Source organism: Corynebacterium sp. 045007 (assembly GCF_040743205.1).
Taxonomy (GTDB): Bacteria; Actinomycetota; Actinomycetes; order Mycobacteriales; family Mycobacteriaceae; genus Corynebacterium; species Corynebacterium jeikeium_D.
The window spans coordinates 57,672-113,126 of record NZ_JBFLKW010000004.1 but is presented as its reverse complement, the minus strand read 5'-3'; the positions used below and the strand labels follow the sequence as shown (position 1 = coordinate 113,126).

At 58.0% G+C, this 55,455-nt stretch carries 63 protein-coding genes and 1 tRNA gene (2 of these 64 running past the window's edge); 16 read left to right on the top strand and 48 right to left on the bottom strand.

What is annotated here, in order from left to right:
- Positions 1–463, bottom strand: partial view of a DNA polymerase I gene (gene polA, locus AB1Z34_RS03740; RefSeq protein WP_367157935.1) — the start only. It extends 2,168 nt beyond the left edge of the window; the window shows 463 of its 2,631 coding nt (coding positions 1–463); it begins with the start codon at positions 461–463; its stop codon lies off the left edge, out of view.
- Positions 464–922: 459 nt separating this feature from the next.
- Between polA and AB1Z34_RS03735 the strand changes: the two genes are divergently transcribed.
- The 3 genes from AB1Z34_RS03735 (at position 923) to AB1Z34_RS03725 (ending at position 2,823) form a co-directional block, all read left to right on the top strand.
- Positions 923–1,513 carry a TetR/AcrR family transcriptional regulator gene (locus tag AB1Z34_RS03735; RefSeq protein ID WP_367157920.1) on the top strand — a complete coding sequence of 197 codons (591 nt, stop codon included), beginning with the start codon at positions 923–925 and terminating at the stop codon, positions 1,511–1,513.
- 208 nt (positions 1,514–1,721) lie between these two features.
- Complete coding sequence (locus AB1Z34_RS03730; protein WP_049170338.1) at positions 1,722–2,699, top strand: DUF368 domain-containing protein; 978 nt, start codon at positions 1,722–1,724, stop codon at positions 2,697–2,699.
- Between the two features lie 50 nt (positions 2,700–2,749).
- Positions 2,750–2,823, top strand: a tRNA-Leu gene (locus AB1Z34_RS03725).
- Between the two features lie 314 nt (positions 2,824–3,137).
- Here the strand turns inward: AB1Z34_RS03725 and AB1Z34_RS03720 are convergent.
- From AB1Z34_RS03720 to AB1Z34_RS03515, 42 genes are all read right to left on the bottom strand, one after another.
- Entirely contained in the window at positions 3,138–3,542 is a 405-nt protein-coding gene (locus AB1Z34_RS03720; RefSeq protein WP_070852161.1) for a hypothetical protein, read from the bottom strand.
- Positions 3,514–3,954 (bottom strand): hypothetical protein, encoded by a 441-nt coding sequence (locus AB1Z34_RS03715; protein ID WP_070437659.1) that lies wholly within the window; start codon positions 3,952–3,954, stop codon positions 3,514–3,516. Before AB1Z34_RS03715 ends, AB1Z34_RS03720 begins: the two co-directional genes overlap by 29 nt.
- Before the next feature lie 11 nt (positions 3,955–3,965).
- A complete protein-coding gene (locus AB1Z34_RS03710; RefSeq protein ID WP_070437662.1) occupies positions 3,966–4,331 on the bottom strand; it encodes a hypothetical protein in 366 nt (121 codons plus the stop codon).
- 82 nt (positions 4,332–4,413) lie between these two features.
- Complete coding sequence (locus AB1Z34_RS03705) at positions 4,414–5,880, bottom strand: GH25 family lysozyme (protein ID WP_367157919.1); 1,467 nt, start codon at positions 5,878–5,880, stop codon at positions 4,414–4,416.
- Between the two features lie 47 nt (positions 5,881–5,927).
- Positions 5,928–6,245 carry a hypothetical protein gene (locus AB1Z34_RS03700; RefSeq protein ID WP_367157918.1) on the bottom strand — a complete coding sequence of 106 codons (318 nt, stop codon included), beginning with the start codon at positions 6,243–6,245 and terminating at the stop codon, positions 5,928–5,930.
- Positions 6,246–6,297: 52 nt separating this feature from the next.
- A complete protein-coding gene (locus AB1Z34_RS03695; RefSeq protein ID WP_070437668.1) occupies positions 6,298–6,669 on the bottom strand; it encodes a hypothetical protein in 372 nt (123 codons plus the stop codon).
- 3 nt (positions 6,670–6,672) lie between these two features.
- Positions 6,673–8,181 (bottom strand): hypothetical protein, encoded by a 1,509-nt coding sequence (locus AB1Z34_RS03690; protein WP_367157917.1) that lies wholly within the window; start codon positions 8,179–8,181, stop codon positions 6,673–6,675.
- Entirely contained in the window at positions 8,178–9,017 is an 840-nt protein-coding gene (locus AB1Z34_RS03685; protein ID WP_070437674.1) for a hypothetical protein, read from the bottom strand. The genes AB1Z34_RS03690 and AB1Z34_RS03685 overlap by 4 nt, the downstream gene beginning before the upstream one ends.
- Positions 9,014–9,391 (bottom strand): DUF2744 domain-containing protein, encoded by a 378-nt coding sequence (locus AB1Z34_RS03680; RefSeq protein ID WP_070437677.1) that lies wholly within the window; start codon positions 9,389–9,391, stop codon positions 9,014–9,016. Before AB1Z34_RS03680 ends, AB1Z34_RS03685 begins: the two co-directional genes overlap by 4 nt.
- Positions 9,392–11,065, bottom strand: coding sequence for a phage tail protein (locus AB1Z34_RS03675; RefSeq protein WP_367157916.1), 1,674 nt, complete (start codon positions 11,063–11,065; stop codon positions 9,392–9,394).
- Complete coding sequence (locus tag AB1Z34_RS03670) at positions 11,056–12,171, bottom strand: hypothetical protein (RefSeq protein WP_367157915.1); 1,116 nt, start codon at positions 12,169–12,171, stop codon at positions 11,056–11,058. The genes AB1Z34_RS03675 and AB1Z34_RS03670 overlap by 10 nt, the downstream gene beginning before the upstream one ends.
- Positions 12,171–12,971 (bottom strand): hypothetical protein, encoded by an 801-nt coding sequence (locus AB1Z34_RS03665; RefSeq protein ID WP_367157914.1) that lies wholly within the window; start codon positions 12,969–12,971, stop codon positions 12,171–12,173. Before AB1Z34_RS03665 ends, AB1Z34_RS03670 begins: the two co-directional genes overlap by 1 nt.
- Positions 12,902–18,397, bottom strand: coding sequence for a tape measure protein (locus AB1Z34_RS03660; RefSeq protein ID WP_367157913.1), 5,496 nt, complete (start codon positions 18,395–18,397; stop codon positions 12,902–12,904). Before AB1Z34_RS03660 ends, AB1Z34_RS03665 begins: the two co-directional genes overlap by 70 nt.
- Positions 18,398–18,406: 9 nt before the next feature.
- Complete coding sequence (locus AB1Z34_RS03655; protein ID WP_053412710.1) at positions 18,407–18,727, bottom strand: hypothetical protein; 321 nt, start codon at positions 18,725–18,727, stop codon at positions 18,407–18,409.
- Between the two features lie 98 nt (positions 18,728–18,825).
- Entirely contained in the window at positions 18,826–19,161 is a 336-nt protein-coding gene (locus AB1Z34_RS03650; protein WP_070437689.1) for a hypothetical protein, read from the bottom strand.
- 137 nt (positions 19,162–19,298) lie between these two features.
- Complete coding sequence (locus tag AB1Z34_RS03645; RefSeq protein ID WP_070852168.1) at positions 19,299–20,129, bottom strand: Ig domain-containing protein; 831 nt, start codon at positions 20,127–20,129, stop codon at positions 19,299–19,301.
- A gap of 67 nt (positions 20,130–20,196) precedes the next feature.
- Positions 20,197–20,595, bottom strand: a complete 399-nt coding sequence (locus AB1Z34_RS03640; RefSeq protein WP_070834188.1) for a DUF3168 domain-containing protein — start codon at positions 20,593–20,595, stop codon at positions 20,197–20,199.
- Positions 20,582–20,818: a hypothetical protein gene (locus tag AB1Z34_RS03635; RefSeq protein ID WP_053412714.1), complete on the bottom strand. Its 237-nt coding sequence runs from the start codon at positions 20,816–20,818 to the stop codon at positions 20,582–20,584. Before AB1Z34_RS03635 ends, AB1Z34_RS03640 begins: the two co-directional genes overlap by 14 nt.
- Positions 20,819–21,163 (bottom strand): hypothetical protein, encoded by a 345-nt coding sequence (locus tag AB1Z34_RS03630; protein WP_070834189.1) that lies wholly within the window; start codon positions 21,161–21,163, stop codon positions 20,819–20,821.
- Positions 21,157–21,540, bottom strand: a complete 384-nt coding sequence (locus tag AB1Z34_RS03625; RefSeq protein WP_070834190.1) for a Gp19/Gp15/Gp42 family protein — start codon at positions 21,538–21,540, stop codon at positions 21,157–21,159. Before AB1Z34_RS03625 ends, AB1Z34_RS03630 begins: the two co-directional genes overlap by 7 nt.
- 3 nt (positions 21,541–21,543) lie before the next feature.
- Entirely contained in the window at positions 21,544–22,455 is a 912-nt protein-coding gene (locus tag AB1Z34_RS03620) for a major capsid protein (protein WP_070834191.1), read from the bottom strand.
- A 12-nt stretch (positions 22,456–22,467) separates the two neighbouring features.
- Positions 22,468–22,830: a DUF2190 family protein gene (locus tag AB1Z34_RS03615; protein ID WP_308608632.1), complete on the bottom strand. Its 363-nt coding sequence runs from the start codon at positions 22,828–22,830 to the stop codon at positions 22,468–22,470.
- A 43-nt stretch (positions 22,831–22,873) separates the two neighbouring features.
- Positions 22,874–23,386: a hypothetical protein gene (locus AB1Z34_RS03610; RefSeq protein ID WP_316145414.1), complete on the bottom strand. Its 513-nt coding sequence runs from the start codon at positions 23,384–23,386 to the stop codon at positions 22,874–22,876.
- A gap of 175 nt (positions 23,387–23,561) precedes the next feature.
- Positions 23,562–23,930: a hypothetical protein gene (locus AB1Z34_RS03605; RefSeq protein ID WP_141739559.1), complete on the bottom strand. Its 369-nt coding sequence runs from the start codon at positions 23,928–23,930 to the stop codon at positions 23,562–23,564.
- Positions 23,923–25,140 (bottom strand): hypothetical protein, encoded by a 1,218-nt coding sequence (locus AB1Z34_RS03600; protein WP_367157912.1) that lies wholly within the window; start codon positions 25,138–25,140, stop codon positions 23,923–23,925. Before AB1Z34_RS03600 ends, AB1Z34_RS03605 begins: the two co-directional genes overlap by 8 nt.
- 38 nt (positions 25,141–25,178) lie before the next feature.
- Positions 25,179–26,576 (bottom strand): phage portal protein, encoded by a 1,398-nt coding sequence (locus tag AB1Z34_RS03595; protein ID WP_069359752.1) that lies wholly within the window; start codon positions 26,574–26,576, stop codon positions 25,179–25,181.
- Between the two features lie 11 nt (positions 26,577–26,587).
- The gene (locus AB1Z34_RS03590; protein ID WP_367157911.1) at positions 26,588–28,210 is read right to left on the bottom strand and encodes a terminase; all 1,623 of its coding nucleotides are present in this window, start codon (positions 28,208–28,210) and stop codon (positions 26,588–26,590) included.
- A gap of 21 nt (positions 28,211–28,231) precedes the next feature.
- Entirely contained in the window at positions 28,232–28,666 is a 435-nt protein-coding gene (locus tag AB1Z34_RS03585; RefSeq protein ID WP_069359750.1) for a hypothetical protein, read from the bottom strand.
- 3 nt (positions 28,667–28,669) lie between these two features.
- Positions 28,670–29,266, bottom strand: coding sequence for a hypothetical protein (locus tag AB1Z34_RS03580; protein WP_176719136.1), 597 nt, complete (start codon positions 29,264–29,266; stop codon positions 28,670–28,672).
- A gap of 267 nt (positions 29,267–29,533) precedes the next feature.
- Complete coding sequence (locus AB1Z34_RS03575; protein ID WP_176719135.1) at positions 29,534–29,761, bottom strand: HNH endonuclease signature motif containing protein; 228 nt, start codon at positions 29,759–29,761, stop codon at positions 29,534–29,536.
- A gap of 343 nt (positions 29,762–30,104) precedes the next feature.
- On the bottom strand, positions 30,105–30,728 hold the full coding sequence (locus tag AB1Z34_RS03570; protein ID WP_367157910.1) for a hypothetical protein: 624 nt from the start codon (positions 30,726–30,728) through the stop codon (positions 30,105–30,107).
- Positions 30,729–31,029: 301 nt separating this feature from the next.
- Positions 31,030–32,091 carry an HNH endonuclease signature motif containing protein gene (locus AB1Z34_RS03565; protein ID WP_366965970.1) on the bottom strand — a complete coding sequence of 354 codons (1,062 nt, stop codon included), beginning with the start codon at positions 32,089–32,091 and terminating at the stop codon, positions 31,030–31,032.
- 153 nt (positions 32,092–32,244) lie between these two features.
- Positions 32,245–32,535: a hypothetical protein gene (locus AB1Z34_RS03560; RefSeq protein ID WP_367157909.1), complete on the bottom strand. Its 291-nt coding sequence runs from the start codon at positions 32,533–32,535 to the stop codon at positions 32,245–32,247.
- Positions 32,532–32,918: a hypothetical protein gene (locus AB1Z34_RS03555; protein ID WP_367157908.1), complete on the bottom strand. Its 387-nt coding sequence runs from the start codon at positions 32,916–32,918 to the stop codon at positions 32,532–32,534. Before AB1Z34_RS03555 ends, AB1Z34_RS03560 begins: the two co-directional genes overlap by 4 nt.
- A gap of 2 nt (positions 32,919–32,920) precedes the next feature.
- Entirely contained in the window at positions 32,921–33,733 is an 813-nt protein-coding gene (locus AB1Z34_RS03550) for a hypothetical protein (RefSeq protein WP_048731124.1), read from the bottom strand.
- A 599-nt stretch (positions 33,734–34,332) separates the two neighbouring features.
- Positions 34,333–34,836: a hypothetical protein gene (locus AB1Z34_RS03545; protein ID WP_141698015.1), complete on the bottom strand. Its 504-nt coding sequence runs from the start codon at positions 34,834–34,836 to the stop codon at positions 34,333–34,335.
- Between the two features lie 308 nt (positions 34,837–35,144).
- On the bottom strand, positions 35,145–35,456 hold the full coding sequence (locus AB1Z34_RS03540) for a hypothetical protein (RefSeq protein ID WP_141698016.1): 312 nt from the start codon (positions 35,454–35,456) through the stop codon (positions 35,145–35,147).
- Positions 35,457–35,705, bottom strand: coding sequence for a helix-turn-helix domain-containing protein (locus tag AB1Z34_RS03535; protein WP_141698017.1), 249 nt, complete (start codon positions 35,703–35,705; stop codon positions 35,457–35,459).
- 438 nt (positions 35,706–36,143) lie between these two features.
- Entirely contained in the window at positions 36,144–37,049 is a 906-nt protein-coding gene (locus tag AB1Z34_RS03530) for a hypothetical protein (protein WP_367157907.1), read from the bottom strand.
- A gap of 137 nt (positions 37,050–37,186) precedes the next feature.
- A complete protein-coding gene (locus AB1Z34_RS03525) occupies positions 37,187–37,366 on the bottom strand; it encodes a hypothetical protein (RefSeq protein WP_367157906.1) in 180 nt (59 codons plus the stop codon).
- A 335-nt stretch (positions 37,367–37,701) separates the two neighbouring features.
- Positions 37,702–37,896, bottom strand: coding sequence for a hypothetical protein (locus tag AB1Z34_RS03520; RefSeq protein WP_152681225.1), 195 nt, complete (start codon positions 37,894–37,896; stop codon positions 37,702–37,704).
- 70 nt (positions 37,897–37,966) lie between these two features.
- Positions 37,967–38,212, bottom strand: a complete 246-nt coding sequence (locus tag AB1Z34_RS03515; protein WP_141737786.1) for a helix-turn-helix transcriptional regulator — start codon at positions 38,210–38,212, stop codon at positions 37,967–37,969.
- A 142-nt stretch (positions 38,213–38,354) separates the two neighbouring features.
- Between AB1Z34_RS03515 and AB1Z34_RS03510 the strand changes: the two genes are divergently transcribed.
- The 7 genes from AB1Z34_RS03510 to AB1Z34_RS03480 all read left to right on the top strand — a co-directional run bounded on the left by AB1Z34_RS03510 (position 38,355) and on the right by AB1Z34_RS03480 (position 43,384).
- A complete protein-coding gene (locus tag AB1Z34_RS03510) occupies positions 38,355–39,152 on the top strand; it encodes a helix-turn-helix domain-containing protein (protein WP_367157905.1) in 798 nt (265 codons plus the stop codon).
- A 6-nt stretch (positions 39,153–39,158) separates the two neighbouring features.
- Positions 39,159–39,752 (top strand): hypothetical protein, encoded by a 594-nt coding sequence (locus AB1Z34_RS03505; protein ID WP_141698019.1) that lies wholly within the window; start codon positions 39,159–39,161, stop codon positions 39,750–39,752.
- A 110-nt stretch (positions 39,753–39,862) separates the two neighbouring features.
- Positions 39,863–40,426: a helix-turn-helix transcriptional regulator gene (locus AB1Z34_RS03500; RefSeq protein WP_069359151.1), complete on the top strand. Its 564-nt coding sequence runs from the start codon at positions 39,863–39,865 to the stop codon at positions 40,424–40,426.
- A gap of 18 nt (positions 40,427–40,444) precedes the next feature.
- Positions 40,445–40,891, top strand: coding sequence for a hypothetical protein (locus AB1Z34_RS03495; protein WP_069359152.1), 447 nt, complete (start codon positions 40,445–40,447; stop codon positions 40,889–40,891).
- Between the two features lie 106 nt (positions 40,892–40,997).
- On the top strand, positions 40,998–41,411 hold the full coding sequence (locus AB1Z34_RS03490; RefSeq protein ID WP_069359153.1) for an ImmA/IrrE family metallo-endopeptidase: 414 nt from the start codon (positions 40,998–41,000) through the stop codon (positions 41,409–41,411).
- A gap of 24 nt (positions 41,412–41,435) precedes the next feature.
- Positions 41,436–41,825 carry a hypothetical protein gene (locus AB1Z34_RS03485; protein WP_069359154.1) on the top strand — a complete coding sequence of 130 codons (390 nt, stop codon included), beginning with the start codon at positions 41,436–41,438 and terminating at the stop codon, positions 41,823–41,825.
- Between the two features lie 404 nt (positions 41,826–42,229).
- Positions 42,230–43,384, top strand: coding sequence for a tyrosine-type recombinase/integrase (locus tag AB1Z34_RS03480; protein ID WP_367157904.1), 1,155 nt, complete (start codon positions 42,230–42,232; stop codon positions 43,382–43,384).
- A 415-nt stretch (positions 43,385–43,799) separates the two neighbouring features.
- Here AB1Z34_RS03480 and AB1Z34_RS03475 read toward each other — a convergent pair whose 3' ends face one another.
- Complete coding sequence (locus AB1Z34_RS03475; RefSeq protein WP_049190013.1) at positions 43,800–44,009, bottom strand: hypothetical protein; 210 nt, start codon at positions 44,007–44,009, stop codon at positions 43,800–43,802.
- Between the two features lie 148 nt (positions 44,010–44,157).
- Complete coding sequence (locus AB1Z34_RS03470; protein ID WP_367157902.1) at positions 44,158–44,916, bottom strand: Ltp family lipoprotein; 759 nt, start codon at positions 44,914–44,916, stop codon at positions 44,158–44,160.
- 758 nt (positions 44,917–45,674) lie between these two features.
- Here AB1Z34_RS03470 and AB1Z34_RS03465 point away from each other — a divergent pair.
- The 4 genes from AB1Z34_RS03465 to ehuA all read left to right on the top strand — a co-directional run bounded on the left by AB1Z34_RS03465 (position 45,675) and on the right by ehuA (position 49,805).
- On the top strand, positions 45,675–47,030 hold the full coding sequence (locus AB1Z34_RS03465) for an NADP-dependent malic enzyme (protein ID WP_367157901.1): 1,356 nt from the start codon (positions 45,675–45,677) through the stop codon (positions 47,028–47,030).
- A 126-nt stretch (positions 47,031–47,156) separates the two neighbouring features.
- Positions 47,157–48,050: an ABC transporter substrate-binding protein gene (locus AB1Z34_RS03460; RefSeq protein WP_016422930.1), complete on the top strand. Its 894-nt coding sequence runs from the start codon at positions 47,157–47,159 to the stop codon at positions 48,048–48,050.
- Complete coding sequence (locus tag AB1Z34_RS03455) at positions 48,051–49,031, top strand: amino acid ABC transporter permease (RefSeq protein WP_070652783.1); 981 nt, start codon at positions 48,051–48,053, stop codon at positions 49,029–49,031.
- The gene (gene ehuA, locus AB1Z34_RS03450) at positions 49,032–49,805 is read left to right on the top strand and encodes an ectoine/hydroxyectoine ABC transporter ATP-binding protein EhuA (RefSeq protein ID WP_016422932.1); all 774 of its coding nucleotides are present in this window, start codon (positions 49,032–49,034) and stop codon (positions 49,803–49,805) included. It abuts the gene before it with no gap.
- A 49-nt stretch (positions 49,806–49,854) separates the two neighbouring features.
- On the opposite strand, the gene AB1Z34_RS03445 is transcribed toward ehuA, so the two are convergent.
- The 3 genes from AB1Z34_RS03445 to AB1Z34_RS03435 form a co-directional block, all read right to left on the bottom strand.
- Entirely contained in the window at positions 49,855–50,616 is a 762-nt protein-coding gene (locus AB1Z34_RS03445; RefSeq protein ID WP_367157900.1) for a TSUP family transporter, read from the bottom strand.
- 85 nt (positions 50,617–50,701) lie between these two features.
- On the bottom strand, positions 50,702–52,045 hold the full coding sequence (gdhA, locus tag AB1Z34_RS03440) for an NADP-specific glutamate dehydrogenase (protein ID WP_151011010.1): 1,344 nt from the start codon (positions 52,043–52,045) through the stop codon (positions 50,702–50,704).
- Positions 52,046–52,300: 255 nt separating this feature from the next.
- Positions 52,301–52,684, bottom strand: coding sequence for a hypothetical protein (locus AB1Z34_RS03435; protein WP_049193965.1), 384 nt, complete (start codon positions 52,682–52,684; stop codon positions 52,301–52,303).
- 111 nt (positions 52,685–52,795) lie between these two features.
- Here AB1Z34_RS03435 and AB1Z34_RS03430 point away from each other — a divergent pair, with 111 nt between their 5' ends.
- Both AB1Z34_RS03430 and AB1Z34_RS03425 read left to right on the top strand, forming a co-directional pair.
- Complete coding sequence (locus AB1Z34_RS03430) at positions 52,796–54,145, top strand: DUF4921 family protein (protein WP_016422936.1); 1,350 nt, start codon at positions 52,796–52,798, stop codon at positions 54,143–54,145.
- Between the two features lie 43 nt (positions 54,146–54,188).
- On the top strand, positions 54,189–55,455 hold the 5' portion of the coding sequence (locus AB1Z34_RS03425) for an amidohydrolase (protein ID WP_367157899.1). Its footprint extends 11 nt past the window's final position; the window shows 1,267 of its 1,278 coding nt (coding positions 1–1,267); the start codon lies at positions 54,189–54,191; its stop codon lies off the right edge, out of view.

Below are 55,455 nucleotides of genomic sequence, written 5' to 3'. Positions count from 1 at the left end.
GCAGCGTGGTGACGCCGCGCATTGGATAAAGCACCGTCGTGGTGTCGTTGACCAACTGGAACGAGTCACGGTCACCAGTGACGATGAGCGTTTCGAAGCCCTCAGGCTTGGCTTGGGTAGCCAACGTCGCGATAATGTCGTCGGCCTCGTAGTTGTCCTTTTCCAGCGTGACGATGCCCATCTCTTTCAGCACCTGCTGAATAAGCGGCACCTGACCACGGAATTCCTCAGGAGTCTTCTCACGCTGGGCCTTATACTCCGGGAAAATCTCGTTGCGGAACGTCTCGCGGGCGACGTCGAAGGCGACCGCCACGTGCGTGGGCTTTTCCTCGCTGAGGATATTGGACAGCATAGAAAGGAAGCCGTACACCGCGTTCGTTGTCTGACCACCGGTGGTTGAGAAATTATCCACCGGAAGGGCAAAGAACGCGCGGAAGGCCATGGAATGACCGTCGATAAGCATGAGGGTCTTCTTCATGACATCCCAGTGTAGGAAAATATTGAACAGCGTAGGAAAACCGAGATACGCGCTGAGGAATCGCGAGCTGCGGAGGATGAGCTGTTGGCCGGTCAGCTTCAGTGAACAATAATTACGGTAATCAGGCTGCATTTTGAAACGGATTCAGCAGCCCCTTAGTCCACCTGAACAGTGATTCGCAAGAGTGAGCCTCTCGAGCGTCGCTTGGCACCTGGTTTCAGTTTCCGAAATGCTGTAATCCAACTTTAATATTCGCCTTATTTTCCTGGAGTTTTTCCATATTTTCCAGCGATTGTTCAACAGCATGCACGGAACCTGCCCCAAATGAGGCACCTAGAAATTACCCCCTCTTTGAGGTGGCCGCGAAAACATATCACCACGTCCTGCGCATGCCTCTGAAATCAATTGGCGTAGTTACGCTTTCATGGCTTTAGACTCTTCAGCATGAGTGAGTTCGATTCGACCGATTTCCAACGGAGCGCCCAGTCCACCCGCGAGCGCATCATCGCGGCTGCAGCTCGGCACTTCGCGCGCAAGCCTTTGCGAAGCGTGCCGCTGAAGGAAATTGCCAGCGATGCGGGCGTTAGCGCGCCGCTCATCATCAAGTACTTCGGCTCCAAAGAAGGTCTCATGGCCGAACTGATTGACTTCAGCCAGTTCAAAGGCACACTCAGCCGAGCTCCCTTCAATGAACTTGGCCAGCGGATGGCCAGCGCTATTTTGACTGGTCAAGGAATGGCCGGACAGTCCATGATTCCACTGATTGTCGGATCCCTCGACTCCGAGGAAACCGCAAAAGTCATTTCCGAGCGGTTCAATGAAGCTGTTGCAGATGACCTAATTCGCCGCGTCGAAGCGGACGGACCGGAAGACGTTAGCCACGACACTGCTGTGCACCGCAGCCAGATGGCTATTTCCCTCTGCGTCGGATACCTAGTTCTTTCCGACACCGGCCTAATCGATGAGGCCAACGCGCCGAGGATTTCGGTTGAGGCCCTGGGCAGCTGCCTGCAGCAAATCATCGAACACGGCTAAGAACCGAGCACGGCTAAGAAAGCAGCTCCACTGCCCACCGCCTACTGCCCCCCCCACTGCCACCGACTACTCCTGCGTAACTCACTGAATCAGCAGCGCCACCCCAGGCGCTGCTTTTTTGTTTTGTGTCTTTAATCGCACCCCGAAGCTACTAATACACACACGGAAATACGCTTCTTCTCAGGTGGAAGACATACAATGGCCTGCGATGTCTACTGAAAATACGAGCGCTCCTGGCGCAGAGTCGACCACGCTGCCGACCACGAGCCCCTACTCTGAAATCCCGAAGCCGACCCCGCTGGGTGTCATCGCCAACGCAGTTCGCGGTGGCCTCATTGGTCTCGCCGAGACGATTCCGGGGGTCTCCGGCGGAACCCTTGCGCTGATCACGGGCATCTACGGACGCCTGATTGAATCGGCCAAGCGCATCACCGACCTGCCGCGGGCAATGTCGAAGGGCACCTTCAAGGAGGACCTTCGCAGAATCGACTGGTGGCTGCTCATCCCGGTGGCTATCGGCATGGTTGCCGTGGTCTTCTCCATGGCAGGCGTCATGGAGAACTTCGTCACCAACCAACCAGTCGCTTCTCGAGCACTGTTCATGGGCATGATCGCCGCCTCGATCACCATGCCGCTGAACGAGCTACAGCCGGGTGCTCTGCGTCAGCCGGGCATGCGCGGCAAGGCCATCGCTGTCTTCCTGTTCTTCAGCATCGCCCTGTTCGCGCTGACCTCCCTCCCCCAGGCCGCACCGACGCAGCCGCCTCTCTGGCTCGTACTCATCGCCGCCTCGATTGCCGTGTGCGCGCTGGTTCTGCCGGGTGTTTCGGGCTCTTTCTTCCTGCTGGTCATCGGACTCTACGCACCGACCATGGGCGCAATTCACGACCGCGACTTCGCCTACATCGGCACTTTCTTCGTCGGCGCGCTGATTGGCATCGTCCTGTTCATCCGCTTCCTCGAATGGCTGCTGAGTACGCACCAGGCGCTCACGTTGGTCGCCATGTCCGGCCTCATGCTCGGTTCGCTGCGCGCTCTCTGGCCGTGGCAGACCGAAAACAACGAGCTCCAGGGCATCGGCTCCGACTGGGGACTCGCCCTCGGACTGTTCATTCTCGGCGCCGCAATCGTCAGCGTCGTCGCTTATGCGCAGCGCCGTTTTTCTAATTCGGGGTCGATGGACTAAACTAGTCAAAGTCGCTTCGATAGAGCATTTTCGCTTATCGACGGCTTTGCGCCCCTGTAGCCCAATTGGCAGAGGCAACGGATTCAAAACCCGTCCAGTGTGAGTTCGAGTCTCACCGGGGGCACGATTTGAAAACCCGCTTTCACCTGGCTTTTAGCCTGGTGGGGGCGGGTTTTTGCTTGTCTGCGTATTCACTATCTTTCACTCTTTTTCACGCACTTTCACGGGTATTTTGCACCAAAAATGCACCACGAACGCACCACACAATTGCGCCGTAAAGCAGCAGGATTCACAATCCCAAGAGTTCGGCTGTGAAATCGCACTTTTCGAAAACAGTATCGTTGCCCCAACCCGCCCTGTAGGCATGAAAAAACGCCCCGCTGGCGAACCGTTCGGAAATCCCGAACAACTCAAACCAGCGGGGCAAAGATTCTTGAGTTATGTCTCGGTCGGTGGATTCCTGGCTGTCGGTAGCGCCTGCGAATCCCCAACAATCCCAGTCAGTCTCGCCAAATCCGGCTGCGGTGCGGCACCCTCCGCACCACAACGCGCCCAATCAATAAACTCGCGCAGCCAACCAATCGCATCCGTGAGACCACGGCGAAGCAAATGCGTCCGGTCCTCCTCCACACGAAGCATCGCCTCCGTGTCCCGCAGGCGACTCTCGACGCTATCGAGCCGGTCCTCAAGCTTCTTAATCCGATTGTCCTGGCTCTGCAGCAGCGTCCCATTGAAAGCCACCGACGACTCTTCTTTACGGCCCTTCCAACCAATCCACGCCACGATAATGCCGACTATGGCTCCCGGAATGGAGTTAATTAAGTTTCCCCAGTTGATCTCCATGCGCAACCTCCCCACGGGAGCGGTTTCGTCCCATCACTGTGGCAGACGCAGCCGCAGTAATAGCCAACAGCAGATAATTCTTCGCGCTCACCCACATTCGTGACCCATCGTGAATCGCGTCAATCGCATACGAGCTCGCCCACATTGTCAGCAACGCCCCGCAGATTGCAATGCCCGCGGTTCGGCTGGCCCTTCCGAGTGCCGCCCACTTCCCTTTCGGCGGAGTGGCCGCACCAATAGCCAGAAGCAGCGATGCGGCCGCCCATGCCAACGCCGGGCTACCGGCGGGCAGCGCTGCCTCGACTGGTGTGAGTGCGGTCACCGAATGCCCGTAGTATCCGGCGCTGGTGGCTGCAGCATAGATTGCCCAGACCGTAGCGATGAGGCGCGGGTTGAACAGTTTTTCCGTCACCGCGCCAACCCCTACTCGCCCAACCGGTGCTCACCGACATACTCGCCGGCATTGGTGGTCGCAGCGGCGGTTCCCAGGCCGAGAACCGGGGCAATAACCGCCAGCAGCGCATCCATCTGCACTTCGCTGCCCCAGCCGAGGTAGACGCCGAGGACACCGAGCGCTGCGGCGAGACCGTAGACGGCCTGACGCCATGGTGTGTCAGAGTGCAGCAGAGCGAAGATGAGGGTGACGGTTGCGATGATGACACCGGTGATGGCTGGTGCTGCGGTGTCGTCCAGGACGCCCCAGGATACGAGCGCTGCGACGAGCGCTGACGCTACCGCGTACCAGCTGGCACGAGCAGACGCTGGAATGAAATTACGAATGGTTTCCATGATTGTTTCTCCTTCTTTGAGGTATGAAAAATGCCCGCGCCGGTATTGACGCAGGCATGAAAAAAGCACCCCGGCGGGGTGCTTACTTATTGTTAGCGACAAGCTGCCTGAGCTCATCGAGTTGCTTCTGTAGCTCTCCTACCTGCTGCCGCAGTGCGAACACTCCCGCGTCCGCATACATGATGTAGTCAGCAAGTGGTGCGATGTGCTTCGAGCCAGGAACATGGCTCTTGCACGGAGTGTTGAGCGTAAGCGGTGCGGTCATAGGTGCCTCCTTTTTCTTCACCGCAGTGGAATACAGATAGCCCTTGGGTGGGATCATTGTTGCGAGCTGCTCGAACGTGACCCACGACCCGTAGGGCTGAAAGCCGCTATCGGCGAGCCATACATGCCGCTGCCCCGCGTCATCGACGGCATAGCCCATCACGCACAGGTAGTGGTAGACCGTGCCTCCGGAGTACGCGAGGTTCTGACGGCTCTTGTAGCTGGCGCGCGGGTAGTTCGACGGTGGGGCCACAATGTTGGCCAGCACGCCGAACCCTGCGTCAATGCTGGCGGTGACTCGCTGCCACAGCTGGTCTCGCTGCGCCCCGGTTGGCGGGTCATTCGGCATTTCCGCCAAAGCCCACTTTCCCGCAGGCGCGTGCCTGTCGAGCACAGGCTTAATCTGGCCAATCCAGTCGGTGCCCCGCGTCGTTGTGCCCATCTCACGTGCCAGGGTCGCCTCCGGCAGAAGAACACCGGTGGCGGCTCTGATGATGGTTTGAGCCGACGCAGGGCCACAGTTGTAGCCGGTGTCTTGCCAGATCTGGTCACGCCGGTAGTCGAGCATCTTTTCCATGGGTTTCCTTTCTCGTCCCGGCTGAGGCGCAGGCTGTGTCGCACGTGCGCCTGTGAAAACGAGTTTGAGTTGGTCGATGGTTCCCCTATACGCATTGACATCAACCTTGAAGCCAGCGACAAGACCGTTTGAGCCGTACTGCAGAATGTCTGGCTTCTTGTTGCCGAGTGGGTAGTCCCACCCTCTGTGGTTGTCGCCGCCATCACTGTCGTATGCGGCGCGGTATGGCAGTGTTCGGTTGCGGCCGTAGTTGGATACCCACAGAGCTCCGAGTCCGGACATTGACGGTTCGCCACCGGGCATGTTCTCCCAGTACCACGCGCCGCTGTAAATGCCGGCGACAATGTATCCGCGTTTTTCTAGCTCGCGTTTGGCTGCCCACACATCATTTTTTGTGAGCAGCTTCCGATTTCCTGCGACGCTCTCTACGTCAATCCACACCGGCAGGTCACGGCGCCCACCCATCTGCTGATCGATGACATCAACCTGCTGGGCAATTGTCGTTCCCTCGGACGGTGCGCGCAGGTACCAGTAGGTCGCAATCAGAAGCCCGGCGCGTTCTGCGTCTTTGAGGTGCGAGTGGAAAACTTTGTCGCGGTAGGTGCCGTCGCACAGTCGTAGGATTGCGAAGCTGATGCCTTCACTCTTGGCCTGTGTGAGGCTCATGCCGTTTTGGTGTTCTGAGACATCAACGCCGAATATTGTCATCTCTTTGTCCTCCCTTGTTTGGGTATGAAAAAAGCCCCCTGTGGGGGCTAGGTGGAGTAGATAGGGGCTAGAAGCTCACACACCGTTTTGTATGAAATGCCGATGTTAATCGGATTGCCGTCCGTATAAATCGTCCCGTAAACACCGGTTTTGATTTCCGTCACGGGAAGCATTTGTGAGCCACCCTTAGCGCGAATCATCAAGTCCTCTACTCCGATGTATGGCTTGAGTCGCGTTTGTTCGCCGTTTTGCGTGGCGACTTGGTTGGTGTAGCGGGCTCGTGACGTGAATTCGGCTACGACTCTGTATCCGGTGATGGTTCTGCTTGGCCATATTTTTTTGGTGCCGACGGTCACCGTTTTCACTAGCCCCCCCCGACACGGATACCCTTGGCTTTGTTGAGTACAACCATTCTTTTTACCCCCACACCGGCTGGTAGAAACTCAACTGGTCGCCTTTTTTGGCTATATCGCTAGTCAGTCTTGAAGATATGATGATTTGAGATCCTGCAGTGCTATACCGAACGTATGTCACCAAATAGTGCCTTCCGTTAGCCCCTCTTAGATATAAGTCTTTAATATCTTTTAGGGCATTGAATTCATCTTTTTCCGTCTTATAAAAGACAATCTTGTTTGTGTCAGAGTAAATAACTGAGGCCTCGTATGGCCCGGCGATTTTGTTCCAGCCCACGATCTTTTTGGCTTGCCAGATGACTCGGCCAGCGACACGCACGAACTGCACTAGCGCCCGGCCACGGTACACGCCCTTCACACGGTTTAGAACAGGCATGGGCTACTCCTGGATGTAGATAGTGTCCGAACGCGAACCAGTACCACGGGCGATAGTGCGGTAGGTAGTGGATGTGACCGCTGTGGACTCCAACGCCGCCACACGCGCCGCAAGCGCATCCAACTGCGCCTTCGTCACCGCGTCCTTCGGCCCCACCGCATCACCAACACGCATCGTGCCCGTTCCAGTACGCAACGCCACCGTCAACGGAGTCGGATTGTAGTCAAACTCATATTTCGGGAGAATCCCGTCCACATACGCCTTCGTGGTCGCGTCATCGTCAGCCTGTGGAGTCGCCGTCTTCACCTGCCCGCCCTCCGTGCGCTGCACCAGAGAACCAGCGGTCACAGACTCCGATACCGGCTGTTTGTCCAGCTTGTCAGCCAACCCCGGCACCGTCGGTGCGTCCCACGTACCCGACAGGTCACCGGCAAGCTGCACGCCACCCGCAACCTGCGAAGTAGCGCGCGGAACCGTCGTGAGCGCGTTATCAGCCCGCGTCAACGACTCCCGCACCGGCTGCGACAGTGCTTCACGCGGCCAGCCGTCCTCCGGCGCGCCGACCTGCGCCGACTCCGCAGCCTGCAACGCCGCGTCCCTAGCTTCCTCAGCCCCAAGACGCGCACCACCAGCAGCGTCCGCCGCATTCCGCGCCGACTCCGCCGAACCAGCAGCAGCATCACGAGCCGACCCCGCCGCCTGCGCCGCCGACTCCGCACGCACACGATCAGCCTCAACACGGCCAGCAACCGTAGCCACCGCAGACTGAGACACACCAGCACGCTCCGCGAACCCCTGCGCAGCAGACGCCGACCCCGCAGCATTCTGCTCCGACAGGGCCGCAGCCTGAGCAAACCCCGCAAGCTCCGCGCGAGCCTGGTCAGCAGCGGTAGTCGCGGCCTTACCCGCTGCCGCTTCCGCCCGGTCAGCGTCCTCCTTCGCGGAGGTGGCAGAACCAGCAGCACCCTCAGCCGAAGATGCAGCAGTGTCACGCGCCTGCTCGGCACGCACAGCCGCCGACTCCGCCCGCTCCGTCAAGTCCGTGAACTCGCCGCGCACCAGCGCCAGAGAACCATCCACAACGCGCTGCACCGACGCTTGCGCCTGCACAGCCTCATCCCTAGCGCGCTCAGCACCAGACTCAAACCCCGACGCACGCTGAGCAGACAACTCCGCCTGAGCAGCCGCAGCCTTCGCAGCATTCACCACCGCATTCGACGGCTGATACTCCTCCGAGTTCTCAATCATGTCCGCCAGCGACACAGTGCCCGACTCCGGCAGGTCAAACGTCCACGGCTCAAAAACACCCGGCGCCACAAGCTCAACAGTTGTCCTGCCCGGGTCAAGCTCACCCGTCCTAAACCGGCCAGCCACCAGCGGGTAATCCCGCCGCTCCCTGGTCACAATCCCCGACGTGCCAGTCGCACGCCGCGTCACGGTCGAGAAAACCGTGATAGTGCCATCCGTCGGCTTCAAACCAACATCCTTAATGTCTCCGATCAAGATCGTCATGGGGATACCTCCATATCCGGATTAGTAGGTTCAGGAATCACCGCATCCTCATTCGGAACAGTCACTTCACCAGAGTTATCCAGACGCGAATCCTGCTTTACAACCGTCAACGCCGAAAACTCCGTACCACCGAGCCACCAACGCCAACGAGAAGACCAACACCTCACATCAATCCAATAACCCGGCTCAGGAACCACAACCGTCCGAATAATGACCAGCGAGTCTTCAAACTTTCCTGAAACAGAAGCAGTGGTGTGCTTCGAAAACTCCCGCCCATCCGGCGCGTAAACACGCAGCGTGACAGAAGAACCGTCCGTTTCACCAGGACCCGGAAGCCAACCAGTCTGGTCACACTTAGCCTGAACAAACACCAGCCATGCACCTGGCTCATCCAACACAATTCCCTGCCGAACGCGGTCAATATGAGCCCCCTTATGCGGACCAATCTGCTTATCAAACGGCAGGCGCCGCACTCGCTCACTACCACTCGACCCCCGAGACGTAATATTGAGCGACTGATACGCAGAGCAATATCCACGCAATCCATCGAGCAGGTCTACCCGACTTGTCAGCTTCAACTGCCCATCCTGGAAAGCAGCCGAGACATCCTCCCACCCTTGTGGCTTCTTACCGCTGAAAATATCAAGCAAAGGTTTCATCACCATAGATCGCAACCCCTGCAGAAACCCATTGCGGGCTTCCTCTGCCGCTGCAGTGATACCAGTCAGCTGCCCCCAATTGATGGAGTCGCCATTGATGTTCTGCAGCTTCCCCAGGTCACCGGGGCGCATAGCACCGGCTGGGACTCCATAGTCTTTCGGTTCTGGCGTCGTCATTGTCCCTCCTCATGCAGTTTCTTGCGGAGCGCTGTTTTCTGCTCGGGTGTCAACGCCGCCATAATCACGTCGATGTCACCCGCCGACTTCGACACCACGTCCTCCGGTGGCACGCCAGGCTCATCGGCCGGCAACCACAAACCGGCCTGGCCCTGCCACCAACCAGCCCCATCAAACGGAGGCTTATAAAACTCCATCTGCAGCTCCGGATGATGGCGAAACCCGCGGCGCCAAAAAATCTGCGACAGCTCAGCGGCCGTTTCCTCCGGAACCCCGAAATCTCCCTTACCAGTAGTGAGCTTCACCCACGCCCACAGCATGAACTGTGTCGGGTCATCCTTGTCATAGGTTGTTTCCAGTGTTGGCAAACTCATTTACAGCCACCCATGTTTCTTAAAACTCGACGTCACAGTATTAATTTGGTCAACCGCCCACTCGACCGGGTCACGCAACGGTGGAACACCCAACGTTGCCGTCCACTCCTTCGGAGTATCCGCATCCCACTCAAGACGAAGCTTGCGGCACTGCAGTACCTGCACGTACCCGTCATCTGCTCCCGGCTCCTCACAGCCAATACGGTCACCAATCGTCCAATGACCAAAGCCCGGCGCGCCGATGAGATATGGTGCGCCGTCGCCGATGTTGACTTCGAATGCCCACTGTTCGTTGGTGTCGCGGAACTCGTTCCTCATCGCCAACAGCGCCGAGAGCGTGTAGGCCTGCCCGGAGTGGTGGATGACGTTTTCTGGAAAGTGCGCCCAACCGAGCTTCTTCGAGCGGAGCGGAGATTTGATACTCATCCACGCCAAGAGCCGGTCTTCGAACCAGGGGCGGATGATTGATTCGACAACGGAACCAAGCGCTGGCTGGAGGATGAATGAGCCCATGATGTTGAAGATCAGTTTGATGTTCGCGCTAATGAGCTCATTGACACCTGGGGCGGATTTACCGCCGACCGTGACCTGCGCGACCGAGGCGGGTTTGTAGCTTGCTGACACGCTGTTGACGGTGCTGGTCTTGCCGTTAGTGCGGTAGACGACCCAGGGTTGTTCTGGGGCGACGCCCAGGAACCCGGAGACGCTGTACTGCGGGGCTCGGCGTGGTTTATCCAGGATGATGCGGGTTTCATCGACGAGGTTATCGGCGATTTCCAGGCCAGTGCGGACGAGACCGGAACCAATTTTGCCGAAAGTGGAGGTTTGCCCGTACCAGCCGGACTTGTCAACGATGTCGACGACGATTTGGCCGTTGCGTTTCAACCCAGCGCCCGGCCACGGCTGCGGGTCACCTATCAGCCACCGGCGGCACGTTACCATCAGCCCGCAGTCTTCCAAGATTGGTTTAGCCACGTCGTGGAAGTTTTCGAACTCAGAGTGGATGTACCGCAGCGGGCTAGTGTCCGTGGTGAGCAGTGAGGGCTTAACCACCATCTGCCAGCGTTTATAGTCCAATGTCGCCAACCAGGACTCCGGGTCGAGAGGGTCATCCGGGAGCTGCCAGAGCGACCCGTTGAGCCGAAGAAGATTGGCGAAAAGCGTGACCTTTAGCCCCCAGATTGCGTTTGCAAAAAGCGACCACGCATTAGGAATCTGCAGCGCTGGTGGGGAAAGCGGATTCGCCCAGCACGGAAGGTGCTTAAACATCTCATAATCGTGGACAAAGTCGACGGTGACGGTTCGGGCGAGGTCTTCGTCTTGCGTGAGGGTGCAGTTGCTCATTAGCCCGCCCCATCGCTCCCCCGCGGCGTCGATGGTTAGCACCACGTTTTGTTTTTCACGTTTGCGGCGCTCCCAGCAGAACTTCGCCAGATGATGGTCAAACGGGAGAACGAGCTGCGCCGGGGCTGTCTCATTGACCTCGATCTCGAAAAAGCCCGCGTACTCGGCGGCCACCACACCGCGAAGCACCATGCCGACCGTTTTGTTTTCCCAAATCCGGATAAGCGGCGGCTCGTCACGGCGACGACGCCGTTCTTCCCGCGCGGCGATAGCCTGCTCGTAAATATCGTCGAGTTGCTCATCCGATGCGCCTTGTACGGTCACAGCCATGGTGATTGCCACCTCCTTGGGATTCTGATTTCCGCAGTCGCACCGGCGATGTTGGCGAAGGAACCGTACGTCTGGCGGATTCCGTAGGCAATCATGTCGCCGGTGAAATCTGCAATGAGATCGTCAGAAAGAATCGGCACCCAGTCAGGGACGTTTCCCTTCATCCATTCGGAAATCTTCTTCCCGATTTCCTCCGGCGTGATTGCCAAGAATTTATCCAGGCCGATTGCCTTCACTAGCTCGCGGAGCTTTTGGGCAATCCACATGCGCCACTGGTACGGCAGCGGAATATCGAGCAGCGGGAACGGGTCAACATAGACCGGCAGTCTGGTATCCGGGGTTCCTGGCGGGATTGGGTGCTTGAAAAACTGGCCATTCAAATCAGCCCACGCCTGGGTGTTGTCGTTGGCCACGACCATCTCCGCACCTGGGTTAGTGTCGACCAGCATGGTGCGGCCGACGGGTTGCCAGGGCATGAAAATCATGCGGTCAGTGTCAAAAGCCTCACCGATAGGCTGGTCTGGAAGACCAAACTTCGCCGGCGATGTCAGCACCCACTGCGGCCACGACTCAACATCGCCATGATTGTTGACGGTGATGCCGTCGCCCGCCCAGTTCGAGCCGTTGAATACGAACTTGTGCCGAAATGGCACCGGCTCGTAATAAAACGGGTCGTGGGCGATAACGACCAGTTGGTACGACGCAGCCGCCAGCGAAAAAGGGTCACGATTATCCAAATACTTCGGGCCCTCTTCCAGGCGGACTGTCAGGAGCCGCTTGCCGGACATGGGGGTTGTGACAGCCAGCTTCGTGTCCTTATCCGGGGCGAAAGCGCGCATGAACCGTGACTTGTCATGCGCCCAATCCTCGCCGAAAAAGTCCACATTCAACACAACATGGCGCTCCATGGTTTTCGAACCCACATAGCTGCTGCCTGGCTGGCCAACCCTGGCTTTATGCACCGTCTTAATCGGCGGCTCATAAAACTCACCCATGTCGCCCTCCATCAGGCGAACACTCCGACCCCATGACTCCGGGCCATGGATAGGCCACATACTGCCGTCACAGCCCATCACAGTCAGGCCGAACTCCCGAATGTCATCCATTAATGCACTCCAATCTTTCCGGCCGATGCCTTGGCCTGCTCCACGCGGTACTTCGCGAAAATGCCGTCGGTGTCATTGGCAATGAAGTTGTTGACCACGGCGGCACCATCAGGGCTAACTGCAGACATCGCTGGCCCCAGATGCTCTTGGGCGATAGCTAGTGGCGCATCCAGGCCGGTTTGCTGCGCCATGTATCCGACCGGGTTTTCCACGATCTGCTTCATGTCCTGGAACGGCAGAAGCACGCTTCCGAAAATGTCCTTCGAGTACTCTTCGAACGCGTTCGTCACGCCCCATGCGACTTCGCCGGAGTACCACGCGGCCAGGTCGGTCATTGCCCCGCCAGCTGCTCCGACAACGTCACCGGGGGTCATAGGCATGACTTGCCCCAGCATGGCTCCCAGCGGTGCTGCGGCCATACCGGCTGCCGCGCCACCTGCTGGGCCAAGCGCCCCGGTTACTGGTGCGGTGGCAGAACCCACCAGCGCGCCGATGGTCGGCGTGCCCGCCATGCCGAGCGCTGACATGCCTGCGGAGAACGCGGAGTCTGTCAGCCCTGAGGCCGCAGACGTCGCCAGGTTTCCGGCGAAACTGACCGCCGAGGATGTAACGAGCTTCGCCGCGTCCGCCCAACTGTTTTGAGCCATGACCATCGGCAGCGCCTCGTTGACCATGTTCTCTAACGAGCCAGTCGCCTTCTCTGGTTGTGTCTTCTCCGGCTCCTGGCCTGTTACCGTCGCCGCGTCCTGTGGCTGCTCCGCTGGCTGCGGTGGCTGGCCCTGCGGCTGGGTATCTTGCATCGCAGGAATCTGGTTGTACACCGGTCCTCAAACGCCTTCGTCTGCTCCGGCGAAAGCACACGCTCCGGCTTGATGGTGTTCTTCAACATATGACCAACACCGGTGGCGCGACCACCAGAGTCATACCAATTGTTGGCACGCCAAAACTCGGCAGCAGCAACAGGTGTGCCGTACCGGTCCTGGATATACCGGGCACCCGCTTCACCCTGCTTTTCCGGGTCAGGTGACCTATCCGGCAGGTACTGCTGCAGTGTGCCCGACGCCGGGTTCAGCTGGAAAAGACCAAACGCACCCGATGACGGGTTCACCGCATTCGGGTCCCAATTCGACTCATGCTCGACAATGAAATCAATCGAGTCGAACTGCTCACCGGTATCCCAACCAAACGCCTTCAGGGACTTCTTGACTGCGGCCTTAACCGCATCCACACCCGAAAGTTTCTCTTCCGGCTGTTCTGCCTCCTCCCCTTGCACATCCGGAGATTCGACCGCAGAATCGACTGCTTCCTCGAGGCTGCCCTCATCGATTACCGAACCGTCAGCGCCCGGCGCGGCCTGCTGGCCCTCCGGCACTGCTTCGGTTGTTTTCCCGGCTTCGACAATGGCGTCGTCGTTTTTGCGGTAGTTGAGGAGCTTTTCAGCTCCACCGTTGACTGCCTGGAACCAGACACTGCCGAGTTTGAAAATCGGCGGTATCTGGTCAGGGAACCCAGTGATCTGCAGAGCGTCACCGATATGGCCGGAGACGAAAGCCGCCACGACGCTGCCGGCGTAGCCGGACAGTGAGTCGCCACTAGGTGGGGTGGCCTGCAGCGAGTCTGCGGACGCAGATGCAGCCGGAGACAGTGGTGCGACGTCAGGGTCGGACTCAAACGATGACGCTGTTGCTGATGGCGTCGGCTCATCGTCTGTGTGCGTTTCGCCTGTGTGCGTTTCGTCCAGCGCTTCCGCTGCGCTAGATGCGGCTGGTGCGCCGCTTCCAGCTGGAATCCACGCATGGTGCGTGTACTGCGGATGATTGAACCCTGCTGCTGCGGGGCCAACCTTGCCGCCACCCGGCCCACCGCCCATCTCCACGTTGGTGCCGTCCGGCAACGTGCCACTCGTATGGCCAAACTGGCCGCCACCGTTGTCGTACCAGCCCATACGGAAACTACCTGCAGGACCAATACCGATGTTCGCGCCGTGCTGCTGCAACCACGCGAGCTGCGTGCTGGTGGAGAACTTGCGCGGCCACGGGTCCATGCCAAGACCGAACGCTGCCAGAATTCCCTGCGTGTAGGAGCAGTCACCCCACGCGCCACGACGATTCGGGAAGTTCTCATACGGCGCGCCGTCGAGTGGCCGCTCGGCCTGCACTCCACGAACCATCTTGCCGTCGACCAACGCGCGGTATTCCTGCGCGGTTGGTGGGGTTTCGGCGTGAATGATGTCGTCGAAAACTCCACCGTCGGCGTAGCCCGGCAACTTCGGGAAAGTCCCGTTGTTGATCTGCTGCAGTTCCTTGTCGTATTTCGCGGAACTGCGTCGGTTAATGATCCACTCGCCAGCGTCAAGACGAGCCGCGGGCATGCCATACGAGTCGTAGGCCAGGAACCCATCGACTTCGTTGGTGCCTGGCCCTGCAGTGGGAAGTCGGTACCCGTCATGCGGCCGGTCCTTGGTGGACAGTGCATCGCGGTATGTGCCGCCGTGCGCGAACCGTGGATAGCGCCCACCTCGAGCGAAGCGACCACCATGACGATTGCCGGACTTGTGGTCGCGGCGAAACACGTCAATGAAGATGGTCTTGCTGACCAGCTTTCCTAAGAGGTCCTTGACGCCACCGAGCTTTGTCATTGCGTCACTGGTCTTAGCGGTGACCTTCGGCTCGGTCTTCTTGTCATTGAGCTCCTGCAGCCTGCGCTTCGCGTCCGCAGCCTTGGTATCCAGCTGGTCCTTAGTCAGGTCAGCCAGCGGCGTTGGACGCTTCGAGTCCAGGTCGAAAATCTGGGCAAGCGCAATCTGCTGCTCCGCACTCAAATCCTCGATGTTAAGGTTTGCGGCCGGAGTCGGACGCTGACCATCGAGCAGACCAACCTTATTCAACGCATCAATATGTTGAGCGTTCAGGCCGTCGATGTTCATGCTGGCCCACGGCATCGGACGCTTCAAATCCAGCGTAGCCAGCTGCGCGATTGCAAACTCATTCGTTGCAAACAGCGGCATGGCGTCGAGGTCCGCCTTCGGGCGAGCAGTCTTACCATTCAGATTTTCAATAGTTGTATTAACCGTGCCGGTCTTGGTGTCCAGCAGAATCGTGTCGAGGTCAACCTTGGGGTTAGCCGACATGGTCGACAGCCACTCCAAGTCACCACGGGCGATTTCACCGTCGCGACGGAACTCATCCATAATGAGGTGCGCCGTCGGATTCGTGGTCGACACGTCCAGCTGGTCGAGAATCGACCGAGCCTCAGCCGAGGACACCTTCACCTGGTCGGTGTTGAGGAACGCGTCCATCTGGGCGGTTTTACCGTCCATGTCCGGCATTCCGTGGTTGACCCACCAGTCGTAGCGGGCAACTGCCTGCTCGTCCTTGGCGGTGATGGTGACCTCGCCGGTCTGCTCGTTGATGCCAGAGACTTTCAAGCCAAATGAGTCAAGCTTTTTGCGGGCGCCCTCGTCCTTGACGATCATCTTTGTCTCGAGAGACTTGCCGTCCAGCTCCTGGAACTTCGCAGCTACCGACGCGAGCTCCATCTTCGCCCCGTCGGCCTTGAGATCCACAATCGTTTGAATCTGCTCCGGCGTCATCCCGTAGGCCTTGAGGAGTTTCTGGAACTCGTCTTTAGTCAACCCCAGTGATTCCTGCAGGGTCGACAATGCACCGGAGGACTGCGCCCACACATCCTTGATGTCATTGCCAGCAGCAACGCTATCTCGCATGGTGTTACCAAGGGTTTCCAGCTCATTGTGAGCCGCAGCGCCCGCTGTTGTCGTCGTATCCAGAAGACCGTTTGCCTTCATGGTGGCACCAGCAAACGTTTCCATCTTGCCGGAGACCTGGTCCACAACCTTCGTCAGTTCCGCCGACGCGTCAGCGGCCGACAGTTCCACGCCAGCAAGCTCCATGAACGCACGATTCAGCTTGTTAGCGCGGTCGCCTGCGTCACCCGTCTTGCCAGCAAGTTCCTCAATCGTCGCGGCAGCATTCGCAGCAGCCGGCCCCACACGATCGAGTGAACCCTGCGCGCGGTTGTACTCATCACGCAGTTTCTGCATCTGTGCGGCAGCGTCAGCGCCACCCTCACCAGACTCAATCAGCTTCCGTTTGAAGGCCTCAAACTGGGCAGACGAACCCGTCAACTGCTGGGCAAGCTCCTCATTAGACAGGCCAAGCCGCTTAATAGCCTCCGCTGCGCGGCCAGCCGAATCCGAAGAATCGCGCCACTGTTCATCAGCGAACTTTGTCTCCTGGGAAATCGTTCCCATGGCCTTACCGATGTTGTGCCCCGCCTCGTTCACGGCGATGCCGACGCGGGACATCCAGCCCGGGCCGTTGCTGGCCAGCTGCTCCAGATGCGACTGCACATCCTGAACACTGCTGCCCATTGCAGCGACAACGTCACCGCCAGAAGCCATGGCGCTGAACATGTCACGGAACGCACTGGACGCAAGCGTGGCGGAGCGGGCAGACTCATCTTGGAAACGGTTGTACTTCTGGGTCTCCGCGATAAGCGTCGTCACGACTGCAGTGCCGGCGGCCAACGCGGCACCCCACGGGCCACCAAACAGGTTGATGATGCCCTTGGCTCCGGCCTTCATGGTCTGCAGACCGGCGCCAGCGATACCACCGGCTACAGAGCCGAACCGCTGCAGGCTAGCCGCGGCCGTGTGGCCTACAGACTGCGCCATGTAGTCGATAGTGGTGAAAGCGTCCTTAGACCACATGGCGTTAATACGCGCCTCAACAGCGGCGGTCTTATGCGCCTTAGCCATCTTCAGCAGCGACACCGAGCCACGCTCATAGCCGCGCGCCATGTTCTGAATCGCTACATTCGAGGATGTGCCGAGATACTGCAGCTGCGCCTCAAACTTGGTGATTTCCTGCCCACTAGCACGGTAGTAGGCCTGGATATCCTTAACGCCCTGCTGCATCGACGAGCGGGACTCAGACATAGCGGTCTTCTGCTTCGTCACCGCGTCAGTGACCTTGCCGACCACACCCGGTAGCGTCTTAAAGCCCGCCCAGGCTGCCACAGCTGCAGTCACGGCTGCTGGGTGCGACTCCATGAACGACGAAATCGCCTCTAGCGGCGGGGTCAACGTCTTAGCCGCGACAGCAGTAGTCTGCAGCGCAGTCAAGAACAGGTTCCAGGTACCAACGCCGAGCGCGCCGGCAGCCTGCGCGGCAGACGTACCAATGCTCACCAGCGACGGCGCAAGGCCCTTGCCTGCCTCCCACAGCTGACGGAACACCTCAGTCGTGCGGGCAACAGTCGCAGTATGCATGAATGCTTGAAACGTATCCACCGCCGAACTGGCGAGATTCTGCAGCCCGGTCACCACAGTCGACGTCAGATAGTTATCGAACGTTTCCATGACCGGCTTAGCGCGCGCGTTCATCGCATCAAGAGCGTCTGTGACGCCCTTGAAACCGCCGGCGGCCTGGTTGAAAAATGGTCCTGCGATAGTGGCGCCGAGCCTGCCGGCCGCAGCGCCCATGTTGCGGAACGCGCCCTCGACGGTATTACCCGCTTCAAGTGCCGCGCCGCCCATGCCACGCTCCATAGCGTTCTGGAACGTCGCGAAATCAATCTGCCCCTTTGAGACCATGTCGCTGATCTCTGCAGAGGTCTTACCAAGTTCTTCCCCGAGGAGTTGCAGGACAGGAACGCCGCGGGAAAGCAACTGCATCATGTCATCGCCCTGCAGTTTGCCGCGGGCTGCGACGGAGTTGAAAATCTGGCCCATCTCACCCATCGACGCACCGGCGATGGTGGCGGTGTCGCCAACGATCTTCAGGGTGCGCTCGAGTTCCTGGCCAGGTTTAATACCGGCTGCGACAGCGCCTGCGGCAGCGGTGGCGGCTTCTTCAAGCCCAAAGCTGGTGCCCTTCACCGACGCCAGCGCGTTGTCCATGATGGACCCCACAGACGACGCAGAATGGCCGAGGCCGCGGAGCTTGGCTTCCGCCTGCTCGATACCGTTCAACCGGCCAACGCCCTTGGTAAGCCCGGCGCCAAGCGCCGCACCGGCTGCCACACCGACACCGACAGCGGATTTCTTCAGGGCACTGCCCATGCCGGAGGACAGCTTCTGGCCCATCGATTCGCCCGACTTCGACGCGGACTTTTCTGCCCCACCCATCGCCTTGTTGATACCCGGGGCGATTTTGCTGGTCTCCGGGATGATGGAGATATAGGCAGCTGCGATTTCGACGGCCATGGCGTCCTCCTAGGGCTTGTTTTGCCGCTGGAGTTTCCTCCGGCGTGCGAGTTCGGCGCGGGTATTTTGCAGTTCGGCAGCATTCTTCGGGCCATTCCTGGCGCGTCGTTGCCGCTCGACAGCTTCTTTCAGCTGGTCGATAACTGGGCGTGGCTTCGGCGCGGTCTTCCTACGCGCTCGTTGCCAGTTCGCCCATGCCAGCGTGTCGATGGTGTTCATCAACAGCTGGTTTTTCGGCGCCTTGTACTCCGCTAGCGGGTCATCAAGACGCCTTACCGCGCTGCCTTCCGGCGCCCATGCGAGAAACGCTTTCAGCTCAGCCCACGACAATGCTGGGCTTCCGAGCTGGTGAATAGAGCGCCCTTTCTCAATGAGGTCGTACGTCAGCGCGGTTTTAAACCCTGGTCGGTGTAGAAGCCCGGCCAGGACTAGGATTCCCCCAGCGGGACATCAGTGAGTCGATTCCACTCATTCCACAGCTGGACCTTTTCACCGAAAACTAGGTTGTCAACGAACCACTTGGCGTCGTCGATACCCAGCTCGGTGATGAAGAAGTCGAACGCTTCGCTGACTGGTCGGCGGCCGTCTTCCAGGAGCTTGTCGTCCGGGTTGTCCTTAAACCACTTAGCGAACGTCGCGTAGGTCTCATCGTCGATGAACTCCATGCGCGGCACAGAGAACGTCTTCGACTTGCCGTCCTTGGTCGGGATTTCACACGTGAACTGAGTACGGGCGTCCCATGCTGGTACGAATTCGAAAGCCATGAGGGGTCTCCTTAATAAGAGTTAGGAAAAATTTGGAGGGGTTACATGAGGGGTTGGTGGGGTCACCCCAGGCCGTCGTCAGCTGAACCCCTCATGAAAAGCTGACGACACACAGTGGCCTGGGGTGAGAGCGACGGTTAGGACTCCGTCGGGTTGATCTTGAGGGTGAGGGTGCGCTGCGCGGTGGCGCCAGCACCGTCGGAGACACGGACGGTGAAGGACTCCTCACCGGAGCCGGTCGGGGTTCCCGAGAGCTTGCCGTTCTCAGCGAGAGTCAGGCCTGCCGGCAGGGAGCCGACTGCGGTGAACTTGTAGTTACCGTCACCGCCGGATGCCTGCAGGGTGGCGGTGTACGACTTGCCCTGGGTTGCCGGGGAAATCACAGCGGTGGTGATACCGAACTGTGCTACCTCACCGTCGGCGGTGCTGATCGAGTAGTACTCGTACATCACGTTGCCGGCGGCATCTGGGAAGCACTTGGTGGTGACCTCGTACATCACGATGTCCTGGTGAGTGTTCTGAATATCGCCTAGGTTGACGACCTGGCCAATCGGGATGACCTGGCGCTTGGTGCCCTGGTCGGTCAGGTGCTCAGCAACAAAGACGGAGCGCGGCAGCTTCTTCTTGTTGTGCAGAACCTTGAAGCCCTCGCTCGTCTCCTGGACGTTGTCATCGCCGAAGACGGTCTTGAGTACGTCGATGTTGGCGGACTCGTAGAGCGTGGCGGTGAGCTCCTGGCCGTAGTCGGTCTGCAGGGTGTAGGCGATGTCGCCGCCGTAGGACTTCTTGTCCTCGGTATCACGGGTGATGGCCTGGGTCAGGCCGTCCTCGCCGACGATGCCGAGATCAGCGAATGCCGGGTCAAGCTCGGACATGGTGTCTTCCGGCAGGGCGGTGTTCAGCGGTGCGCGGAACAGCACACCGTTCTTGCCGGGGTTGGTTGACGTGATGTTGTTGACGTTTGCCATTTTTGCCTCCTTGGGGCATGAGAAAAGCCCCACGCGACGCGCAGGGCTTAAGTAAACGAATCGTTGGTTACTGGTTAGTCAGCAGCGATATGAGGAGCTGGCCGGAATACTGAAACCGCACCAGGTTTTCCCGATCAGGGTCGAGGAACCGCTGTGGCGCAGCGTATTCCCGCCACCCGCGCAACCTGTGGCCGGAAAGGCGCATGCCCTTCCATGACTCATCGCGGAGCGCCTGGCGAATCAGCCCGGCGACCTGCTCGGCTTCGTATTCCGTTTCTGCATAGACCTGGACCGACATCGTTGCCGCATCGGTGATACGGTTCGGCGTCGCCCCTCCAACCCGCGTGACCACGACATGCGGGAACTTCGGCTGCCGCGGGTACCGAGTGCTCACTCGAATACCGCCGCAGATTCGGTGCAGCAGGTCGATAAACGCTTTTTGGGCTTGTGGGTCAGCTTCCCGCATTGATGTTCCTCAATAACGTGTTGTTCTTCGCGTTATCGCGAGCAGCCTTGTAGTTAGTCGTGATGACCGATGCGCGGTGACGAGACTTGCCCTCATAGGGGCTGGATTCGTACCCGTCGCCGCAGGCGTCAGCGATACGCGCGGCACGTGAGTCAACCTCTGCCGCCACTGCGGGCAGGCGACGAATCTCCTCAAATGCCTTGATGTTGTACTTGATTTTCATCTAGCCCTCCATTCGCTTACAGCGGCACTCGACCAGCCCCGGCGAAAACCACGGGTTGGATTCCCAGTTCCCCGGAGGGGCGGTCAACTCGTAGACCATTCCATCGACCTCGATACGGTCACGGTCAGTAATGCCAGCTTCCACAGGGGCGTAGACCACCGCATCAAACTCCGCGGCCTCAGGGTGCGACGCGGTGACTGCCGGTGTGCCGCCTTTTTGCACCGCAAACACCATGACCTTGTCCTTGGTGTAGCGATGAAGAGGGTTGCCATACGGGTCTTCTGCCCCGTCTTCGTGGCGGTGCACCGTCACAGGAATCGTGCAGGGAAATACGTCAGCTACCATCCGGTTGCCTCCATACTCACTGCCCTGTCAGCGCTGAAATCCTGCAACGCGGATTCCAGCATCTGCCGTTCCTGGCCGGAAAGGAACAAGTCTCCGTCCGGATTCCGCCACGAGGTGGACTGCGAGAACGACCCCGCAGTGGCTTGCTGCTGTGTGATACCGCCCCGGTCAGTGGCGGCCAAAGCTCGCTTCGCCATAGACACCGACACCAGCGCGAGAACCTTACGCAGATTCTCATCCGGGGTAGCCGGGATTTGCGGGTAGCTTGCCCGCAGCCATGCTTCCGCGTCTTCTAGGACAGCCTCGATGGCCTCATCTGTAACCGAAGCGGGGGCAGTCTGCCACCGCAGGCGAACATCCCTATAGGTGGCAAACATACGCTACCCCGCAGACAGGCCGTTGAGCTTCACCATGGCCAGCGGATCGGTGACACCGAACGCGACGGTCGCCCAGGTCTGAGACCAGGTCGTCTGAGTCGAGGCGTCACGCCACGTCTCAGTCGAGATTGGGGACTCGACACCCATGACGCCGACCATGCCAGCCTGCAGCACCAGACCCTCGCCCTTCTTCATGGCGTTGGTGGAGTGCAGAGTCAGGCCGAAGGTGCCCAGCATCTCCTGGTAGTTGGCGACACCAAGCAGCAGCTTCAGGTTCTTAGCGTCAACCGGGTTGAGCACCAGAGTGTCAGCACTGTAGCCAAGGTCAGTCTGCTCGATAGCAAGCTGAGCGTCCAGCAGGTTACTGATGACTTCGCCCTCGCCAGTCTTCGCGGTCTTCGCGGTTGCGGCGACCTCGGCGGCCTTATCCCAACCACCAGATGCGACGCTCAAGGTGCCGTCAATCTTGTCGATTGCCTCTGTCAGCGCCGAAATGCCGCGCTCGTCCAGATCCTTCACCATGGTGTTGGAGACCTGGGAAATCTTGCGCTGCAGCAGCATCGCATCATTGCGGATACGTGCCTCATCGGTGACACCGAACTTGCCACCGGTCTTCTGGACACGCGCGACAACCGGCTCACCATCAGGGGTGTGCAGCACCGGGAACTCAGAGCCCGGCGCGACAATGCCTGGCTTGTCGGTTGCGGTCGGTGTGTTCTTGACCAGCTGGTCGAACAGCAGCGCGCCGCCGGTGGTGGTGACGTTGCCGAAGATGACCTTCGACAGGAGGTCTCGCTCAACCAGCTGTGCCGCATAGTTGTCGATGCGGGTTGGTTCGTTGAGCATCATGTCGATGGTGATAGCCCCGTTTTCAACGTTGGGGCCGGAAAGCGGGAACATTGGGTCACGTGCCATTGTGTTTCCTCCTTAGTTCAGGGCGACCGTTACGGTGCCGTTAGCGGCCTTGGTGACAGCGATGCCGGCGACGGGGCCGTCGGTTGCCTTCTTCGCCTTGCCGCCAGCGGCTGTGGAGATCTTGTCTCCTGCGGCGATAGCGCCGGAGGCGACCAGCTCGTAAATACCGAGGCGGTAGATGGTGAAGTGTTCGCCGTTCTTGGCGTCGTGGGCTGCGACACCGAACGCATCTGCGTCGGCGGTAGCTGCCTTGACGACGGGGTTACGCCCTTCCATGTCGGCGGCGATGATGACGAAGGTGCCCTGGGCGATGTCGCCCTGGGCCTTGCCGGTGATGTTGGTTGCTGGGGTGAAATGCATCGGCGTGGAAGCCATTGCGTCCTCCAATCAGGTTGAAATGGAAAATGGCCAGCCGGGTTTAGACTGGCCATCCTGCAGGGAATGCGTTTGGTGGAGTTTCCGGCTCCGAGCGGACTGCGGCACCGAGCTGCTCCACCGGGGTGTTTGACGGTGGTCGGGTCTGTTCCTTCTGCATCGCTGCGAGCCGCTTGGCGCGGTCTTCGATTTCTTCTGGGCTGCCTGAGCCTAGAAGGTCGTGGTTTTCCTCGGCGATGCCGTAGCGGGCTGCCAGCCGAAGGCGGGTGTTTTCGGCCTCCAGGGCCTTGAATGCGTCTTCTTGGCTGGCTAGGCGCTCGGTGGCCTTTTGCAGTTCCGTCTTTTCCGCTTCCTGCTGGGTGCGCCAGCTCTCCGCGTCTGCTCGCAGTTCGTTGCGTTCGGTGCGGTAGCGTGCTGCTTCGCGTCGTGCTTCCTCGAGTTCCTTTCGGAAGTGCTCGGGCACGGGCTGCGCATCAGTATTGGCCGGTTCCTCCTGGGCTCCGGTGTGCGCCACCTGCTCGGCGCTGGCTTCGGTGGCGGTGTTTTCCTCCGACATGAGTTACCTCCTGGGTAAATCTGTTTTCGGGCATAAGAAAACCCCGCCACCACTTCTTGTGGTGCGGGGTAGTGCCATGGCGGGGACTCGCACTCCCGCAAATGTGGCTACTCCATGGCTATTTAGCAGTACTTAAAGTTCACCGTATTAGCGGTATTTTCAAATACATAAGTGTTTAATTCAGACCATTACTTGTATTGTTTTCCCATACGATATGGCCGCCACTGGCTCTCGCAATAACTTCTGCCGAATCAGGTGCTCGTAATACGGCTTTATCATCAAAAGCTGTAGCCACATATTTAAAAAGTCGTGAAGCTGCCCCTTTGTCTGACTGCTCATACACATCGACCACGGTTTCATACTCGTCGATATCCGGCTTCAAATCCCAGAAAGCAGTGACGTAGGCCCCGCCTGGAGTTCCAAACCGAAATGTCAAGTCATCATCTTCATCAACAGAAAGAGCGGTGCACTCTCCGACTTGCTTGAAGAGATTAATTACGTCTCTAATTCCTGCATCAGATTCAAAAGAAGTACTGTCAGCCACGAGTTTTCTTCACCACCTTCCGATCACGAGTGATAATAGTTACCTGCTTAACTCGAGTATACCGTGCCATCGCTCTATCTACCTGGAGAATTGCTTCGTCGACTGGAATGCTAGACCGATGGAGGTCAATAATTAGAGTCGCACTTTGTTTACTGCCGTTTCTCACCAATTGATAGATGGTTTCTTTACCACTTCCTTGTGGAGCTTTTATCTCTACCTTGATGCCGTCGATTATGCAGTCTGCAGTTTTACTAGTATTACTTCGCGGAATTAGCTCAACAACATGGCCCTGAGATACCAAAAAATTGTATGTTTTCGTCTCATGAGCAGCAGGCTTAACTCCGTTAAGACTTAACTTTCCCTGTCTTTGCGTTTCACTGGTTGCCCTCAACTTGACTTTCCCTGAGTGCACCGCCTTTTGCCACCGATTCCACTGATTATCGACAGGCCGCCCGTCCTCCCATGTTGCCTCCCGCCAGGCTGCTTGCAACCGATGAAACTCCTGCTCCCCCTCCCACGGCTGCCCCTCAATAACAAGAACCGCACGACAGTCACACCCATCGTGATACCGACGCCCATCAGCCCGGCGCGTGGCGGTGTCTTCGGAGTAGACGGGGCCGCGTGAGGCGAGCATTGCGCAGAAGGCGCAGGATTCTTGTCCTGTGAGTACTCGGGCGTAGCCGATTCGGCGTCCGATTGGGCGTTTGGTTGTTGCGTTGCGGACTCTTCCGAGGTGTGCGGTGTCTGCGACCGCTTGTCGTCCGGCGTTGAGGGTATGGCGCATAAGAGTGCGGGTCAGACGCGCACTCATCTGCTCGATGACTCGCTGGTGATTGGGAAATGCAAAGACCTGTACTGACTTCTTGATGAGTTCCTTTGTCTCATCGTCAACAAGCTCGAGGACGATGTTTGACGGCTCATCTCCGAACCCGGCAGCTCTAGCCAACGCGTCGTAGGTCGCGTGAGGGCCGTAGCCTTGGATACGTGCCGGGGCTACTTCTAAACCGAGCTGTGCCATGTCGCGCCCCATTTGCTCGACGTAGGCAAGATATGCCTCCTGCCGGTATTTCACAACGATGGGGTGCAACTCAACGGCGATGTCATAGACCGCGTCGGTATCCATGGGCACACCGAACTCATCAATCTTCGCTGCAACGTCGCGCTCTAGTCGGCGTTGGATATCACGGAGTTTCGCGTCCTGCGTTGGCATATATCTTCACCTCCTGCATGTCGATTGTTGTGATGTCACTACAGTTCGGTTTGCGGTTCCTGGCTACCGTCCAACTCGCCCACGTCGAATAATCCGCTTCCGCGGCCGGCTTGCGCTTCCCTAGCCCGCTTGACGCGCTCGTGCGTCCAGCCCGGAATATCCGACCACAGCTCATCTGCTGGTACACCAAGCATGGTGGCGAGTTTGCCGAGACCATCAACCGTCTGCGCGAACGAGCGAGCCGAGGTTTCCGCCCACTTGACCTCAGAAGCGAAGTCCCCGGCTTCCTCTTCATCACCAGCAATATGTGCACACAAGCGCAGCATCTGCTCATGCGACTCACCCAGCGACGTCTGAATCTCAGAAGCCTTACGATCCTTAGACGTCTCCAACGCCGCCAAACCGTCAGCAGAAATATTGGAAATCGCGTTCGCACCAAGCGACTGCGCGGGAACCTGGGCGACCGCAGCGAAGTCGCGCACGCTCGACTCACGAGCCTTGATGTACTGCGTCAAGTCCGTCTCATCGAACTGGCCGACCTTCACATCTTTGTTCGCAAACGTCCACGTGTCACTGATGGCTTGCCGCATTGCCTCATACTCCGACTTCGGCGCCCAGCCGGTGACATAACGCTGCTTGAATGCTGCCCAGTACTGTGCGACGCCCTGCTCGTAGTTAGTGCGGTCAATCCTGGCCGACAACGCGAGCAGGTGCTCAATGATGCCGTTGGTTTCTTCGCCGGCGGCCATCATGCGGTCCTGATACCGGACAATGGGCGTCACACCAACGTTGTGCTCCCTGTATTCGATGAACGGCAGGTTCTCCGGGGACAGGTAGTAGCGCTGCCGCCACGCCAACGGCTCCTCCGGGGCATTCTCGACGCCGAAGAAGTAAACACGCTCTTCGTCATAGAGGCACAGGTGACCGTTGTCGATGACCATCGCGATTATCGGGAATTCCGTCTGCGTAGCCGCCCCGGTATCCGGCCACGTCATTTCCTCCCCGTAGCGGGCAACCAGCCGGCGTGGTGAATGCACACCAATACGCGCCCCGTTAAGCGTCGACGGCAACACCGACGCATACGCAGTGCCATACTGCAGCGCCGCACGATGCAGACCAGTTTGACGCGCATCCATTCGGTTAGTCTGCCAATGGTGCCACGACCTGGCCTGCACCGAGCCTTCCGAGAAATAGTTCTCAACCTTGAGTGACTGACCATAGGTGTCCAGCACAAGCCCCAGAAACGGGGTCTGAGACATCTTCGCGATCTGCAGGTGCCGGTGGTAGTTCTTCCCCTGCGCCACATCCATACGACGCGCGGCTTCCGCATCTGACCACGGCTGTACCGCCCGGTTAATCTCATCGAAATGCTGTCGCTGCACCGAGTGGTCCTGCAAAAGAGCACGGATTGCGTCACGTGCCTGAGACTCATTCATAACGTGCCCTCCTAGTAGAAAAATGCCGTGTCATCGACCGGCTCTGCCTTAAGTGACGGGTCAGATTTGACCATGCGGTAGACCATGCGAGCGCCAATCATGCAGACCGCCGCGTCAATCTTCTTCTGCGATGCGCGGGACTCTTTCCGCACCGTCTCGCCATAACGGCCAAGATGCCGCTGAGCGTTGCGCACATGCTCACTCAGAAGCGGGTTGCCGTCGTGGGTGAAGGCATGCTGCACGATCTCGGCGGCCGCAAGCTCACACGCCTGCGTGAACGGAAAGTCCTTGCTGCGCATGTCCCAGGCAATCGGCTCCGGGTTGCGCGCCCCAGGTGTTGCCCACAGGCGCAGCTGGTCGCCGTAACGCTCCGGCCAATCTACCTTGACGAACGATTCCCACTCACGAACATCGGCGAAGAACGCCAGCACCTCGAAGCGGTCAAACGCCCGCTGCACACCCGCATCCACCGCCTCAACGTCAACAACGCCGTCCGGCGGCGGCGCCCACACACCAGCGGTGAAAACATGCCCATCGTCCATGCAACACCCAATCAGCGCAGTGTGGTCATTCGACAAGGAACCATCGAAAAACAGCACAACCTGCTCACCGTCAACGAGTTCACGGTCAGGCCTGGACATCTGCGCCCAGTCCTGCGGATCACACCACGAGTCCAGTGACGCAGTCGGCCAGTTCAAATACTTCCGCTTCGAATCATCAGGCCGCGCTTTCGGGTGCCAAATACGCGCCACAATCGCGTCCAAGTCAGCCCACGGGCAATCCTCATACACAAAAGCCAGCCCGGCGCGCAGGCTGGCTTCATCAGCAAGGTCAGTGTCTGGTGGGGCTTGGCGTGCGTCGTAGAGGATTTTGCGGTCGGATTTGGTGCGCCCGTCTTCCTGTAATGTCCAGGCTTCGAATGTTTCTTCCCCGGCTGAGCCGGTGCCTGGCTTCCAGGCGTTGAGGGTCTCCAACATTCGGGAACCGGATTTCGCGAGGTTATCCAGCAGCGTGCGGTGTAGTTCATTGCCGCCGTTAGAGTTCGTCCAGTGCTCGAGCTCGTCGCCGATGATGAACGTTGCTTCCGCGCCTTCAGCGGATGCCGCCGAAGACGTGATAACTTCCAGCTTTCCTGCGGGTTCGACATTGATTTGTGTTTTTCCAGCGTCGATTTGGTAGTCGCGGTTGAGCTGGGGTGCGGCGCGCTTAGCAACCATGGCACGAACCATGCGCATAGTGTTTTCGGTCTGGTCCTGGGAGACCGCCGCGATCTGCACAAGCGGCATGGGCTGCTGCTTGCCGACACAGCCACCGAGAACGTTGTCGTCGAAATGGTCCAGCCGGACGGGCGCGAGCAGCTCAATCAGCGCCATGACGGCAGCGAATGGTGACTTACCGGAGCCCTTGGCCATCCGACGGGCTGCGTGGTAGTAGACGAACCGGCCGTCATTGTCGACGGCGTAGAACCAGAGGATGAAGCGGGCTTGCTCGCGGGTGAATTGCCATCGTTGCCCGGCGCGGATGCCGTTGGGGTGGCGTAGGTATTTGGCTGCCCATGCGAGGGCGTTCCATCCGAGGGTGCGGGTGGGTATTCCTTCTGGGAGGGTTATGAGCCTGTCGGCGGCGGCGACCATGTAGGTATCACCACCTTTTCTTTATCCGGTTAGGTCGTTTTTGTATTTTTCCATCAGCAGGATTGCTGCTTGGGTGTTGTCGTCGATGTTCTTGGTCGCATCGGCGCGTTGCAGTTCGATGCGCAGTCGTCGGCGCGCTCCCTCTGTTGTTAGGAGGGAGTCCATCATGGAGTTGATTTGAGCGATGATTGCGGCGCGCACTGGCTCTGGTCTTTGCATCTCGTCGGACAGGATTGTGGCGCATAGGTGCGCTGCTGCCCAGTCGGATGGTTCAAAGAACACTGATTGGCCGGAATGCTTCAGGCTCCTGTACCAGCGTTTGGCGCTGATGTGCCAGCTGCGGTCTTCCGCTGGTGGCTTCACCGTTTCTGCACCAGCCACTTTCAGCGTTGTTGGGCCTTGCGGTTTATTGCGGCGTCGGCGTTGGTCTGACCGTTTGGGTACTGGACCCGGCATGGCCTACCTCCTCCCTGTTGTTTGTCTAGGAAGCTTTCCTGTCTGATTCATGTCCTCGATGGCGGCGACTGTCTTCGTTAATGCAACCAGTTCGCCTGCCGACCACACGGTGGCGGTAGTGCGGATGAACCGTTCGGCGGAGTAGACCTCTACTCGTCCGTAATTGCGCCCTTTGCCTTCCGGTAGGAGCCCGAAGATGTGGAGTCCTTTGCCGGAGATTGAGCGCTCAATGAATGCGCCCGGCGCGGCGTCGACGATCCGGCGTGCCCATTGTTGGAGTTGCCCGTTGCTGAAGCAGTTGTCTAGGTCGATGCATGCGAATCCGCCACCGAGCATGAACCCGTGCGGCTTCTTTTTGACGTCGCGGAACTGTGTCCATGTTTCTGGCTTGGTTGACGATGCTGGCTTGCCGTTGGTCTGCATGGGGCGCTTGCCGTCGGCGGCAACCCAGCGTCGTGCGTTGGTCATTTCCTGCGGGTAGCGGTTGCGCTGGCGGGCACGGTACGCCTTTTGCCGGCACGCATTCGAGCAGTATGTCCGAATTCGGCCGGGCGCCTGCAACGGAAGCGTTGCACCGCAGACTTCGCAACCTTTGTTCATACTTCGATTTTATCAGAAAACGTTACGTTTCACTGCTTTGACCTGGACTTATGTCCGCCAATTAAAGACGGTCGCACAGGCCAAGAAATAAGGCATCGGAGTTAGCGCTGCGCCAGTTTTAAACCCGCAGGTCAGCAAAGCGCGCCAGCGTTCAATCTAGCTCGTTTTCCAGCCTGACCAGCGCGAATGATGGAACCCGTACACAAATTTAAAGGCAATGCCCTCCGCCCTGGCCAGCCCCTCGAAGCGAGGGTCCTCCCCCACCCCTCACAGTAGACCTGGGTGGGGCTTTGTCCAGACGGGCTGGCGGCGTCGCTGCCTGGCCCGGGCTGCTTCCCCTGCGGTCTTTTCTCTGTGACACGACGAGCAGATAGCCCGGAGGTTTTCTAACTCATCATTGCCACCTTCGAAGACCGGCACCACATGGTCCACCTCGTTGGCAATAACAGCGCAGCCATGCAGCCGCGCTTGGCATTCGAAGTGATCGCGCACCATCACCTGCTCAGCTAACGCTTTCGGTACGCCCCGAGATCTGGGACCCCGGGAGTTCGACTTCCACCCTGGCATATCTGACACCTCCTGGGAGCAAGTGGCAGCTGGGGTGGCTACCGACTGACCTCTAGGAATTGCTGGAGGGGTGTTGCCGTCCAGGTGAAACTCCGCAATTGTCTACCGCGACCCATCGTTGCCATCAGCGGAACTCGTGTTAGGCAATCGTGAATGTGTTGACGTAAAGCAAAAGCTCTCAAACCATAATCTCAATTGAGATGGTTTAAGAGCATGCGCTTCAGTCAAGCGTAGCTTAGCACACGGACTGTAAACCGCAGGTCACGAAGTTCTACCCTGTCGACCGCGTGTCGTCGCCACACTGATGTGCTGCGACTGCGCGCATGCAGTCTGCAATGTCGAAGAGTTCCACGCCTTCATCACTCAGCGTCGTTGAAAGCTCACCTTGCTTCGCCCACTTCCTCAACGACGTGTGACTGACACGCACACCAAGCACTGCAAGCGCGTCGGCAACCTGACGCGCAGAACCCTGCTGCGGAACCTCCCGCCGCGCCACCGGCTCAGGCGGACTCACCCTATCGCCTATCACCCGCCGATGATGCTCAACCTCGACGAGCACACCATCAGCCCACGAACGCTCCGCGACATCATGCACACGATCATGAAGCCACCGAGCCACGTGCTCAAGGCGCCTGCTGGTTGGTGGCCGACACTGCACCTCGTAGGCCAGCGCCTGCGCCCAGTCCCACAGACACAACTCCGCCGCGTGCTCCACATCCAGCAAGCACACCGGCAGCGGAGGGCGAGACCCCCGGGCACTCGGGGGACGGCCCCCATTGACCCCGGAGGCAGGCGGCGAGGGGACCATCATCTCAGCGAGGGCGGGGGCCATAGATTCAATCGCGGACAATGCACGACCAAGCTGCTCAACCTGGTCTGGCGACAACGGTGGCATAAGGCTCCAATCAACAAGCCACAACAAAAAGAACTAGAGAACCAACAAAGGTAAAGGGGGGTGGAAAGAAAGAGGGGGAAGGGATATTTAAAAGCCCTCCCGACCCGACCCGACCCGTCCCGACCCGACCCGACCCGGTGCCAGCCCGACAACTACTCCCCTTGTCGAACGGTTTTTTCGTCGACGGGAAAGTTTTTGGGTACGACAAAGGCCGCGTCGTCAAAAGCGCGTAGGCTCTCTTGGACGCACCGCATGCTCGTTTGTTTTTCGCCCCTCCTATCGCGGGGCGTGTACTCGAAAACTAGTTGCGGCGGCGTCGGCGACGGCGACGTGCGAAAGGCTCCGCTCCTTTGGCGGGACCGGCATCGCGCACGTGCGATGCTTTACGGCCCTGCGGCGCACCGCCCGCATGGTGTGCGGGGAGTGCCGGAAGCGACTGGACAACATTGACTTGAATAGTCTCGGCTGGCTGCCGAGAACTCCCTTTGGCGGCTCTACCCTCAGACTCAACCTGGCCATGGGAATCAGTTTTGGGGAACTGCGGCTTGCCGGGCTCCTGGCTTGGGCCCGCGGCCGGGGACTTAGCGCGTACCGTTTTTTCTTCCTGAGAAGGGGTCACTGCCCGACTGGCTGCCGGGTTGTCCTGGGCCTCAACCTCGTCCGCGATAAGCGGATTCGGGAGTCCCTCCTTCTTGCACCAGCGCGCAACGAATCCCTCCCAGCGGGAGAGCTTCTTGCGCAGCTCCGGGCCATACATTGGAGACTCTGGTGGGTCGAGGAGCGGAAGTTCCTCCTCGGCGCGTTCGCCTAATTCATGCCGCAGCTGATTACAGCCACGGCATGCCGTCACATAATTGTCTGGGGTCGTCGGCGCATCGATGTCACGGTGGTCGTACTCACGGCCACGATCGGACTTCTTATCGCCCCAGACCACTTCATCACCGCAGTACCGGCACTGGTCTCCATCACGGAGCATGACCGGCACCTGCAACCCAGCACGGTTTTGATCGTTGCGGCGTTTCGTTGCCTTCGACTTCGCATCGGAGCGGATGACATGAACAAACGATTCACGCTCAACGAGCATGAATTGCCGCTCACCTTCAGACTCCACCTCGGTGATAATCCCGATAGTGATCAGATCCTGAAGTACCGGCTCCACCCGGCTAATGCCAATATGCCGGACGGCTGCACCATAGGTGATCTTGTAATCCGTCCACTGCTGCGCAGAATGCGTAAACAACGCTGACGCCGCGCCTTTGAGTTCACTGACCAGACGGTCATCGCCACGTTCGGCTGCCAGCTCATAGGCTCGCATCCACTCCGGGGCCTCGTTGAAAGTATCGCTGACCCTTACCCATGCCATGGTGCATCACTCCCGGACCGGGGCTGCCCAGCAGAAATATGGGAAGCGGTAACAATCATTCTTCGAACTCCAAATCAAAAACAGGCGCGGTAACAAAATGAACCAACACAATTGCTTACGGATCTCTACAACAAGGCACTGGTAGCGCCACGGCTAATCCTCGCTTTCTTCGTGATAACCGGCTTGGTCATCACCTTCATCAGACGGATAAGGCCACATGGTGTTCGCAGAAACAGTGCGGGACAGCACCCGGTAACGCACAGGCAAGCCATACGTGCGGGCCCGCAGACTGCACGCCTGGTGCACATCTTGTGCCTGTTCTGCGCTCATCCATGTCACCCCAGCGACGCGCAATGAATTCCATGTGTATCCGCCATCTGTTGACGCCACCACACAGAACTGCCTGACGGCCTTGTTATTGCTTACGCCGCTGTCACCCATCAAGAAACCTTCCCCGTTACTGCCGGCCGTTGCGCCCACTGACATGCAGACAGCAACTGCGCTGCCGTCCGACGAGCCTCGTCGACAGAAGCGAACACAATGTCCCCCAGGCGAACCCGGGGACTACCACAGGCGGCCACACCCCGAGAAGCCTCAACATCGCCGAACTGTGCGATATCACGGTCGTAACGCCCAACATCCCATGAGTAGCAATGCTCAATGAACAGCTTGTCCGGCCGTAAGAGCTGGACCTCCACCTCGCGGGCGTACTCGTTCGCAGTCCTAACAGCGTCTTCCCACGAGCCACACCACGCGATGCCACCGGTATCGTCCTCAACAACCCACGGCAAAAAGCTACTTCCCGTCTTCTTCACCTGGAGCGTCATGACTACGACAGTCCTCCCAACGGCCGCGCGACAACAACACGTCGCGCAACAGGCGACCCGGTGTTCTGCTGCTCGTCGACGCCGTCCAACTTCTCCTCGTCACCGTCCGCAGGATTCGACCCGTCCGGATTACAGACCCACACGACCGCGAGCTGCGGAGCCGTGGCCACAAACTTCGCTTCGGCCGTCGAAGGGAAGCGAGTCACCACAGCCCCAATAGCCCGCGCTGCCTTCTGCAACGCGACTTCCTGCGCCGGTGTCGCACGAGTAAGGACGCCGGACTGCGAGACCATGGCGGAACTCCGCTCCTTCGCGTGCACTTCCTGCAGCACCTCGGAGACATGCTTCGCGACTCCTTCAAGCGGCTGCCTCGGCGACTGCACCGGGCGACGCGTCTTATGCGGTTCAAATGGCAAACCGTAAACAAGCGCTATCTCAATGAAGTCCGCCGAAGCGGCAACCTCGACCTCAACCGGCCCAGCGTTCGTTACCTTCTGAATCGCAACTTCGGCTAACTCCTTCGCGACTCGAGGCGCGACATCCACCGAACCGGAGGCGATCACGTCGACACCGGGCACTTCCGCGGCGCCCATCATCATCGGGTTGGCCGCAGAGACAGTGACCGTCGAATCCTCGCGAACATCAATGCGAATCGAATCGAACTGCGCCGCGGTATCGCCCGGCACTGCGATTGGGTGGACTGCCTTCAACGCGTTCGAGAACTCTACGGCTGGCGCCACGAACCGGAAGTGCCGACGCTGCTGTGCTTTCGGCGTCGCATCAACGACGTCTACATCATCTGCTGCTGTCGTCATTTCTTGGAATCTCCTGTCCATCAATGGTTAATTGCCCTGGAATCTCAGTGCGGGTGGGGCGCTTACGAGGGCCAAGGAATCGGTAAATCTGAATTTGGCGCCGCGTTTGCTGCTGCTCCCACCAACGCTGCGCAGCTGATTCATCTGATGTCATCTAGCTATCGCTTTGTAGTTTTTCGTCATCTCGTTGAGCCGCTTGCGTTCACGCGCAGCACGCCGCTGTTGCATGCGTTGTTTCTCCCGCTCAGGCATGCCCGCTCGTCGTTTGCCATGAGCACCAGCGCACACATGCTGCTGGAACAGCAAATACCCCTGCGACCGTTTCCGCAGAGCTTCTTCCGCACTGAGGAACACGGCAGCACCATGCACGATCTGCACGGTCCCATCTGGGTCAGACGATGCATCAAGGGCAAGCCGATGCCCCAATGGTGTGCACGCCCACCGGATAGGGAAACCGCAATACCTGCAAACCCTTTGGCGTGGCATTTTTCCTCCTCATGTTTGACTGCTATCGGCTGCTTAGTGCTTTTCGCCGCGGTGGACTATCCGCAACACGTGGGCTTCGACCTTCATCTGGAAAATCAGCCATCGTCGGCGCATCATGCTGATTTCAGCCCCTCCATACGCTGCTTGACGACGGGAACTGCAGCCCACGCTTTCTGCGCCGACAGGCCATCCCTTTTCCGGCACCATGCAATCGCTTCCCGAAGGGTGGCCCCTAATGACGTGAAGTGCAGGAGATCTAGCGCAGTGGCTTCCGCATCGGAGAGCTCAAACTCAACCTGCGCCATCGCATTAACATCAGCCATAGCGACGGATGAAGCACCGGAAATGATTGCTTCCACTGCTTGGTAGCCCACCTGAGCTGACTCAGCGATATGTTCTACTGACATTCCCAGTTCCATGAGCTCGAGAACATGCCCCCGAGCATCAAGCCGACACACCTCATAATCGCCAGGCGGAACTTCCTCAATACCCACCGCGGTCTTCAAAGCGTCTTGCAGCGAATTACAAATCACGGCCGGCGGAATCCCTGCCATTGCCACCTGCCAGCGACCATCTGAGATTCGGCGGGCGCACCGTGGCTTATCTTTCTGATTCACCTTGCACCTCACTTGCGATGTGCTCGATGAACTCCTCAAGCTGGCGCATAACGCGCTTGTCATCCTTATTGAAAGTGACCAGGTTCTCCAAGGCCCCTCTGGTGATGAACTGCTGCCCATCCCCATGCCGGCCTAACCACCGAGGCAGCCTTGCCGGAAACCTCAGACTACGAGGCATCTCTGACATCACATCACCGAACGACACCTCGAAATCGATCGTGGCCGGCTTCCTGCCACCGCGGGGCACGGGAACTACTACGAGCACCCACCGATTCTTCGGTGAGCGAACCCTACGAAGATGTTTCACGTCATGCCTCCGGCCAATACCGGGTCGCAGAGACACCACTGTTGTTCTTTTTCATCTGAAGAACACACTCAATGTTTTTGACAGACTTTGAAATAAAGACCGCCGTGCACAACCAAAAAATTGTTGTGATTGTCCAAATGATTGGCACAAAATTGAAATTGTCGTAGCCGGTAATGATGACCATTACAAAAGAGGATGCGGCAAGAATCAGCGACATTGCCCATTGCAATTTGTTCCTGGTGTTGACGTGGTCCAGCAAATCGTAGGCGTCGCGCCACATTGAGCGGCTGAACTTAACGTTTGGATTACTCATTTATGCTGCTCCCCTTGGTGCTTCTGGAAGCCCCTCGCGCTCAATGCGATGAACCTCGGTGACATGGATGAGGTACGGGCGTCGTGATCCTGGTCGACGGCGAGGACCCACGTACTGCAAACGACCTGCGTTTAAAAGCGCGTAGATATAGTTCACGTGTACTCGGAAATGCTTGGCGACTTCCTTGGGTGTCCACATCACTTGGTCTTGCGTTGGCATGGTGACCTCGTTCCTTGCGGTATGCTTCATGGCAGTGTTCCTTTCAACACTTTCGGCCTGTCCCTGGTGCTAGCGGGGGCGGGCCCTTTTATTTGGTTTGTGAGGCGCGCAGCCAAACCGCCGTGCGAAAGGCCCACGGCATTGTGGCTGGCTTGCGACGACCGATTCTCATATCGCCTACGCGCCAGTGCCCGGCAGAGGAATCGAACCTCTGAGTAACCATTCGGGCTGTTCTTATTTCGCCAATTTGCTGTAGTCCGACCAACGGACTCGTCTGGCTGTATATGGATGTGTAAGCGGAGTGCGACACCTATCTGCGAGCACCAACACTTCGGCAACAGTGCCGACTGCCCGGTAAGGAATCGACACTGACGTGTCGTTGTCCGTATTGGTGATTGTGATTTCGCTTTCGGTGGCGTCGATTCTCGTGCTCCCGATTGCTGCTTTTAATTCCACGTGTGCTCCCCTTTACTGCCCTGGTTTTATTGACACAGTTGGATTAGTGTCAGCCGTTACGATTTGTCCATGAGTGAAAACGAATTCCGGCGCCTCGTAGCTCGAGTAGAGCGAGCGGCTTCGCACCGCCACGAGCTGTGGAGTCTTGGTGCCGAACATCTGAAGGCGAATCCGATTGAGCGCCGGGTTGTAGGCGACGGCGATATCCGTTCCTTTCGCCTCCATGCGACCGCACCTGTGCCAACCGAGCTGTCCCTCATCTTCGGAGAGTGGCTGTACCAACTTCGTGCCGCTCTCGATGGGCTGATGTACGAAATCGTTGTCCGAGAAACCAAGTTGGACCCTCCGCCAAATGCCGGCCGGATTTCCTACCCGTTGTGCAGATCCGCTGACGCTTTCGCCTCGTGCAATACCTATGGAGTTTCCGATAGGATTCGCCGAGCCATTGAACGCACGCAGCCCTATCACGCCACCGGAGGATTCAGCGGAAGTGCGCTGTGGTGGATTCATGATCTCGCCCGAATTGACCGCCATCGACGTGGGCATTGCCTCGTGTGGCGCATTATCGAGCTGCAGGTCAATTCCAACAGCCCGGCCATCGACGCCTCGCGCTGTGGTGTATGCAATCAGTTCGAGGCTTTCATCCGGGGTGATGAGGAGTTGGAAGCCGCGTGGATCGCGCTCCGCCGCGGCGTCGAACTCAACTCGAATGACGGAGTAGATATCACTTGGCGTCTCCAACTCGATGTAGCCGACTGGGTCCAGCGCATTCCCTTCAGCTACGGCGTTTGGAGCCTCGATGACCGAATGGCCAACGCAGAAATGTATCTCAGTAAGACCATCGAGTTGTTCGAGCAACTCTTCATCGTTGATGACTAGGTACTGGCTTAGGCCACTGTCATGGAGTCTGGTTAACATTCGTTGACGCAGTTGGCCTCTAGCATTGGCTAAATCCATGTACTTCATCGCTGCTTCCTCCTTTCGCTTGTCGACGGTTGCCCTGCCCAGCACCTTCCCCAGTGCTGGGCGGATTGATTCGTTAGTCAGCCAGCCAGCTAGCGCACGAGCCGCGTCAGGTCTTCGGCGACGCGTTGCGCCTCCTCGATAGAGATATCGATTACGTTCGCTCCATGAGGTAGGTGCATCGCTACTCGGAGATCATCGCGGGTGGCGTAGCGGTAAATCCTCACTCCGCTGATTGGGCTCTTCATTTGGACATCTGTTTGCGTAGTCATGTCGGTATATTCCTTCTTTGTGACGAGGAGGTGAATAATGGACGATTTCGAAGCTCTTAAAGAGCAAGCGCGGCGCTCATACCGTGAATGCTGCGAAAACACTGACCTATGCAAGCGCTCAGTACTTGCTACGCGTCACTCTGCGGACCAAGCGCAAGGCGCGAAAGCTCATATCGAGGAGCTACTCACACAAGCGCCTGAAGCTGAATTGCCAGCCGTCAGAAAGGCGTATGCCGCTACCGTGAGATCCTGCGAATCCGCAGAACGCTCATATCTGGATGCGGTCAGTGCATATGAAGCTGCGGTAGCTAGTCGCGACGAGGCGAGAGCTGTTTTTAAGAAAACTTTCGGTGAAGAGCCCTAGCTACATCGATTGCTTTCCTGCTGTGGCCGTGGGCGCGTTCTGCAGAAATATGTGCTGAATCAGCGGCATTTTTTGCGACTGCAGCCCACTTTGTTGCCGCGGCGATAGTTTTTGATGACTCCCCTGGTGCTGCAACATCAGGGGTTTCATTTTCCGAATTTGCCATGTTTGCTTCCTCCTTTCGCTTGTCGACGGTTGTTGCCTGGCACCTTCCCCAGTGCCCGGCGCGGCTTTTCTTATGCGGTTTTTGGCTGCTGGATAAGCATCCCGTCCAATGGCCTGCCGGAGATGCTGCGCAACTTCACCAACGTGGCTACCGACGGAGAGCTGCGCCCGTGGCGCAAATTTCGCACTGCCGTACCGGTCATTCCGATTGCTGCAGCCAACTTCTCATCCGAGGTGTATCCACCCAGGCGACGGGCATCATCCAGGACTGACGGGTCTAGCAGGTAGCCCACCGTATTCCTCCTGTGTAATTCCATCTGCGCAATTCATTGCGCTTGCAACGCAATCATTGCACACCTTTGCCGAATAGCGCAAGCTATTCTTAGCAATTTAACGTTTTCCCAGGTAACAGGGTGTGCAACTATTGCGCACATACCTAATTGCAATTACCATGAGGGCATGACATTTCAACATTGGCTATCCACCGCCACCGAGGATTCAATAGCCGAGATTTCACGACGTACCGGCATCCCCCGGCGCACGCTCCAATACCAGCTAGCTAACGACAAGCCGAGTATCGAGAATTTGCTCAAGATTTCATCGACCTACGACGTGAACCCGATTGAGACGTTGTTGGACTTTGGAATCGTCAGTCGCGTGTGGGAGAAGGTGCCGAATATAACCGGTGCACTCCGGCTTGCATCGGATGAGCAGCTAACTGATGAGGTTTTGCGCAGACTTAAAGCAGGTTCACAGGCTTTTGATGAGCCTGTTGATGAGCTTGCAGAGCACCGTCCGAACACCCAGGTGGCGTCTTGTCGTCGTTTGGCTGTGACATTGGGTGAGCCTCCTCGCGTGTGGGACTTTTGCGGTGATGGTCGCTGGGTGATGATTCGAAGCCTGTATGCAGAGCCGGGGCATGCTCCGTTTCCCGACAGGGCTGGCGGGCCAATGCCTAGCACGATGATTGAGGAGCGTTTTGGTGCTTTGGATGAGATGCCCACTTCGGTCGTGGAGCATATCGAGCGGGAATGTGTCGGCCGGCGGGTGGATGCTGCCGAGATTCTCAGTATGTTCCACGACAATGCCGAGAGCCCTACAGTCGACACAGGCATTGTTGACTTGCGCACCATCCGCGACGGCAAGGCGCATGATGATGCGTTTGACGATGACGCGCTCATTGAGCGGATCAATGCGGGGAAAGAACAGATTGCTGCGCAAGAGGCAACAGAACCGCTTGACGAGGAGTGGACGTAAAAACTAATGGCACCTACTGATAATTCTCTCCCACCCGAACGCCCAGGGATGCACCCCACGATTGCGCATATAGCACTGGAAGCCAATGGCGTTCTAGAAGACCCGATGGATCGCTGGGAATTAACCGATGAGGTCGTAGACCTACTTAGCGATTTCGCAGCCAAATATCGAGATTCGTACGACTATCTCACAGCAAACTTGGAGAGTTGGGCGCTCGAGGGATATCCAAACTTCGATGTCTCACACACCTCAGATTCATCAATTGGCGCTCCAATCGGAGAACGACTGCGACGAAAGCTTGGACCTCAACGTCCCTGGATGTGCGAAGCAAAAACAGGAATTGAGGGCAAAAACAAAAAAGAGTGGCGCCTTTACTTCACCGACATCACCCACAAGGAAGGCGAACCCTACTACATGTTCTTCGGCGCACATTTCACGGAGAAACGAACAAAGAATAAAAGAGGAAAACCCTTGGCGGAGAAGACAGTCCAGAAAATGCAAGATAGCGACATCAAGGAAGCTGCCACCAAGATTGTGCAACTCACTAAGGATGACAATCGCGATTACCGCCTCGCGAGTGAGCTAGATACCCCCGAATGATATACACCCCTTCCATACCTGTACATTTAAGTGTACATATTGCATGTAGTTGACCCCGTCAACCATGCGCACCGTATCCGTAGACCATCAGATGAAAGGAAGGCGTCATCATGGCTAAATTACGTGTTCCCAACTCTCGTCGACTTGGCGTCGACCTCGCCCAATCGGAAAAAGAGCTCGTGCGCCAGCTCGTCGCATTCCGCAAACTCCGCGGCCTTGACATAACAGAAGTAGCTCGACGGATGGGCGTATCCAGAACTACCGTTTACTCATTTGAGAACCTCAACAGCGGTGCTTCCAAAACGCACACCTTTCTCACTGCAAAACGGTATGCCGAAGCTGTCGACGCATATATCGCCTACCTGGCTGTCGACGCCGGTTCCGTCAAGAAAGATGGAGACCAGGCAACCTACGCCACCATTAAAGAGAAGGTCTCCGAGCATCGGAAAGCCCTCGAAATCGATGGCACTTACGAGGACAATTCTACTTTTCAGCAAGAAGTCGCCGACGCCGCAACATGCGCACACTTAGAAACCAAGACCGCCACCTGGGACATCCCCGAGCGGCAGTCCCGACGCTTCACCCCCAGCTCCGACGGCCACCAATGGACGTCTTCGTCCCATAGTGAGTTTTGGACCGTATCTAACCCAAACCAAGAGCTTCAAGAGGCATAAGAAAAGGCGAACGCACGAATGACCGCAAGCGCAGCTTTCAACCCGGACCATCTCGCCACCCGCACAGATCTGGGAAGCATGTCCGTCACGCTCATCGGCCCACTACAAAAAGACTCTGACACCAACGGCTTCATCGAATTCACTATCAAACCAAAGACTGAACCTGACTGCTTCCACTTAGTAGGAAGCCTCGTAGCCGAACTAGACAACGCTATTCGCTACGAATTACAGATCGTCGCCTACTGGTTCCTTCCGCAGGACGCGCTCCCCACTGAAGAGCAACTCCGCGACTTCGCCCTACACCGCGGACTATTCGACCTCATTGCCGTTGTAAATCATGAGATTCGAGGGCTCGGCATCCGATACGGGTACCCCTACCCCTCATTCGGAGGACCAGAAATTGAACAGCTCCGCAAAGAAATCATGAACGAATCACGCGACGTATTCACCATTCCCAGCGAATAACGAAATACTCCTCCAACCAGAGCTTCGAACACTTGAGGGCACCCAATCCGCACCTTACGCAATACTTACCCTGCCGAAAGCAGGATTAAGCATTAGTGAGGACCCAATGAGCATTATCGAAGACCGACTCTCCATGTTGCTCGATCAGGCAAATGTCCGCCTCATTGAGACACCAAAGCTCGGCGCGACGTTCAATGCCGTCTACCACGCGGAAAGCCGAACGATATTCGTCCGTTGGGGCATCGACCCAGTCACTCGTCGATGTGCCATCGCACATGAACTCGGCCACGCAATCTACGGCGACACCGAGTCCTCTCCCTTCACTGAACGCCGGGCAGACAAATGGGCTGCAACGAACCTCATCGCCCTAGACGATGTGAACGTTGCAGCGGAAAACAACGATGGAGTGCTATCAGCAATGGCCGCTGATATCGGCGTGACACCGCACATGCTCGAGCTCTGGTTCAAGCTACATCAGGCTGGAAGCATCCCTCACCAACACTCCTGCCTCAAGTATTAGCCCATCTCTAGAAAGACAATTCACTTGAACAAGAAACTTCTCGCAAGCGCACTATCAGCCACACTTCTCGTCAGCGCCTGCAGCTCCGAAGAATGGGAGTCCGAACAGCAGCGCCAAGCAGCACTCCGAGAATACTCCTGCCAAACCTTCGTGGAGGCCGACCCCAACCTAATCGCGTCAGAAACTATCCACGGCGTGGATGCCGTCACTCAAGACGTCGGTGACCGAGCAAATGCAGTTCGCCATTCCTTCATGCTTCAAAACGGAGTCATGAAACCAACCTGCGACCGCACATCCGCCGACTACGACGACGTCATCCTCCAAACCTGGATCAACAAGACGGACAAAGAGCTTGGCGATAAATTCACACCACAGTTCGCTGAAGACAACGGCATCGACATCGACGAACTATGAGACTCATGAAGCAATAAAGCATCTCGACAGTAGATGTTTCATACTTGGGAAAACTATAACCTGCCGGTGGATAATATATCCCTATTTGAAACATCGGAGGTTTATCCATGTGTCAGTTCACGCGGCTGGAAACCTAACGAGCCCGTCAGAATCGCAGTCGAACGCACAGCAGGGATACCTACCACCGCCGAGATACTACCCGCCCCTTGCCCTGCACCGGACGAACCCAAAACCGGCAAATAAGCCGATGGGTGCCGGGAAGCCAGGAGAAGTCTTGCCAACTGCGAACGGATAGACAAAAGCGGGCGCTGCCCAACACCAATTTAGACAGCGCCCGCTTAGGCAAAGCCCCCATAATAAACAGCTCGACTTGTTTTAAATGGGATACACGAGGAGTCTACACCATGGCATCAATCAGGCCGTACAAAACAAGGAAGGGCCGACGATGGGAAGTCTTCTACACACGACCCGACGGCGCGCGCGCTCATAAACGTGGATTCCGTACAAAAATAGAAGCCCAAGCCTGGGTTGAAGACGAAGGTGCTGCAGGCCGCGACGGAACATGGATAGACCCGAACCGGCAAAACACCACTATTGCTGTGCTCGCCAAACGCTGGGACAGCACCTTAACCAGACTCAAGCCCTCCGGCGCACGCTCCATCCGTAGCGCCCTCAACAACCACGTCCTACCCAAATGGGGACCACGCCCCGTCGGCAGCATCAAAAAATCAGAAGTCCAAGAATGGATCTACACCTCAAAAATGACTCCAACAACGGCCCGGCGCGCTCATAACGTGTTGTCGCAGATTTTGGATATGGCGGTTGATGATGAGTGTTTGCAGACTAATCCTGCGCGTGGGGTGCGTTTGCCGAGGAAGCCTAAGCCGGTGAAGGTGTATTTGACGATGGAGCAGGTGCGGACTTTGGCGGAGGAGTCGAGTCGGCCGGAGATTATTTGGTTGTTGGCGATCAGTGGGTTGCGGTGGTCGGAGTTGGCTGGGTTGCAGGTAGGGGATTTGGATTTGGACGGTCGGCGGGCGCATTTGCAGCGTGCTGCGGTGACGGTTGTTTCCAGGGTTGAAGTTGGAACATTGAAGACGCATGAGAACCGAAAGGTGGCTATCCCTCGGTTTGTGTGTAATATGCTTGCGCCGCTTATTGAGGGGCGTGATTCTGGTGATTGGGTGTGGGAGCGTGCTGACGGTGGGCCATTGAAGTTGCCGTCTACTGGTTCGTTTTTTCATTGTGCACTGGAGCGTGTGCAGGAGGCTGACTCGAGTTTTCCCCATGTGACTGTCCATGGGTTGCGTCATGTGGCTGCTGGTCTTTTGGTGTCGTCGGGGGCGAACGTGAAAGTGGTGCAGCGCCAATTGGGTCATGCGTCGGCGGCGATGACGCTAGACCAGTACGCTGATTTGTTCGATGGGGACCTTGATGAGGTCGCTGATTCGATGGAGATGGTTTATTCGGCTCTCGGTGAACTTGAATCGGTGCCCCAGAATGAAAGTGCACCAAAAATGCACCAAAAACTAGCTATCGATTCTAAACAGGCTGGTTAACAGTTTATTTCGGGTCGCCTTTTGTGCGTTCGAGTCTCACCGGGGGCACGATTTGAGAACCCGCTTTCACCTGGCTTTTAGCCTGGTGGGGGCGGGTTTTTGGTTGTCTGAGTATTCGCTATCTTTCACTCTTTTTCACGCACTTTCACGCACTTTCACGGGTATTTTGCACCATAAATGAGCCAAAAAAGAGCCACATATTGCCTGCTGAATCCTGCGTTAACTCCTGGGTGAATCTGTTTTTGGGCATAAGAAAACCCCGCCACTACCGATTGAGTGAACGGGGCAGTGCCATGGCGGGGACTCGCACCCCGCGAATGTGGCTACTCCATGGCTTTTGAGTCCGATGATTTCAACAGGCGAGCATACGCTCTGAAAACTTCTTCATCGCCATCGGAGTACTCGGAAATCCCGCTCAACAAAGCTTGCCGCTGCTCTTCTGTGATGGAGACTCGAAACTCAGCGATGTCTTCTGCAAGATAGGTGCTGCGACTGCGTAGCGGCGCAGTGTCGCGGTTACTTCTGATTTGCCGCCGCGGTCGCCGATGCGGGCGCGGTTGATAAACGGCACGAATTGTACCGCGCCGAAGTTGTGCTGCAGACACTCGCTCAACTGCCCGGTCACGCATTAAAACTGCCGAGACGGTTTCCGCTTCACCAGCAGCCGTTCAGTGTGCAGCAAATGCATTCTGGTGAAGCGGAAGCCGTCCTTTTGCAGCAGGCATCCAACTGGACTCTGGCCAATTGGCGTCATCAACAAACGAAGCCCGCTGCTACAGGTTATCCACCGCGTACTGAGCTTCCTCCGGAGTAAACTGCTCGCCGTATTCCGACGTCAGCTGCTCGTAAACCGCATCCGGGGACATTGCCATCGAATCCTGGTAGATTCTCGCCTTTTCCAGTGCGTTCTTATTCCAGTCCGCTTCGAGATTGTCCATCGCATACTGGGCTGCCTCCGGTGAGAATTTCTCGCCATACTCCGAGGTCAGCTGATCATAAATACCGGCCTTCGACATGTGCATGCGATTCGCGTAAATCTCTGCCTTGCGGAGAGCATTCTTGTATTCGGCCGGGACCTTCTCATCCTGCTTTTGCTGCTCCCCCGTCTGACCCTGCTGCTCATCTGCACCTGCCTCGGGTGCCTCAGCGAAATCGGCATTCTCAACAGTCCCAGAATCAGCCGCAACGGCAGTCTCCGAACCAAAGAGAGATGCAGCTTCAGAATCGGAACCCGAATCGGCATCGCCGCCACCGGTCAAGCTGGCCGCCACAGCGAGGACCACAACAGCACCGGCGGCGATACCGCCCCACTTGAAGCAGCCACCCTTCTTCTTTTCTTTCGGAGCCGGAGGCATCTGCCCCGCTGCCGACGGACCCTGCGGGTAGGGCTGCTGGCCGAGCGGATCCTGCGGGCTGTGCTGGTAGGACTGCTGCCCCAGCGAATCCTGCGGATTCTGGGAGCCGTACGGATTCTGGGAGCCATACGGGTTCTGTGGACTCTGCGGGTTCTGGGGGAAAGTGGAATCGGACATCGTAAGAAGCCTCCTGCGTAGAAGTTGCAATAAACGAACAGCTCTCTGTCGTCAGTTGGAACTATCCCAGGAACTCCGGATTCAACTTTCCGCACTACACAAATATTTTCGATTCGCGAACCATAAGGCACCACTGAAGGTAAGAAGAAACCAGGCCTCTACCCCATAGAACAGGGCTTGGAACTGGTTAATCTCTTTAAAAACTAACCTTCAACCCCGGCCAGCGCTTGCTCAATATCGGCAAATAATATCGCCAACATTTTCCAAACCAATAGAAGGCCAAAAGCGGCCAAGGAGTAGAAACCCCTCCAACGACAGCCGCCCATATGGAACCCGCCAGCACATAGACGCCCCACCGAAGGCACTTCCTAACAATGATGCTTCCGAGCAAGCCCCGGTGCACACCTTCATCGCAAACAACACAGCAGCGTAGCTCTTGACATAGATGACGCCATGGCAGGACTCGTCGAACTCGGCAAAAGCCGGGGTTACGGCATCACGCCCGCGACCGCCAGCCCCACGACACTTCCCAAATCCCCGCCCCTCAACCGCAAAGATTTTATTTTCCACCCCACTGTCCATATAATGAGATACCAATCCCGTATAGCAAGACTGGATTAGTTTTTACGCACACCACTACGTATCAGCGGCCAGCCATTGCTCCCGGCTTTACACCCTGCCCACCAGCAGCTCTCGCCGCGGTCGAGTTTTCTCAAAGTACAAAGTACTCAGTACTCAACACGTTTTGGACTGTCATCATGCCTGCTGCGAATTCCCCCTCTAGCTCCCCCGACCACGCTGTGAACGCGAACTCCGCTAAGACGCCGCTTCACACTGTGAACGCGAACTCCGCTAAGACGCCGCTTCACGCAGTACCGGAGGACACCACCCCCACAGATCCGTCGACCATCACCGATGCGGAAATCTTCGAGGCGCACCTAGGCGGCAAGCTCCGCTCCCACTCGACCATGAAGCTCGAGACGATTCGCGACCTCTCCATTGGCTACACCCCAGGCGTCGCTCGCGTCTGTGAGGCCATCCACGAAGATCCGGCTCTGGCCCGCACCTACACCTGGACCGGCCAGAACGTCGCAGTGGTTTCCGACGGCACCGCCGTGCTTGGCCTTGGCGACATCGGGCCCAAGGCCGCGCTACCGGTGATGGAAGGAAAAGCCCAGCTCTTCGAGCAGTTCGCTGGCATCTCCGCTGTGCCAATCGTCCTGGATACCCTCGACACGGAGGAAATCATCCAGACGGTCAAGGCGCTGGCACCGTCGTTTGGCGGAGTGAACCTCGAAGACATCTCCGCGCCTCGCTGCTTCGAGATCGAGCAGCGTCTCGACCAAGAGCTCGACATCCCCATCTTCCACGACGACCAGCACGGCACTGCCATCGTCATCGCCGCCGGCCTGATCAACGCCTGCAAGCTGACCGGCCGCAGCTTCCAGGATCTCCGCGTAGTCATCTCCGGCGCTGGTGCTGCTGGTGTCGCTGCGACGAAGATGCTGCTGTCCGCTGGCGTGTCCGACATCGTCGTCGTCGATTCGCGCGGCATCATCCACCCGGACCGCGAGCCACTAAGCGACATCAAGCAGTGGGTCGCCGGCATGACTAACCCGCGCGGTATCACCGGCTCGATCAACGATGCGCTTGTCGACGCTAACGTGTTCATCGGCGTCTCTGCCGGCCGTATCGGCGAGGATGCGATTAGCCAGATGGCCGCTGACCCGATCCTGTTCTCGCTAGCCAACCCGATTCCGGAAATCCCGATGGAAATCGCTCGCAAGTACGGAGCCGTCGTGGCCACTGGCCGCTCGGATCATCCGAACCAGATTAATAATGTGCTGGCCTTCCCGGGTCTGTTCCGTGGCGCACTGGAGGCGGGTGCCAAACGGATCACCGAGGCCATGAAGCTGGCTGCTACTCAGGCCATCGCAAATGTTGGCGTAGAGGACCTGAGTGCCGACCGCATTATCCCGTCGACGCTGGATTCGCGCGTCATGCCGGCCGTGGCGAAGGCTGTCCGCGATGCTGCGCTGAGCGACCCGGCCTCCGGCGCGGTCGGCCCGCTCGACGTCACTGGCAATGGCTTTGCTGCAGCTGAAGCGAACTAGAAAACCGGCGCTGACTATTCCCCGGGAAGTCTGAAAAGTGTGCGGTTTTCCTGCACCCGCCTGAAGCGCAGCTGAATAGGGGTACCGAATTTAAGGTATTCCTGTGCCTAGGTAACATATTCAGATATGAAAAGACCCATCGCATTGGCGGCTGCCACGCTGACTGCGACCTTGTTCTTAGGGCTTACAGGCTGCGTCACCAATGACGAAAGCGGTAACCCCGAGGGCTGGTCAGAGATCAAACCGGCAGCGGTCCCCGAACTGGCGAAACAGGTCCCAGCAGATCTTCGTAAGCGCGAAGTATTGCGCATCGGCACCAACCCAACATTCGCCCCAGCAGAGTTTAAGGATTCCGCCGGTTCCATCATCGGCTTCGACATTGACCTTATGCGGGCCATGGCCAGCGTCCTGGATTTGCGGCTGGAAATCCAAGAACAGGATTTCGCACTGATTCTGCCGGCCCTATCGGCCGGCGCAGTTGATGTTGGCGCCTCCGGCTTCACCTCAAATGAGGAGCGCCGCAAGACCTACGACTTCGTCGACTACCTGGATACCGGCCTACAGTGGGCACGTCGCCCGGGCAGCGACGCCAGCTCCGACAACTACTGTGGCAAAACTGTCGCCGTTCAGCGCAATACCGTCGCGGACATGGAGGACCTGCCGGTAAAGAATCAGGATTGTCTGGATCGCGGTTTGCCACCAATTAACAAATTGGCCTACCAGGATGCCGGTACCGCCGCTACCACTGTGGTGCTGGGGCGTGCTGACGCGCTGGCAGCTGACTCACCAGTCAGTGCCTACGCGGTCAATCGCTCTGAGGGCAAACTCGAACTTGCCGGAGATATCTACGATGGTGCCCCGTTCGGCTTCGCTATTCCGAAGGATTCAGAACTCGGCCCAGTACTCCAGCAGGCGCTGCAGTACCTCATCGACAACGGCCAGTACAAGCAAATCCTGACCACATGGGGTTTGGAAGACGGTGCTTTGGAACGCGCCACTATTAACGGAGAGGAACTTTAAGTGAGCGACTCATCTGCGTCTGGCGCCCGCTACGAGGCCACACAGGCGGAACTCAACGAAGAAATTAAGGCCAAACCGCTGCCGCACCCGGGTCGCTGGATCACCGCAGCAGTGCTGCTAGTGCTCTTCCTGTGGTTCATCATCGGTGCCGCCCGCAACGAGGCCTACCACTGGGATGTTTACTTCCAGTACCTGTTCGACACACGAATCGCCGCTGCCGCTGGCTGGACCATTGCACTGACAGTCCTCGCCATGCTCATCGGTATCGTCGGCGGTGCTATCGTCGCCGTACTCCGCATGTCGGACAACCCCGTGCTGTCCACTGTTGCTTGGTTCTACCTGTGGGTTTTCCGAGGAACTCCGGTCTACGTGCAGCTGGTCTTTTGGGGTCTCCTCGGCACTATCTACTCGACGGTTGACCTGGGTGTTACCGAGGTTGATCTCAGCACCGTCCTGTCCAATACCTTTGTGTTAGCGTTCGTAGGTCTCGGCTTGAATGAGTCCGCATACATGGCTGAAATTGTCCGTGCCGGCATCCAGGCTGTCCCGGAGGGCCAGACCGAAGCATCGAAGGCACTGGGTATGAGCTGGTGGCAGACTGTCCGCCGCACCATCTTGCCACAGGCTATGCGCATCATCATCCCGCCGACGGGCAACGAGTTCATCTCCCTGCTGAAGACCACTTCGCTGGTCATCGCAGTGCCGTTCTCGCTGGAACTCTACGGCCGCTCCACGGACATCGCCAATGCGCTGTTCCTGCCGGTGCCGATGCTGCTTGTCGCCGCCACCTGGTACTTGGTCATCACATCAATTCTGATGGTCGGACAGTTCTACCTTGAGCGCTACTTCGCCCGCGGCGCTACCCGTCAGCTCACCGCCCGCCAGCTGGCCGCGCTTGCCGACGCCGAAGGTGTGCCGCTTGCAAATGCTCGCGTTGTCGATAAGGACGAAGAGCACTTCTACCGAGAGGATCCGCAGTAAATGACTACCAAAGATTTGATGGTTGAGGCGCAAAAGGTTCGGAAGAACTTCGGCCGTCTCGAGGTCCTCAAGGGCATCGACCTGGAAGTTCCACGCGGTACCGTTACCTGCCTCATTGGTCCTTCGGGCTCCGGTAAGTCCACGCTGCTGCGCTGTATCAACCACCTGGAGAAGGTCAATGCCGGCCGTCTCTACGTCGACGGTTCCCTGATTGGCTACCGCGAAAAGAACGGCAGCCTCTACGAGATTTCCGCCGCAGAAGCTGCCCGTCAGCGTCGCGATATCGGTATGGTTTTCCAGAACTTCAATCTGTTCCCGCACCGCACAGTGCTGGGAAATATCACCGAGGCACCGGTGCTGGTAAAGGGTGTCTCTCAGGAGCAGGCTGAAAAGCGTGCCATGGAGCTGCTGGAGACTGTTGGTCTGGCGCACAAGGCCGATGCCTACCCTGTTCAGCTCTCGGGCGGTCAGCAACAGCGTGTTGCCATTGCTCGAGCCCTGGCCATGGAGCCGAAGCTAATGCTCTTCGATGAGCCGACTTCCGCTCTTGACCCCGAGCTCGTCGGTGAGGTTCTCAACGTCATGCGTGGTCTGGCCGATAAGGGCATGACCATGGTCGTCGTGACGCACGAGATGGGCTTTGCCCGCGAAGTCGCCGACCAGGTCGTGTTTATGGCTGACGGCGTGGTCGTGGAGAAAGGCACCCCGGATGAGGTGCTGGGTAATCCACAGCACGAGCGCACCCGCAACTTCCTATCTTCGCTGTTGAAGTAATAGCTACTGAAATAACAGCAAGGAGAGGCTGGCAAGCGGAACAGCAAGCCTAAGCGCCAAAAGTTGCGGAGATTCCGCGAAACATAGTGACTGCCGCGCCGGTAGTCGCCAGAATGACCGCGAGCTTTCGGGCTTGCACAATGGGCACTCGTCGGGAAACGCGAGTGCCCAAAAATATACCCACAATCATGGCAACCAAACACAGCGGCCAGAGGATAACCGGTGTGGTGGCGAAGACAGATACGTCACCGCTGATTTCCTTGAACAGCAAGGACAACGCGCCGGAAACAAAGAAGAGCGGTTGCAGGGTGGCTGCAAATGTCTGCGCTGGCCAACGGGAAGCCTGTGCGTAAACGGTAATGGCTGGGCCCGCAATGCCGGCCAGGGTATTCATAAAACCGCCGGCCACGCCTGAGGCAACGGCGTATTGTGGGCCGTCGACACGCATGCGCTGAGGCATAAAGGATGTCACTAGCAGCGCGAGTAGCACGAGCCCGCCGACCAACACCTGGAGCGGCCCGCTGGGCGTGTTGTGAACCACCCAAGCGCCGGGCAGTGCGCCGAGAGCCTTCACCGGGCCAATCAGCCAGAATTTCTTCCAATCGACGTTTTCTCGCACCGAGATGGTCTGCATGATCGCATTGACCGATGCGAGCACGTTAATAATCAAAATTCCTGCTACGGGACCTGCAACCAGTGAGAGGACCGGCCCTCCCAACAGTCCGAGTCCCATACCGGCTATTCGCTGCATCAGGGCCCCGATGAAAATCGTTGCCACGATAAAGACAAAAGCCCACACTGATAACTCCATGGGAGGGAGTTTACAGCGTGGGCTTTTTGGCTATTCGACGGGCGGGGTCGCCGAGGATCCGTCGTAAAGCGGAAACGTTAGCAGACTAGATGACGCCCTGAGCCAGCATTGCGTTAGCGACCTTCTTGAAGCCTGCGATGTTGGCGCCGAGCACGTAGTTACCCTCGTGATCGTACTCAGCGGCGGTGGTTTCGCAGTTCTTGAAGATGTTGGTCATGATGCGCTTCAGGCGCTCATCGGTGTAGGAGAAGGACCAGGAATCGCGGGTAGCGTTCTGCTGCATCTCCAGAGCGGAGGTTGCAACACCGCCAGCGTTGGCAGCCTTGCCCGGCGCAAAGTGGACACCGTTGGCCTTGAAGACCTCGATAGCCTCCGGAGTGGACGGCATGTTTGCGCCCTCAGCAACGAAGCGGCAGCCGTTGTCGACCAGCAGCTTGGCGGACTCGCCATTGAGCTCATTCTGAGTTGCACACGGCAGTGCGACATCAGCCTTGAGCTCCCAGATGTTGCCACCCTCGTGGAACTCAGCGCCCTCAGCCTCAGCGACGTACTCGGAGACGCGAGCACGACGAACTTCCTTGATCTCCTTCAGCAGCTCGACGTCGACACCGTTCGGAGTGGAGACATAACCGGAGGAGTCAGAGAAACCGACGACGGTAGCGCCGAGCTCCTGAGCCTTCCTAATGGCGTAGATGGCGACGTTACCGGAACCGGAAACGATGACCTTGGCACCGTTGATGTCGGCACCGTTGGCCTTCATCATCTCTTCAGTGAAGTAGACACAGCCGTAACCGGTGGCCTCGGTACGAACCAGGGAACCGCCCCAGGTCAGGCCCTTACCGGTGAGAACGCCGGACTCGTGCTGGTTGGCCATACGGCGGTACTGACCGAACAGGTAGCCAATCTCGCGGCCGCCGACGCCGATGTCACCGGCCGGGACGTCACGGTACTCACCGATGTGGCGGTGCAGCTCTGTCATGAACGACTGGCAGAAGCGCATGATTTCCAGCTCGGACTTGCCCTTCGGATCAAAGTCGGAGCCACCCTTGCCGCCACCGATCGGCAGGCCGGTCAGGGAGTTCTTGAAGATCTGCTCGAAGCCCAGGAACTTAATGATGCCGAGGTTCACGCTCGGGTGGAAGCGCAGACCGCCCTTGTACGGGCCCAGCACAGAGTTGAACTGAACACGGAAGCCACGGTTGACCTGGACCTGCCCCTGGTCGTCGACCCACGGCACGCGGAAAATAATCTGACGCTCCGGCTCACACAGACGCTGAACCAAGCCGTAGTCACCGTAGTGTGGGTCCTTTTCCAGGACGACCTTCAGCGACTCCAGAACTTCTGCCACTGCCTGGTGGAACTCCGGCTCACCGGCGTTTCGGGTGAGAATCTGGTCATAGAGTCCCGAAACCTTCTGCTCGATATTCAAAATAAACCTCTCTGCGAAACCATTATGGCGCCCACGAAGAACAAACCGTCAGCGGTTGTAACCCACTTCCCGGTTGCCGTAACTCGGTGGCACAGGTTGTGTGCACAAGGACTGGGCAACTGTAGATATTGAAGCGGACATAATTATACAACGGCATATTGCTGGGAAAACTCGTAGCGATTTGCGCTACACCCGTTGGCCAAGCCAATCACTGACTCTGTGGAGGCTTACACTTTTCACGAATTAGGTAGGAAATTACCTAAATACGGCAACATTCCAGGGATACGTCGCAACAGATTCGAGCATTTCGTCGAACTCACGCAGCACTGGGTCCGGGGGCAATTCTGCACGCGGAGTCAGTAGCTCAGAGAGGTCCATAGCGAGTTCATTGAGAGAACCACCGTGCTGATCGAAGCTCAAGAGATAACGGAATACCTTCCTATCCCCCAACGGCTCCTTCGGGTTCTCACGCTCCCACTGCTCCACCAACTGCGCGTCCGTGTCCGCCGACGCCACCGAAACATCCACGTCACTAACTCGCCCGGCGCGGTCAAACTCACTCAACTTGGTACGAAATGCCTCGGCCAGCGCCTCCGATTCGGTCGGCTTCACCAGGCAGTGAAAAACAATCTTCGACATAACTTCACAGGCTAAGCCACGCGAGACGGCCAGACAATAGCTAACCGTCGTCAAGCCCTTGTCCCCCTACGTTGGCGCGCCGACCGCCAGCAAAGACGTAGTGTTGGACTTATGCAGGCTTTCAGCAATCCCCTCATCACGCTTGCCGACGGCACGGTGAAGCAAGTTAATCCTTTTTCCGGTACCCAGGTGTGGACAGTCCCAGGTCGTGGAAATCGGCCGTTGGGAATTAAGCACACGGATCCGCAGCCATTGAGCGAGGAGGATTTTGGATCCCGCGACTCCTTTGGCTGGAACAACCTGCTGCAAACCCCGCCGGAGAAGGCCCGTGTTGTCCTCGACGAATCGGTATTCGGCGGCTACAGCACGGTGACCGGAGTACTGCCCGACCAGCTCTTCGACACCACTGCGGAGTTCCGCCGCGTGCCCAACCTGTTCGAGATCGTCTCCTATGACTATTGGTCGGAAAACTACGGCTTCGAGCCCGACCGCGAAACTCAGCAACGCATGGAGGCCTACCTCGATGACCCGAAGGGCCGCGAGCACGTGCTCAACATCATTCGCACGCGCTACCGCGCCGCTGGACGCAGTGAAGAGGAAATCAGCGCGCTTTCCGACGAGGAATTGCTGCGCCGCGCCCCAAGCTATTTCGCCGGCGGCCACGATGTGATTGTTGCCCGTCGCCACTTTGTCGACGGCGCTACTCACGATAATCAGCTGGCTTCTTCTGGCACATTGAGCGTTGCCGAGCACCGCGCACTTATTGCGTTTACCGTCGAGTCGATTGCTGACCTGTACCGACGTAACCGCTACGTACGTTATGTGGCCGCTTTCCAAAACTGGCTAAAACCGGCAGGCGCCAGCTTCGATCACTTGCACAAGCAGCTTGTGGCCATCGATGAGCACGGCGAGCAGCTCAAGCGCGAAGTGCAGGCGGTGCGCAAGAACCCGAATATCTACAACGAATACGCGGTGGACTATGCGGCCCGCCACAACCTGGTTATTGCGGAAAACGAGCACGCGGTGGCTTTCGCAGGATTCGGACACCGCTACCCGACGCTGGAGATCTTCTCGAAGTCGGATGTCTGCGAACCGTGGCTGCAAACCCGGGCTGAGATAGACGCAATGTCGGACCTGATTCACGCATGTCATGCCGCTGCCGGGCCCACCATTCCGTGTAACGAGGAATGGCACCACCGCCCTGTCGATTTGGATGCCCGCATGCCGTGGCGCGTAATGATTAAGTGGCGCACCTCAAATTTGGCCGGTTTTGAAGGTGGCACCAAGATTTATCTGAACACCATCTCCCCATGGGATCTGCGCGACCGCGTTGTCCCGGAGATGTACCGTTTACGGGAGACCGGAAAGATTTCGGACAGCATTCACATTGCGACCGAGTGCCAGTGCCAGCCAAACTCGCTGAAGTACAACCCGCTCGTCGAAGACGGGTCGCGACTGTAGTTCTCTGGCACAGAGTAGAGAGAAGTTAGGAGTCTTAATCCAGGTGAGCAACAATGAAGCACGACTGAGCCGCATTCGCGACCTCATCGCCACTCATCGAGTGCCATTGGACAGGCAGTGGGAAATCTACCGTTACCTGCACCAGCACCCGGAGCTATCTCAGGCGGAGGAGAAAACTGCCGCGTATCTGGCCGGTGCTCTTCGCGACATGGGCACTTACACGGTGTATGAGGGAATCGGTGGTCACGGCCTCGTTGGTGTCATGGAAAATGGCCCCGGCCCTACCGTGCTGTTCCGCGCTGATATCGATGCGCTTCCGGTGTTCGAGGAAACCGGTGTGGACTTCGCTTCCTCTGCCACCGGTACCGCCCGCGATGGTTCTGCCACCGCCGTCATGCACGCCTGTGGCCATGACATGCACATGACGGCCGGTCTTGGTCTGGCTAGCCTGATGGCAGCAACTAAGTCTGAGTGGTCGGGTACTTTCATTGCCCTGTTCCAGCCCGCCGAGGAACTGGCCTGTGGTGCACAGGCTATGATTGACGACGGCCTGGCAGACCTCATCCCCACCCCAGATGTGTGCTTCGGCCAGCACATTGTTCCCGGCCCCGCAGGTCAGGTAATGACCATGCCCGGCCCGGCACTTGCTGGCTGTGACACCATTAGCATCACGCTGACAGGTCGCTCCGCACATGGATCTATGCCGCACAACGCCGTTGACCCGACGTACTTGGCTGCCGCAATCGTTCTGCGCTTGCAAGGAATTGTGGGGCGCGAGATTCCTCCCCACGAGTTTGGTGTTTTGTCCGTCGGCACGCTGCAGTCCGGCAATTCGAATAACACAATCCCCGGTCAGGCCAAGATTGTGCTGAACATTCGCTACTACTCCAACGATGTGCGCGCGAAGCTCATTGCGGGCATTGAGCGCGTTGTTCGTGGCGAGTGCCTGGCTTCCGGCACTGAGATTGATCCTGTGATTGAGTACTCCGATCACGGCGAAGTCACTGACAATGATCCGGAGGCGTTTGCCACGATTCGCCCGGTCATGGACGCTGTGCTCGGCGACGATTCCACCGATGCTGTGCCGTGGACCGCATCGGAGGACTTCTCAGACCTGCCGCGTGGACTGAACTGCCCATATGTCTACTGGACCGTTGGCGCCACACCTCGGGATACGTGGGAAGCCGCCGTTGCTGCCGACCGCGTGGTCGAAGACGTACCGTCGAATCACATGCCGACATTCCTGCCGGACTTCGAGCCGACGGCTACCTCCGCGACTTCTGCCGCCGCTGCCGCCGTACTGTCCTACT

What these genes read in the sequence shown, in the direction of transcription:
- AB1Z34_RS03530 (WP_367157907.1), bottom strand. Translation starts at nt 37,049, where the DNA reads ATGTTAACCAGACTCCATGACAGTGGCCTAAGCCAGTACCTAGTCATC.
- AB1Z34_RS03720 (WP_070852161.1), bottom strand. Translation starts at nt 3,542, where the DNA reads ATGGAGATCAACTGGGGAAACTTAATTAACTCCATTCCGGGAGCCATA.
- AB1Z34_RS03555 (WP_367157908.1), bottom strand. Translation starts at nt 32,918, where the DNA reads ATGACGCTCCAGGTGAAGAAGACGGGAAGTAGCTTTTTGCCGTGGGTT.
- AB1Z34_RS03650 (WP_070437689.1), bottom strand. Translation starts at nt 19,161, where the DNA reads ATGGCTTTCGAATTCGTACCAGCATGGGACGCCCGTACTCAGTTCACG.
- AB1Z34_RS03480 (WP_367157904.1), top strand. Translation starts at nt 42,230, where the DNA reads ATGGCATCAATCAGGCCGTACAAAACAAGGAAGGGCCGACGATGGGAA.
- AB1Z34_RS03680 (WP_070437677.1), bottom strand. Translation starts at nt 9,391, where the DNA reads ATGAGTTTGCCAACACTGGAAACAACCTATGACAAGGATGACCCGACA.
- ehuA (WP_016422932.1), top strand. Translation starts at nt 49,032, where the DNA reads ATGACTACCAAAGATTTGATGGTTGAGGCGCAAAAGGTTCGGAAGAAC.
- AB1Z34_RS03660 (WP_367157913.1), bottom strand. Translation starts at nt 18,397, where the DNA reads ATGGCCGTCGAAATCGCAGCTGCCTATATCTCCATCATCCCGGAGACC.
- AB1Z34_RS03580 (WP_176719136.1), bottom strand. Translation starts at nt 29,266, where the DNA reads ATGAACAAAGGTTGCGAAGTCTGCGGTGCAACGCTTCCGTTGCAGGCG.
- AB1Z34_RS03690 (WP_367157917.1), bottom strand. Translation starts at nt 8,181, where the DNA reads ATGACGATCTTGATCGGAGACATTAAGGATGTTGGTTTGAAGCCGACG.
- AB1Z34_RS03430 (WP_016422936.1), top strand. Translation starts at nt 52,796, where the DNA reads ATGCAGGCTTTCAGCAATCCCCTCATCACGCTTGCCGACGGCACGGTG.
- AB1Z34_RS03570 (WP_367157910.1), bottom strand. Translation starts at nt 30,728, where the DNA reads ATGCCACCGTTGTCGCCAGACCAGGTTGAGCAGCTTGGTCGTGCATTG.
- AB1Z34_RS03640 (WP_070834188.1), bottom strand. Translation starts at nt 20,595, where the DNA reads ATGCGGGAAGCTGACCCACAAGCCCAAAAAGCGTTTATCGACCTGCTG.
- AB1Z34_RS03470 (WP_367157902.1), bottom strand. Translation starts at nt 44,916, where the DNA reads ATGTCCGATTCCACTTTCCCCCAGAACCCGCAGAGTCCACAGAACCCG.
- AB1Z34_RS03505 (WP_141698019.1), top strand. Translation starts at nt 39,159, where the DNA reads ATGGCACCTACTGATAATTCTCTCCCACCCGAACGCCCAGGGATGCAC.
- AB1Z34_RS03685 (WP_070437674.1), bottom strand. Translation starts at nt 9,017, where the DNA reads ATGACGACGCCAGAACCGAAAGACTATGGAGTCCCAGCCGGTGCTATG.
- AB1Z34_RS03575 (WP_176719135.1), bottom strand. Translation starts at nt 29,761, where the DNA reads ATGGTGCGCGATCACTTCGAATGCCAAGCGCGGCTGCATGGCTGCGCT.
- AB1Z34_RS03565 (WP_366965970.1), bottom strand. Translation starts at nt 32,091, where the DNA reads ATGGCATGGGTAAGGGTCAGCGATACTTTCAACGAGGCCCCGGAGTGG.
- AB1Z34_RS03435 (WP_049193965.1), bottom strand. Translation starts at nt 52,684, where the DNA reads ATGTCGAAGATTGTTTTTCACTGCCTGGTGAAGCCGACCGAATCGGAG.
- AB1Z34_RS03615 (WP_308608632.1), bottom strand. Translation starts at nt 22,830, where the DNA reads ATGGCTTCCACGCCGATGCATTTCACCCCAGCAACCAACATCACCGGC.
- AB1Z34_RS03510 (WP_367157905.1), top strand. Translation starts at nt 38,355, where the DNA reads ATGACATTTCAACATTGGCTATCCACCGCCACCGAGGATTCAATAGCC.
- AB1Z34_RS03620 (WP_070834191.1), bottom strand. Translation starts at nt 22,455, where the DNA reads ATGGCACGTGACCCAATGTTCCCGCTTTCCGGCCCCAACGTTGAAAAC.
- AB1Z34_RS03500 (WP_069359151.1), top strand. Translation starts at nt 39,863, where the DNA reads ATGGCTAAATTACGTGTTCCCAACTCTCGTCGACTTGGCGTCGACCTC.
- AB1Z34_RS03710 (WP_070437662.1), bottom strand. Translation starts at nt 4,331, where the DNA reads ATGGAAACCATTCGTAATTTCATTCCAGCGTCTGCTCGTGCCAGCTGG.
- AB1Z34_RS03630 (WP_070834189.1), bottom strand. Translation starts at nt 21,163, where the DNA reads ATGGTAGCTGACGTATTTCCCTGCACGATTCCTGTGACGGTGCACCGC.
- AB1Z34_RS03675 (WP_367157916.1), bottom strand. Translation starts at nt 11,065, where the DNA reads ATGGCTGTGACCGTACAAGGCGCATCGGATGAGCAACTCGACGATATT.
- AB1Z34_RS03590 (WP_367157911.1), bottom strand. Translation starts at nt 28,210, where the DNA reads ATGGTCGCCGCCGCCGACAGGCTCATAACCCTCCCAGAAGGAATACCC.
- AB1Z34_RS03600 (WP_367157912.1), bottom strand. Translation starts at nt 25,140, where the DNA reads ATGCCAACGCAGGACGCGAAACTCCGTGATATCCAACGCCGACTAGAG.
- AB1Z34_RS03645 (WP_070852168.1), bottom strand. Translation starts at nt 20,129, where the DNA reads ATGGCAAACGTCAACAACATCACGTCAACCAACCCCGGCAAGAACGGT.
- AB1Z34_RS03495 (WP_069359152.1), top strand. Translation starts at nt 40,445, where the DNA reads ATGACCGCAAGCGCAGCTTTCAACCCGGACCATCTCGCCACCCGCACA.
- AB1Z34_RS03535 (WP_141698017.1), bottom strand. Translation starts at nt 35,705, where the DNA reads ATGAAGCATACCGCAAGGAACGAGGTCACCATGCCAACGCAAGACCAA.
- AB1Z34_RS03515 (WP_141737786.1), bottom strand. Translation starts at nt 38,212, where the DNA reads ATGGAATTACACAGGAGGAATACGGTGGGCTACCTGCTAGACCCGTCA.
- AB1Z34_RS03595 (WP_069359752.1), bottom strand. Translation starts at nt 26,576, where the DNA reads ATGAATGAGTCTCAGGCACGTGACGCAATCCGTGCTCTTTTGCAGGAC.
- AB1Z34_RS03465 (WP_367157901.1), top strand. Translation starts at nt 45,675, where the DNA reads ATGCCTGCTGCGAATTCCCCCTCTAGCTCCCCCGACCACGCTGTGAAC.
- AB1Z34_RS03460 (WP_016422930.1), top strand. Translation starts at nt 47,157, where the DNA reads ATGAAAAGACCCATCGCATTGGCGGCTGCCACGCTGACTGCGACCTTG.
- AB1Z34_RS03585 (WP_069359750.1), bottom strand. Translation starts at nt 28,666, where the DNA reads ATGCCGGGTCCAGTACCCAAACGGTCAGACCAACGCCGACGCCGCAAT.
- AB1Z34_RS03730 (WP_049170338.1), top strand. Translation starts at nt 1,722, where the DNA reads ATGTCTACTGAAAATACGAGCGCTCCTGGCGCAGAGTCGACCACGCTG.
- AB1Z34_RS03540 (WP_141698016.1), bottom strand. Translation starts at nt 35,456, where the DNA reads ATGAGTAATCCAAACGTTAAGTTCAGCCGCTCAATGTGGCGCGACGCC.
- AB1Z34_RS03520 (WP_152681225.1), bottom strand. Translation starts at nt 37,896, where the DNA reads ATGGCAAATTCGGAAAATGAAACCCCTGATGTTGCAGCACCAGGGGAG.
- AB1Z34_RS03490 (WP_069359153.1), top strand. Translation starts at nt 40,998, where the DNA reads ATGAGCATTATCGAAGACCGACTCTCCATGTTGCTCGATCAGGCAAAT.
- AB1Z34_RS03445 (WP_367157900.1), bottom strand. Translation starts at nt 50,616, where the DNA reads ATGGAGTTATCAGTGTGGGCTTTTGTCTTTATCGTGGCAACGATTTTC.
- AB1Z34_RS03610 (WP_316145414.1), bottom strand. Translation starts at nt 23,386, where the DNA reads ATGTCGGAGGAAAACACCGCCACCGAAGCCAGCGCCGAGCAGGTGGCG.
- AB1Z34_RS03735 (WP_367157920.1), top strand. Translation starts at nt 923, where the DNA reads ATGAGTGAGTTCGATTCGACCGATTTCCAACGGAGCGCCCAGTCCACC.
- AB1Z34_RS03635 (WP_053412714.1), bottom strand. Translation starts at nt 20,818, where the DNA reads ATGAAAATCAAGTACAACATCAAGGCATTTGAGGAGATTCGTCGCCTG.
- AB1Z34_RS03665 (WP_367157914.1), bottom strand. Translation starts at nt 12,971, where the DNA reads ATGCAAGATACCCAGCCGCAGGGCCAGCCACCGCAGCCAGCGGAGCAG.
- AB1Z34_RS03525 (WP_367157906.1), bottom strand. Translation starts at nt 37,366, where the DNA reads ATGACTACGCAAACAGATGTCCAAATGAAGAGCCCAATCAGCGGAGTG.
- AB1Z34_RS03550 (WP_048731124.1), bottom strand. Translation starts at nt 33,733, where the DNA reads ATGACGACAGCAGCAGATGATGTAGACGTCGTTGATGCGACGCCGAAA.
- AB1Z34_RS03625 (WP_070834190.1), bottom strand. Translation starts at nt 21,540, where the DNA reads ATGTTTGCCACCTATAGGGATGTTCGCCTGCGGTGGCAGACTGCCCCC.
- AB1Z34_RS03670 (WP_367157915.1), bottom strand. Translation starts at nt 12,171, where the DNA reads ATGGATGACATTCGGGAGTTCGGCCTGACTGTGATGGGCTGTGACGGC.
- AB1Z34_RS03705 (WP_367157919.1), bottom strand. Translation starts at nt 5,880, where the DNA reads ATGACAATATTCGGCGTTGATGTCTCAGAACACCAAAACGGCATGAGC.
- AB1Z34_RS03695 (WP_070437668.1), bottom strand. Translation starts at nt 6,669, where the DNA reads ATGCCTGTTCTAAACCGTGTGAAGGGCGTGTACCGTGGCCGGGCGCTA.